Annotated in this window: 36 protein-coding genes (2 of these 36 only partly in view); 11 read left to right on the top strand and 25 right to left on the bottom strand. The window is 46.4% G+C overall.

Annotated features, from left to right (window positions below):
- The 9 genes from P2W83_RS04965 to P2W83_RS05005 form a co-directional block, all read right to left on the bottom strand.
- Window positions 1-47, bottom strand: partial view of a thioredoxin family protein gene (locus tag P2W83_RS04965; RefSeq protein ID WP_276132591.1) — the beginning only. 460 nt of this gene lie to the left of the window's left edge; 47 of the gene's 507 nt are visible here — the first part of the coding sequence; the start codon lies at window positions 45-47; the stop codon falls past the left edge of the window.
- A 77-nt stretch (window positions 48-124) separates the two neighbouring features.
- The gene (locus tag P2W83_RS04970; protein WP_276132592.1) at window positions 125-2,101 is read right to left on the bottom strand and encodes a KUP/HAK/KT family potassium transporter; all 1,977 of its coding nucleotides are present in this window, start codon (window positions 2,099-2,101) and stop codon (window positions 125-127) included.
- Between the two features lie 5 nt (window positions 2,102-2,106).
- A complete protein-coding gene (locus P2W83_RS04975) occupies window positions 2,107-2,793 on the bottom strand; it encodes a response regulator (protein ID WP_276132593.1) in 687 nt (228 codons plus the stop codon).
- On the bottom strand, window positions 2,786-3,868 hold the full coding sequence (locus P2W83_RS04980) for a sensor histidine kinase (protein ID WP_276132594.1): 1,083 nt from the start codon (window positions 3,866-3,868) through the stop codon (window positions 2,786-2,788). Before P2W83_RS04980 ends, P2W83_RS04975 begins: the two co-directional genes overlap by 8 nt.
- An 86-nt stretch (window positions 3,869-3,954) precedes the next feature.
- The gene (locus tag P2W83_RS04985; RefSeq protein WP_276132595.1) at window positions 3,955-5,331 is read right to left on the bottom strand and encodes a hypothetical protein; all 1,377 of its coding nucleotides are present in this window, start codon (window positions 5,329-5,331) and stop codon (window positions 3,955-3,957) included.
- 265 nt (window positions 5,332-5,596) lie between these two features.
- The gene (locus P2W83_RS04990) at window positions 5,597-6,172 is read right to left on the bottom strand and encodes a TlpA family protein disulfide reductase (protein ID WP_276132596.1); all 576 of its coding nucleotides are present in this window, start codon (window positions 6,170-6,172) and stop codon (window positions 5,597-5,599) included.
- A 12-nt stretch (window positions 6,173-6,184) separates the two neighbouring features.
- Window positions 6,185-7,087 (bottom strand): hypothetical protein, encoded by a 903-nt coding sequence (locus P2W83_RS04995; protein ID WP_276132597.1) that lies wholly within the window; start codon window positions 7,085-7,087, stop codon window positions 6,185-6,187.
- Window positions 7,087-7,560, bottom strand: a complete 474-nt coding sequence (locus P2W83_RS05000; RefSeq protein WP_276132598.1) for a hypothetical protein — start codon at window positions 7,558-7,560, stop codon at window positions 7,087-7,089. Before P2W83_RS05000 ends, P2W83_RS04995 begins: the two co-directional genes overlap by 1 nt.
- Window positions 7,560-8,174: a DNA-3-methyladenine glycosylase family protein gene (locus P2W83_RS05005; protein ID WP_276132599.1), complete on the bottom strand. Its 615-nt coding sequence runs from the start codon at window positions 8,172-8,174 to the stop codon at window positions 7,560-7,562. Before P2W83_RS05005 ends, P2W83_RS05000 begins: the two co-directional genes overlap by 1 nt.
- Before the next feature lie 380 nt (window positions 8,175-8,554).
- Here P2W83_RS05005 and gcvT point away from each other — a divergent pair, with 380 nt between their 5' ends.
- Window positions 8,555-9,640, top strand: coding sequence for a glycine cleavage system aminomethyltransferase GcvT (gcvT, locus tag P2W83_RS05010; RefSeq protein WP_276132600.1), 1,086 nt, complete (start codon window positions 8,555-8,557; stop codon window positions 9,638-9,640).
- Here the strand turns inward: gcvT and P2W83_RS05015 are convergent.
- On the bottom strand, window positions 9,637-11,013 hold the full coding sequence (locus tag P2W83_RS05015; RefSeq protein WP_276132601.1) for a hypothetical protein: 1,377 nt from the start codon (window positions 11,011-11,013) through the stop codon (window positions 9,637-9,639). The genes gcvT and P2W83_RS05015 overlap by 4 nt on opposite strands.
- A gap of 148 nt (window positions 11,014-11,161) precedes the next feature.
- Here P2W83_RS05015 and pyrH point away from each other — a divergent pair, with 148 nt between their 5' ends.
- Window positions 11,162-11,872, top strand: coding sequence for a UMP kinase (gene pyrH / locus P2W83_RS05020; RefSeq protein ID WP_276132602.1), 711 nt, complete (start codon window positions 11,162-11,164; stop codon window positions 11,870-11,872).
- Here the strand turns inward: pyrH and P2W83_RS05025 are convergent, their stop codons facing one another.
- Window positions 11,873-12,970: a vWA domain-containing protein gene (locus P2W83_RS05025; protein WP_276132603.1), complete on the bottom strand. Its 1,098-nt coding sequence runs from the start codon at window positions 12,968-12,970 to the stop codon at window positions 11,873-11,875.
- 154 nt (window positions 12,971-13,124) lie between these two features.
- Between P2W83_RS05025 and idi the strand changes: the two genes are divergently transcribed.
- Window positions 13,125-13,655, top strand: a complete 531-nt coding sequence (gene idi, locus P2W83_RS05030; protein WP_276132604.1) for an isopentenyl-diphosphate Delta-isomerase — start codon at window positions 13,125-13,127, stop codon at window positions 13,653-13,655.
- Here the strand turns inward: idi and P2W83_RS05035 are convergent.
- The gene (locus P2W83_RS05035) at window positions 13,652-15,088 is read right to left on the bottom strand and encodes a choice-of-anchor Q domain-containing protein (protein WP_276132605.1); all 1,437 of its coding nucleotides are present in this window, start codon (window positions 15,086-15,088) and stop codon (window positions 13,652-13,654) included. The genes idi and P2W83_RS05035 overlap by 4 nt on opposite strands.
- A 122-nt stretch (window positions 15,089-15,210) precedes the next feature.
- Here P2W83_RS05035 and P2W83_RS05040 point away from each other — a divergent pair, with 122 nt between their 5' ends.
- Window positions 15,211-16,002, top strand: coding sequence for an SAM hydrolase/SAM-dependent halogenase family protein (locus P2W83_RS05040; RefSeq protein WP_276132606.1), 792 nt, complete (start codon window positions 15,211-15,213; stop codon window positions 16,000-16,002).
- Complete coding sequence (locus tag P2W83_RS05045) at window positions 15,999-16,295, top strand: putative quinol monooxygenase (RefSeq protein WP_276132607.1); 297 nt, start codon at window positions 15,999-16,001, stop codon at window positions 16,293-16,295. Before P2W83_RS05040 ends, P2W83_RS05045 begins: the two co-directional genes overlap by 4 nt.
- Window positions 16,296-16,332: 37 nt before the next feature.
- Here P2W83_RS05045 and P2W83_RS05050 read toward each other — a convergent pair whose 3' ends face one another.
- The 7 genes from P2W83_RS05050 to rsmA all read right to left on the bottom strand — a co-directional run bounded on the left by P2W83_RS05050 (window position 16,333) and on the right by rsmA (window position 28,046).
- Entirely contained in the window at window positions 16,333-16,725 is a 393-nt protein-coding gene (locus P2W83_RS05050; RefSeq protein ID WP_276132608.1) for an HIT family protein, read from the bottom strand.
- A complete protein-coding gene (gene greA / locus P2W83_RS05055) occupies window positions 16,725-17,198 on the bottom strand; it encodes a transcription elongation factor GreA (RefSeq protein ID WP_276132609.1) in 474 nt (157 codons plus the stop codon). The genes P2W83_RS05050 and greA overlap by 1 nt, the downstream gene beginning before the upstream one ends.
- A 95-nt stretch (window positions 17,199-17,293) precedes the next feature.
- The gene (locus P2W83_RS05060) at window positions 17,294-18,373 is read right to left on the bottom strand and encodes a PorV/PorQ family protein (RefSeq protein ID WP_276132610.1); all 1,080 of its coding nucleotides are present in this window, start codon (window positions 18,371-18,373) and stop codon (window positions 17,294-17,296) included.
- A 63-nt stretch (window positions 18,374-18,436) separates the two neighbouring features.
- Window positions 18,437-22,384, bottom strand: coding sequence for a hypothetical protein (locus P2W83_RS05065; protein ID WP_276132611.1), 3,948 nt, complete (start codon window positions 22,382-22,384; stop codon window positions 18,437-18,439).
- Between the two features lie 29 nt (window positions 22,385-22,413).
- Window positions 22,414-26,211 carry a TonB-dependent receptor gene (locus tag P2W83_RS05070; protein WP_276132612.1) on the bottom strand — a complete coding sequence of 1,266 codons (3,798 nt, stop codon included), beginning with the start codon at window positions 26,209-26,211 and terminating at the stop codon, window positions 22,414-22,416.
- A 132-nt stretch (window positions 26,212-26,343) separates the two neighbouring features.
- A complete protein-coding gene (locus tag P2W83_RS05075) occupies window positions 26,344-27,285 on the bottom strand; it encodes an NAD(P)-dependent oxidoreductase (protein WP_276132613.1) in 942 nt (313 codons plus the stop codon).
- A complete protein-coding gene (gene rsmA / locus P2W83_RS05080) occupies window positions 27,282-28,046 on the bottom strand; it encodes a 16S rRNA (adenine(1518)-N(6)/adenine(1519)-N(6))-dimethyltransferase RsmA (protein WP_276132614.1) in 765 nt (254 codons plus the stop codon). The genes P2W83_RS05075 and rsmA overlap by 4 nt, the downstream gene beginning before the upstream one ends.
- A 109-nt stretch (window positions 28,047-28,155) precedes the next feature.
- On the opposite strand from rsmA, the gene P2W83_RS05085 reads away from it, so the two are divergent.
- The 5 genes from P2W83_RS05085 (at window position 28,156) to P2W83_RS05105 (ending at window position 34,690) form a co-directional block, all read left to right on the top strand.
- Window positions 28,156-29,592 (top strand): leucyl aminopeptidase family protein, encoded by a 1,437-nt coding sequence (locus P2W83_RS05085; RefSeq protein WP_276132615.1) that lies wholly within the window; start codon window positions 28,156-28,158, stop codon window positions 29,590-29,592.
- Between the two features lie 17 nt (window positions 29,593-29,609).
- A complete protein-coding gene (pdxA, locus tag P2W83_RS05090) occupies window positions 29,610-30,701 on the top strand; it encodes a 4-hydroxythreonine-4-phosphate dehydrogenase PdxA (protein WP_276132616.1) in 1,092 nt (363 codons plus the stop codon).
- A 131-nt stretch (window positions 30,702-30,832) separates the two neighbouring features.
- Window positions 30,833-32,362, top strand: coding sequence for an FAD-dependent oxidoreductase (locus tag P2W83_RS05095; RefSeq protein WP_276132617.1), 1,530 nt, complete (start codon window positions 30,833-30,835; stop codon window positions 32,360-32,362).
- Between the two features lie 69 nt (window positions 32,363-32,431).
- A complete protein-coding gene (locus P2W83_RS05100; RefSeq protein ID WP_276132618.1) occupies window positions 32,432-33,676 on the top strand; it encodes a M16 family metallopeptidase in 1,245 nt (414 codons plus the stop codon).
- Window positions 33,677-33,709: 33 nt separating this feature from the next.
- A complete protein-coding gene (locus P2W83_RS05105) occupies window positions 33,710-34,690 on the top strand; it encodes an NAD(P)H-dependent flavin oxidoreductase (protein WP_276132619.1) in 981 nt (326 codons plus the stop codon).
- 21 nt (window positions 34,691-34,711) lie between these two features.
- Here P2W83_RS05105 and P2W83_RS05110 read toward each other — a convergent pair whose 3' ends face one another.
- A complete protein-coding gene (locus P2W83_RS05110; protein WP_276132620.1) occupies window positions 34,712-35,929 on the bottom strand; it encodes a DUF2130 domain-containing protein in 1,218 nt (405 codons plus the stop codon).
- Window positions 35,930-35,971: 42 nt separating this feature from the next.
- Here P2W83_RS05110 and P2W83_RS05115 point away from each other — a divergent pair, with 42 nt between their 5' ends.
- Window positions 35,972-37,900 (top strand): OmpA family protein, encoded by a 1,929-nt coding sequence (locus P2W83_RS05115; protein WP_276132621.1) that lies wholly within the window; start codon window positions 35,972-35,974, stop codon window positions 37,898-37,900.
- A 282-nt stretch (window positions 37,901-38,182) separates the two neighbouring features.
- On the opposite strand, the gene P2W83_RS05120 is transcribed toward P2W83_RS05115, so the two are convergent.
- From P2W83_RS05120 to P2W83_RS05140, 5 genes are all read right to left on the bottom strand, one after another.
- Window positions 38,183-43,138: a LamG-like jellyroll fold domain-containing protein gene (locus tag P2W83_RS05120; RefSeq protein ID WP_276132622.1), complete on the bottom strand. Its 4,956-nt coding sequence runs from the start codon at window positions 43,136-43,138 to the stop codon at window positions 38,183-38,185.
- Window positions 43,135-43,635: a hypothetical protein gene (locus P2W83_RS05125; RefSeq protein ID WP_276132623.1), complete on the bottom strand. Its 501-nt coding sequence runs from the start codon at window positions 43,633-43,635 to the stop codon at window positions 43,135-43,137. The genes P2W83_RS05120 and P2W83_RS05125 overlap by 4 nt, the downstream gene beginning before the upstream one ends.
- 401 nt (window positions 43,636-44,036) lie before the next feature.
- The gene (locus tag P2W83_RS05130; RefSeq protein ID WP_276132624.1) at window positions 44,037-52,262 is read right to left on the bottom strand and encodes a choice-of-anchor L domain-containing protein; all 8,226 of its coding nucleotides are present in this window, start codon (window positions 52,260-52,262) and stop codon (window positions 44,037-44,039) included.
- Between the two features lie 48 nt (window positions 52,263-52,310).
- Window positions 52,311-52,691 (bottom strand): T9SS type A sorting domain-containing protein, encoded by a 381-nt coding sequence (locus tag P2W83_RS05135; protein WP_276132625.1) that lies wholly within the window; start codon window positions 52,689-52,691, stop codon window positions 52,311-52,313.
- Window positions 52,692-53,188: 497 nt separating this feature from the next.
- Window positions 53,189-57,671 carry the 3' portion of a LamG-like jellyroll fold domain-containing protein gene (locus P2W83_RS05140; protein ID WP_276132626.1) on the bottom strand. It continues 2,267 nt past the right edge of the window, so only the last 4,483 of its 6,750 coding nucleotides appear in the window; the start codon falls outside the window, past its right edge — the gene reads right to left on this strand; the stop codon is at window positions 53,189-53,191.

Genomic DNA, 57,671 nt, shown 5'->3' on the forward strand with positions numbered 1-57,671 from the left:
AACGACATCGTCACCACCGCCAGCAATATCAACAACACGTATCTCATCACTCCCTATATTAAACCACAAAAATACCCGTTATAACACTTATATAATGTTAAGAAATGTATTGTCGGGGTCGTTACTAGATGCGCTTTATGCGCTTCAGTTTCATCCTGCCAACGGGAGCCACTACTAGCGGGAATTTTTCAACCACCACGTTACTGGTATCCAGACCAAAGGCCTTTTCCTCCGACAAGCTGAACTCCCTGATCATGAAATGTATCTTCATCATGATCTGCTCCCAGAATGGCAGGTCATTGTCCTGGCTCAGAAACTTCTCCATAACTACGAAAGAGAAATCACCGATCACGTTACTGCGCTCCAGGCTTTGGTACCTGCTGGTAATGTTCACTTCCTTTGATTCCACAAGGTCTTCTACCACTCGCCTGAACAGCAGATCGATACGTGGCTGCACCCGGAACCCAAGCCTGAATTCCACACGTATCACATCATCCGGCTCGAGGTGTTCGACCGTATATTCACAGGTATACGGATCGTCGACCGTGTCTACGTGTACAAACCAATAGATGTCTGCACGTTTAGGCTTTTTATATAGCAGTGAGTAGATGATCTTATGTTCTATTTCTTTAGGATTGTCGGCACTGGTGAGGTATACCAGATGAGTAGCATACTTGGGTATCGTCTGATCATTGCTGAGCAGTTTCAACTTAGGCACGTAGTGCTGCAGTTTCACAAACTCCACATAGCGATTCTTGATCTTCCTTGCTTTGAACCAGTTATACATCACAAAGGCTAAAGCGCCACCCACAAGTACCGTCACATAACCACCGTGTGGTAGCTTGTCAAGATTGGCGATCAGGAAGCTGGCTTCGATAGTAAGGTATACTATGAGGTATAGGTAGATCAAAGCAGGGTGAACACGCCGCAACACAAGGAAGTTCGCAAACAGCATCGAAGTTGCGATCATACACATAGTGATAGCAAGACCGTAGGCGCCTTCCATGTTGGATACTTTTTCGAAGTGCAGCACCATGCCTACACAACCCACGAGCAGCATCAGGTTAACGGCCGGTATGTACAGCTGACCACGTGCTTCTGTAGGATAGTTGATCTTGAACTTCGGCCACAGGTTGAGGCGCATAGCTTCGCTTATCAGCGTGAACGAACCTGATATCAAAGCCTGGCTGGCAATGATGGTAGCAGCGGTAGCAATTGCGATACCAAAAGACAGGAACCAATCCGGCATTACGCTGAAGAACGGATTGAAGCCATGTTCTATCATCTCGAGGGTGATCGCTTTGCCTTTATACTCGTGCATTAACCATGCACCCTGGCCCAGGTAATTGAGTATCAGGCAAGCCTTCACAAATATCCACGAGTAACGTATGTTCCATTTGCCGCAGTGACCGAGGTCTGAATAAAGCGCCTCAGCACCCGTAGTACACAGGAACACCCCACCCAGGATATAAAATCCATGCGGATAGTTGATCAGCAATTTGATACCATAATACGGATTGAATGCTTTAAATACAGCCAGGTCGTCAGATATGTGAACCAATCCCAAAATTGCCAACATGGAGAACCACAGTAGCATCACCGGTCCGAAAAATTTACCAATGAATGCCGAACCGAATTGCTGCAATAGGAACAGCGCCGTGAGTATAACGATGACTATATAAATGATCGTTGTCTGGCTGATACCGGCCATGGCAGGCACCTGCTTTAAACCTTCTATTGCTGAGGTTACCGAGATAGCCGGCGTGATCATACCGTCGGCCAGCAGCGCAGCCCCACCTATTATGGCAGGCACAACAAGCCACCTGCGCCTGCGCCGCACCAGCGCAAAAAGCGAGAATATACCACCCTCACCCTTGTTATCGGCCTGGAGGGTCAGTATCACATACTTTATTGTCGTTTGCAGTGTCAGCGTCCAGATAATGAGCGAGACAACGCCGGTAACGAGATCTTCCGTTATCGTCTTTTCTTTAATGATGGCATTGAGTACGTAAAGCGGGGAGGTACCAATATCGCCATAAATAATTCCGAGGGCAATAAGTAAACCGGCAAATGTTACCTTGTTGTGGTTAGCTGTTGACATAAAAACTATTCTTTTCCTACAAACCGATACCCGACTCCCGACTCTGTTATAATAAACGACGGGCGGTTAGGGTCATCTTCTATTTTCTTTCGTAATTGTGCAATAAATACGCGCAGGTACTGCGACTGACTGATATACCCGGCTCCCCATATTTCGCGGAGCAGGTATTGGTGCGTTAACACCTTCCCCTCATGTCGGGCAAACAGGGTGAGCAGTGAATATTCTGTTGAGGTGAGTTTTACCTGCTCCCCGTTCTTCTTCACTATCCTGTCGGACAGGTCTATTTGCAAGGTGCCGAATTGCAGCACGGGTTCATTTTCCTGCATCACATTGCTGCGAAGCGCAGAGCGCATCCGGGCCAGCAACTCGCCGGTCCTGAAAGGCTTGGTCAGGTAATCGTTCGCGCCATTGTCCAGCGCCCTGATAATATCCCGTTCACTATTCTGTACCGATAAAATGATAACAGGGTTGGTGTACCACTCGCGCAATTGTTGTAATACGGCATGCCCATCCTCATCTGGCAAGCCAAGATCTAGCAATATCATATCGGGTGGATGGGACGCGGCCAGAGCCATGCCTTCTTTCGCCGTTACAGCTTGCTGTACCGCATACTGGTTGCTTTGCAGGGTGATCTCCAGAAGTTTCTGCATCTGCACCTCATCATCTATTACCAGTATGCTACCCTTATTCATGTCTCAATGCTTTAAGCTGTGAGGTAGCTGCCGGGATGCGCACTGTAAACCTCGCACCACCGGTGGGAACATTATCAAGGTCTATACTACCTTTCATCGCCTCTGTAAAACCTTTTACTATCGACAACCCCAATCCTGTACCCCCGGCCTTTGAATGTTTAAGGCGGTAGAACTTATCAAACACCATATCCTTCTCTTCTGTCGGGAATCCCTTTCCATTATCTTCTATAGTGAGCTGCAGCATGTGACCGAAGTCATTGGCTACAATATCTATCCGGCTACCGGGCGGTGTGTATTGCACCGCGTTATTCAACAGGTTGTAAACCACCTGCTCCAGCATGCCTTTGTCTAGTTTAAACAGCGGCAGACCTGGATTGATGTTGATCACGATCTTCTGCGATATCTTATTCTCTTCTACACGCTGCACCACATCGTACACGGTTTCGCTAATGTCCGTCCAGTCGTATTTCGGTTGCAAAAAGCCTGACTCCAGCCTCGATATATTTAACAGATTATCTACTTGCTGGTTCAATCGGAAAGATGCTTTAGCTATTTCAGCTACCAGGTCGTGCCGGTTGAGCTCGGTGAGACGAGCATTACTGGTCAGCAGGTTATCGGTAGCGCCAATGATTGTGGCAATAGGCGTACGTAATTCGTGCGACAACGAATTAAGGAAAGTATTGTAAAGCCTTACAATGTTCTCGCGCTCTATTTTCTTTCTCGCATCTTTCTGTACTTTCCTGATCTTGTATGTGAGTACGGCATTTACCATGGCAATGATGAAGTACATCATTAATAAAATGCCGTCGCCGGGCGTATCTACATGCAGCGTGAACTTGGGAGGAATAAAAAAGAAATCCCAGATCAGGGCGCTCAATATGGCTGCAATAAGAACAGGTAATATATCGAACGATACCGCCACTACCGAGACACACAATAACAGGATAAAAGCAACCACTTTATATCCCAGGTAGGCCTGCAGGCCATAACATATGGCCGATGCGGTCAATACCAGGACAATGCTGTATATGTACTGCTTGGTTAAACTGATCTTATGAGAGAATAGCTCCGACATTGTCTTTGCGCGAAGCAAAGGTAGTCAGGTAGCCATAAGTAAGAAGTAAAAACCTTGCGCAGGCGTATAAAGATTTTATAAAGAAGCTATTCCCCAACAGTTCCCACTATGGCATAGTGCGACATAGTGTCCCTCAGCTTAAAATAGCGGCCCGGCAGTTCGGGGTAAGGTGCCGGTTCAAAGCTGGTCAGAAAATCCATCCGGTTAAAGGCAGGGGTGATGTAGGCTTCCGCATCACCTGCTATTACTATTGAAGCCGTAGTATCGTACTTGATGGTCGACAGCATCCAGAACTCATAGGGTGTTCCCCAGTTCATCATCAGCGTATCCATCGGCACGCGCGAATCATCGTACACCCATTTGCCCTCACGGTGCCGGTCTAAAAACCGCTCCGCCCAGTGCAGGCGCGCTGTGTACTTTTCGTGGGTGGTATATATGCGTACTATACCAGTTAGCGCTATTATGGCCAACAGCCCATAGACCAACTTCGGACGCATGGGCGGCAGCACATCGTACACCAGAGCAGCAGCGATAAAAAATCCCATAGGCAGATACAGGTTCTCCATGTAAAACGGACGAACGTTTTGCCTGAAGGCGGTATGCACCAAAACTATATAACCCACCATGGCTGCCACAAACAGCAATAGCTTAGCATATTGTTTTGCCAGGAGATAGTGCACACCAATACCCACTGACAGCAGGGGTATCCAATAGTATTTCGTCAGCCAGCTTTTAAAGAACAGCCGGGTTGTTTCAAAACCAAACACTTCGGTAAACTGTCCCAGGGAGCCACCGGCATGGTCCAGTGCCGAACTGTCGTAATTAGTAGGGAACAGGAACACTTTCGCCAGGAAAGCTGCCAACACTCCGCCTGCGATCACTGCAATATCGGCTTTGCTGATGCCCTCGTCCGACAACCATAAGAACACCACCAGGTAGATGGTTGGGATAAACATCAGCGGATGGAAAAAGGCGATGGTAACAAGACAGGCCAACAACAACGCATAATGTAAAGCATTACGACCGCGAAACCGTTCGCTACTCATCCACGCCAGCACCACCGCCATAAATGGTAATCCCTGTGGCAGTTCAGATTGTATCCAGTAAAAACTATCGGCCACAAAAAGTATGGCACTGCACAACAACACCAGTGCCATTTTGTAGTTCTTAAGAACAGACCCACATAGCAGATAACAAACAAAATGATACAGTACCGCCCATACAGAATAGGCCATCATCAGCGCTTTCAAGCCGATGCCCAACTTGCCGCCAGCCCACGGTACCACCTGCGTAATGGCCGATCCGAACCTGTGCCCCTGTATAGCCATGTCGCCTGTCCACAATACCTTGAAGAAAATAAAAGCGACATCTATAAAGGCTGTTCGCTCCAGGTAAAACACCGCAGCCAATACCAGCAAAGGCAGGTACATCAGCATTCCTAAGCGATACAAGTTGCGAAACATGCGAGCAAAATAGAGCTTTACAACTAAACATTCATCAACTCCCCTCCTTAGTTAAGGAGGGGACACCGGCAGAGGGCGCAAGCCCGTTGTCCGTTGGGGTGGTTGACATGCTGAGAGTCGATAAAAAAGCTGAAACATCTTGATAAGCTGTGTAACATAATTCACCGTCCCACCACCCCAGTTTGCAAAGAGCGTACCGTCTCTTTGCAAACATCCCCTCCTTAACTAAGGAGGGGAGTTGAATATGTGTTACTTGCCCGCAATCCTACATTGCCGCCAGCCGCTCAATAAAATGTACCACAGACGTATCCGACCAATCAGCCCCATTCACATGCTTCATGGCGATATTACCATCCTTGCCGTAAATAAACGTGGCGGGGTATTGGTTGAATTTCATAGACGCAGGAATGTCTTCGTCCGTAATGGTATAGAAAGGCAATGTGTAACTATTCTTTTTAGCAAAAGCATTGATCTTCTCGGGCGTATCTTGTCGCGAGGCAATCACGAACACCACTGAACTATCATTTTTAAATCGGTTGTATAGTTTCTGCACGGTAGGCATCTCTGCCACACAGGGTATACACCATGTACCCCAGAAGTTCACAAACACCACTTTCCCCTTCAGTTGTGACACGTGCTTTTCCTCGCCCTGCAGTGTAGTGTATTTGAAATCAAATTCCTCCTTCAGTCTGGTGGGAACTACCGGCGCTTTTAGTCGTTTTTTGACCAGCGCCTCGCCAAGCTTGATGAAACCGTACGTGCCGGCCACTGCCAATACAGCCGATGTGAGTATTCCCACCCAGAAGCCTTTCCAGAATTTAGTTTTAGGTTTTGTTACCATTAATGTTGACGATCATTTTATATACCTATACCTTCCGAGTAGCTTATTCATTTCAATCCATCCATTGGAGACCACTCTTCCATAAACGCGATCGGTATATTCTATTCGCTCAGTAGTATCTCCCTCCACTATTTCAAGCACAACCTTGCCTGCTTGTTTAGAAAGGTATAACTGCGATCGCTCAAGCCTGGCAACGTAGTCCTGCAGCTCAGGCCTTATTGGGAAAAGAACGGATGGACTCAACACTTGAATTTTTTCCTGGCCATTGTGCACGACCCGTCTGGTTCCTGTTAGCCTGGGGTCACCAGCTTCATAGGCAAGGAAATTTCCGCAGTCCAGCGGCTCAAAGACAAAAACAAATGGCTTTAGGTGTTGGTCAAGAGCCGTGTCGCCCGCAACTGCACGTTGCACAAACGTCTCAGGCATCCATACCTTGCTGGCACTGCGCTGAAACAGTTCGGCGATCGCCTCGAACCCATACGAAAATTTGTCTCCGTTCATACTATCAATAAAATCAATGCGCTCCGTGCGATTGGGTTCAACTATTTCCAGCAGTAGTTTATTATCGTTTCGCGACAGGTAGATATCTGCCTTAGCAAATCTTTCAATATCGGCGTGCGGCACCCACGTTGTATCGAGGCCATACTCGCTAATCGGCACCGACCATTTTTCTCTGCCTTCGTGTATGACTCGTTTCAACGGCTTTTTCGCCGCGTCTTCGCCCTTTGCACCATAAACCCACAGGCCGCTGTCGGGCGGATCCAAAATAAATTCAATAGGCTTCAGATATTCTACCAACATAGAATCGCCTGCAAGCGCATGCCGTACAAATGCCTCCGGCAGCCATACTTTTTCCTGTGCTTTTGATACAAGCACCACGAAAAACATTACCGATAGTAACAACAGCCTTCTCATCAATTATCGTTTTGACGCAGCTGTTTTATAGCCTTTTTCCCATCGATAAATATTTGACCATTTGCCCTGTCAACAAAGTCAATAGTTTCGGTCTTATCATCTTTTATGATCTCAAGCCGCAGCTTCTGGCCATGTCTTGACAGGTAGATCATCGAGCCATAAAACCCGTCAATGTATTCTCTTGGATTGACGTTGCGATAAAAATGATTGGCCAGGTACAGCACTTGCCACTTTTCTCTCCCCTCATGCGATACAAGTCTAAGGTCAACCCGGCTGGCCTGTGGCGCACCATAGGTCCACACCAGCCCGCTGTCAGGTGGATCGAAAATAAACTCAAAAGGTCGCAGGTATTGTTCTGCTGCATCGCCAGCAAGGGCATGCTGCACAAACAGCTCCGGCAGCCATACTTTTCCCTGCGACCATCCAGTGGTGGCATACAATAGCGCTAGTAGTATGAAACAGTACTTTTTCATCAGTTATCCTTCCACCGCCACAAATGCATACAGGCATAGGTGCGGTACGGTTTCCATTTTTCAGAGATCTTCAACATTTTTTCGCGCATGGCCTTTTTATCGGCCATATCCAGTTTGTACAGTTTGGCCATACCTTGTTGTATGCCGAGGTCGTCTACAGCAAACACGTCCTCGCGCCCCAGGGCAAACATCAGCTGCATCTCCACGGTCCAGCGACCAACGCCCTTGATAGGCAACAAGAACTCCATCACCTCTTCATCGCTCATGGCATACAGCTTTTTATCCTCCATACCGTGCACAATGGCATGTCGGGCTACATTTTGCACATAAGCTACTTTGGCGTTCGATAATCCAATGGCTCTCAGTTTTTCAGGCGCCATACCAACAATTTGCTGCGGCGTAGGTTCTTTGCCACCGTATAGTTCAAGAAAACGATGGTAGATCACTTTGGCCACCTTCACTGACAATTGCTGGCTCATGATAGAAGCACAGAGGTGCAGGCAAAGGTTCTTTTTCTTTTTGAGTGCCAGTGGCTCAGCTGTCTTCAGCAGCTGAGCAAACTTTTTGTCTTTTGCCAGGTGTTCGACGTAAGGATGGGGCTTTTTGTCAGGCATATCCTAAAATTAGGCTATTTCATTCAATTAAAATTGTGTATATTTGTTATTGTAAATACCTTTCTCGTTCTGTCCTTGCGACCGAGGCATGGCGAAAACCGACCTGAAACCATGACACAATTTGCCAGAGGGCAATCAACACATGAAAACTATTATCCATACGAATTACAGTAGCAAAGTCGAGCCCAACTGGCTAATTATCAATGCTGTTACTGGAAAAAGTCAGCTTTCAGACCAACAAAATCGAACATTTCTCCTGCGACATTCACTAAAGCATTGTTGCAGAAGTCACTCCATCAAATTATCACGTCAACACAACCTTTCTGCATTACCTTATTGTCGCCCGGGAACATTATATTTGTCCGCAATTTCAAAAACACATGAAGAATACACCTTTTACACAGAAACATATCGCACTGGGCGCCAAGATGGCAGAATTTGCCGGTTACAACATGCCGATATCTTATGCCGGCATCAATGAGGAGCACCACACAGTGCGTATGAATGCAGGTGTATTCGACGTGAGCCACATGGGCGAGTTCATCCTGAAAGGCCCTGATGCCCTGGACCTGATCCAGCGCGTTACCAGCAACGACGCCAGCAAACTGACTGATGGTAAGGCACAATACTCTTGCCTGCCTAACGCTACCGGCGGTATCGTAGACGATCTGCTGGTATACTGCATTGAAGAGGGTAAGACCTATATGCTGGTAGTAAACGCCAGTAACATCGAGAAAGACTGGAACTGGATCAGCAGCTTCAACACTAAAAATGTGGAGATGCACAACATATCGGACAAGACCGGCCTGCTGGCTGTACAAGGTCCTAAAGCCGTGCAGTACATGCAGCAGCTCACCGATATGGACATCACCAACCTCAAATACTACACTTTCGTAAAAGGCACTTTCGCCGGTGTACCTAACGTTATCGTGAGCGCTACCGGTTATACCGGTGCAGGTGGCGTTGAGATCTATTTCGAAGACAAAGACGGCGCTGGTGAAAAGATCTGGGACGAAGTGTTCCGCGTAGGTGGCCCTGCAGGCCTGAAACCTATCGGCCTAGGCGCCCGCGATACCCTCCGCCTCGAAATGGGTTATGCCCTGTACGGCAACGATATCGACGATACTACCTCTCCGCTGGAAGCCGGCCTGGGCTGGATCACTAAGTTCACCAAAGACTTTACTGCACGCAACATACTCGAAGCCCAAAAAGCTGAAGGCATCAAGCGCAAGCTGGTTGGTATCGAAATGATCGACAAAGGAATTCCTCGCCACGGCTACAAGATCCAGAATGCAGAAGGCACAGAAATAGGTTATGTAACATCGGGCACACAAGCGCCAAGCCTGGGCAAAGCCATCGGTACAGCTTACATCCGTAAAGACTTTGCATCAGAAGGCAGCGATGTGTTCATCATGATACGCGACAAAGCCGTAAAAGCGCAGGTAGTAAAAATACCTTTCGCCTAAGGCATGACCGTATAGGTCGCAAAACTGTCAGCAAATTTAAAGTAGCGCTTATCCAGTGAGTCGTAGGAATACGTACCCCACTGGGTAACAAAATCATAGGTGAGACTGGACCCCCAGCTCACCTCTTTTAATTTATCTGTAAAGATGATGGAAGCGGTACGGTTGCGCTCTTCTGTCGAGATCAGCCAGAACTCATAAGGCGTGGCCCACGACATGAGCAGCGTATCCATGGGTGCATGCTTTTCGCTGGCCATGATCTTCTTGCCCTCATTGGTCGCTACATAGTGGCGCAACCAGTTCACCCTTGTTGTGTACGACTTATGCGCAGCATAGATGCGTACCAGCCCGGTCACCGCGATCAACCCAAAGAGCGCGTAAGCCAATGCTACCCTGCGCTGCAGCAAAGCCGGCAAAACATCAAAAGCCAGGGGCAACGCAAGGAAGAAGGCAAGTGGAGTATACAAGTTCTCGGTATAGAAATCGGGGATATTGGAATTCGGGTAAGAGACGTTTATGAGCAGCAGGTAGCCCAACATAGCCACCACAAACAAAGCCAGCTTCCCCCATTGTTTCGATTGGGTGTAAAGGGCGATGACAATAGCGCTGCCCAGAGGTATCCAATAATACCGGGTAAGGCAGTTGAGAATGAAGTTCTTGTTGGAGTGCAGGTTGATATAGTCGGGAAACAGGGTTTGAAAATGGCGTAGGTTCCCCATAGCGCCGGCATCATACGGTTCTTTGAGGAACAGGTTTTTGAACAACAGCACTGCTGCGTACACACCGCCAACCCAAAGCACGGTGCGAATAGAAACAGGTTCTTTGCTGTCCAGCCAGAAGAAGACCAGCATAAACCCTACGGGGAAGATCATAAGTGGGTGCGCAAAGGCGATAACCGGTATAAGCAGAACGATGAAGACAGCTGTTAACCAACGGTTCCTCGCGATCTCATAACGCCTTACCAGCGCCAGTAGAGGGAACAGAAGCACGGTCGCCTGGATCATCTCTGAAATAGTGAAGTAGAAGGTATGGGTAGCAAAGAGAACATGGAAGAGTAGCAGGCCAATAGCTGCTTTGTAGTCTTTGAGCAGGCCACACACCAGGTAACACAACAAGTGGAAGATGACGATGTTCACCGAATAGGCCAGCATTACCTGCTTCAACGGCAGTGAAGCTTTCACAGCCAGGTAGGGGAAAAGTTCAATAGCTGCAGCTATGAACCGGTAATGAAAGATGGCAAACCCTTCTGTGGTGATGATCTCGAACAGGTAATAAGCGTGGTCGAGAAACAGCAGGCGCTCTTTATAGAAACTGACAGAAAGCCAGAGCAGTATAATATATACTGCTATCCCTGTTATGAATATTTTCCTGAGCATTCGGAGTGTCTGGCTTTGAGCGGGGTAAATATAGTTGATATGCGGGCGCTATCGTAATATCCTGTTTTATATACGCAGCCAGCGACTTGTTAGTATGACCGTAACCAAGTTTTTTTCTTTTCTTTGCAACCAAAATAGCCTTCCCGACATGCTGCCTAAGTACAACCGCGTATTGCTTAAATTATCTGGCGAATCCCTGATGGGTGACCGCACTTTTGGTATTGATCCCAAAATGCTGGAACAGTACGCCCTCGATATCAAAGCGATCACAGATATCGGTGTACAAGTGGCGATCGTTATTGGCGGCGGTAACATCTACCGCGGCATGAACGAGTCAGAGACCGGTATTGAGCGCGCTCAGGGAGACTATATGGGTATGCTGGCCACTGTTATTAATGGTATGGCGCTGCAAGCTTCGCTCGAGAAAGTAGGCGTCAAGACTCGTTTGCAGAGCGCGATCAAAATGGAGCAGGTGGCTGAACCTTACATCCGTCGCCGCGCTATCAGGCATCTGGAAAAGGGCCGGGTAGTGATCTTCGGTGCCGGTACTGGTAACCCATACTTTACGACTGATACTGCAGGGTCTCTGCGCGCCATCGAGATCAATGCAGATGTAATCCTGAAAGGCACCCGCGTAGACGGCATCTACACTGCTGATCCTGAAAAGGATAAAACAGCAACCAAGTTCACAGAACTCAGCTTCTCTGAAGTAATCGGTAAAGGAGTGAAAGTGATGGACATGACTGCATTTACACTTTGCCAGGAGAACAATCTACCGATCATAGTATTCGATATGAATACAACGGGTAATCTGTTGAGCGTGGTAAGCGGCAATAAAGTTGGTACGCTGGTAAGTTAGTTATCTAAGGCGTTTCTTTTTGTTGCGCTCGTAGTCTTCAAAGATATACTGCCCAAGCCCATCGAGAGATGAGTAGAAGGCTTTGCCGCCATTTACTTCAGTGAAGGTTCTTACAAAACGCTGCAGGTACATATCACTTGCTATCATAAACGTGATGACAGGTATCTTCAGCCGTTTAAGCTGGCCTGCAAGGTTCAGCGTACGGTTCAAGATCTTACTGTCAATACCAAAGCTGTTCTTGTAGTACTTATTACCAATCTTCAGACAAGTAGGTTTGCCATCAGTGATCATGAAGATCTGTTTGTTGGGATTCTTACGTCGCCTAAGGATATCCATTGCCAACTCCAAGCCCGCTACGGTATTAGTGTGGTAGGGTCCAACTTGTAGGTATGGCAGGTCTTTCATCTCTATCTGCCAGGCATCATTGCCAAACACTACGATGTCCAGTGTGTCCTTCGGATATCTGGTGGTGATCAGCTCACTTAATGCCATTGCCACTTTCTTCGCTGGTGTTATCCTGTCTTCACCATACAGAATCATTGAGTGGGAGATATCAATCATCAAAACAGTAGAAGTCTGGGTTTTGAAGTCCATTTCAAAGATCTCCAGATCGTCTTGCTGCATATTGAACTGTTCGATGCCGTGATTGACAAACGAGTTCCTGAGGCTACCTGTAAAGTCTATTGCTTCCAAAGCATCCCCAAATTCATATGGACGGGTTTCAGGATTTATCTCATCGCCTTTACCACTCTTAAATGTATGATGGCTTCCTGTTTTAGTTTTCTTTAGCTTGCCAAATATCTCTTCCAGGGATTGCTTCCGAATCGTCTGTTCTGTTTTCGCAGTGATCTTAAAGCTTCCGTCAAGCTCGTCTTCGCTCAAATACCCCTGGGTTTTCAGATCTTCGATGAAATCGCCAATACCATACTCGTCGGATGACAGATCATATTCCCTGTCGAGTTGGGTCAACCAACTCAATGCCTCTGCCGCATCGCCATTGGTGTATTGCAACAACTCCATAAAAGTGCCAAACAGCCGTTCAAACGGCGTCTTATTATTTTGCTCATCGCTGTACTCTGAAAAAACAAATCCTTTCATACTGTACCTCTCCTAATCTAAAGTTACGATGGTTTTCAATGCTGTGCTCAAAGCTGATCAGATGGTGTGATCAGTTTTAGATATCGATATATAGTTTCTGATAAAATCGCGGTCATCACATATCTGTCCGAAAGAATTGGTCTATTTTTGGCTTATGCAACGGGATCAGGTAATAACCGTAAACGAACAAGACGAACAGGTTGGACTTCTGGACAAACTTGAGGCACATAAAAGCGGTGTATTACACCGGGCATTTTCCATATTTATCATCAATAAAAACAATGAGTTATTGTTGCAACAGCGCGCCGCAAATAAATATCACTCGCAAAACTTATGGAGCAATACATGCTGTTCGCATCCTATGCCGAGGGAGGAAACAGTTGCTGCAGCTCACAGGAGACTGATGGAAGAAATGGGCTTTGACTGTGATCTCCAGTTCATGTTTACATTAAGATATTGCTCAGAAGTTGGCAATGACCTTACAGAAAACGAAATGGATCATGTATATGTTGGAAGGCATGATGGTCCGGTGAACATTAATCCCGAAGAAGTACAGAACTACCGGTCCATCTCTATCGAAAATCTTTTGCTGGAAACGAAAGAACAGCCGCAAAGATTTACTGCATGGCTTCATCTTGCACTTCCAAAATTCATTGACGAGTTGCAAAAGACAAAACTAAGCTAGTCAGCCTCATAGCATCCAATATCAGGCACTCCTTTACGAGGCTTTCCATCAAGGTCATCCGATATTGCAATTGATGTGCCCGCATTGATAAGAGGAGAACCGACTTGCAAATGAAAATCCCAATTGTTTTGATCAACAAATTTCGGGTCTTGATTGATCAGGCAATTCTTTTGTATTACATAGTCGGGTATAGCTTCTTTTTTTCGTAACACACAGTTCTCCAACGTTAAGTTGTATTTATACTTATCTACTTTATCGAAAAAAGCTTCATCTTCAAGTGAACCCCAGATAACGCAGTTACGAAGCACAGCATTCAGATCATCGGCCACGTATTGATTATTGCCGACATCGAAATAGTTAAGTATAGCAAGAGCAGGTTCCTTCAGGTGATTGATCTTATCACTGTTAAAGACCACAAAATCGCAGTTGTTGATCTCATAATCGCCACCCTGTACTATAGCCAGCGCCTGCGCGCCACAGGCATTAATCAGGCAATTTTCGGCTTTGAGTGATCCCTTAAAACTCAGGATACCATAACCGATAGAATTTTCAATTCTGGAATGAGTTATGGTCAATTGAAAACTATCGCCAACAAGTAGATCAGGCTCCAGCTGTATGGCGGAAGGTAATCCCGCTCCCGTATTGCTACCACAGTTCTTTAGCACAGCGTAATGTATCTCATTCTTCACGCTATATTTTGTAAAGTATATTCCACCCCATTCGCCGGGATATCCTTCATATCCAAAATAATCCCTGTCCAGGCGATCGCCCTGAAAAACGACACTGTCGGTTTTTGTGCCGAGTACTTTCAAACTTGCCCCTTTAAATACATACAATCTCGAATCGCCGTGCATATACACCCGGCATCCGGCAGGTATAGTTAGCACCTGATCAGTATCAACAGCGGCGCTGTGAATGATCACATATGGTTTCGTGTCATTCCATGTCTGTGTTTGTAATTCTTCCCCTACAATGTAATTCGCATCTTGTCCATAGGCTATTACCGGTATAGAAAAGTCCTTTCCATTCAAAGTTGCAATAAGCCTGTCTTCAATTACGAAGGGATTATTCTGATTCCTCGGATCAATCTTAACTGTAGCGAATACGTGAAAACTATCATTAGGCGCTACTTCAATGTTCGTTGACGAATTACCTGGTTTGCCATCAATATTCAGGTGAAAAAACGAGGTATCACCTTTTTCAAGGCGAACCGAACTGATGTTTATCTTTTGATTTTGTGTATTAACGATACGTACATCGACGGTAAAACTACCCATTGCCGTAAATACGGTATCAAAGGTCAGAGTGTCTACTGAAAACTTGAGGCTTCCCCCGCTATTAAGCATTTTTTCCTTCTTGCAAGCAGGCAAAAAAGAGATAGCGCTCAACAACAAAACAATCAGAATAGCAGGACGTATTCGAAACAAATTCATTGTCTGTAAAGTTAACGGAACGTATATAATAACGTGCGGGGGCAATAAATATTTTCATTGAGTTGATAATTATGCTTGTTCATGCTTTGCATTACGCAAGTCTGCCTCTATTTTTGTTTTTTATGGCAATTGTGAGTCTTCTTTCAGATTTCGGCCTCCAGGATGCATCAGTTGCGTCCATTAAAGCTATTCTGGCTCGCATACCTGAGATTCGAATTATCGATATTTCCCATCTCCTTGAACCCTTCTATCTTCAACAAGCGGCCTATTTGTTAGGATCTAGCTACAGCTATTTCCCTGAAAGGACATGCCACCTGGTGTTTTTCGATACATTTTACGAAACGACACCCACATTAGTATTACTAGAAAAAGACAATCACTTTTTCCTGGCGCCAGACAATGGAATACTGCCACTCACATTTGGCCGGGAGCTGGGAACTGTGTGGAAATGTTTCGAGCTAGATACCACAAAGAACTTTAAAGACTGGGTGACAACTGCGGGAGAAATGGTGCAGGCTCTTGAAACTAAAACACCAATAGAATTAGGACTGCCGGAATATGAATTAAACAATGCACCACAACCGATATTACCCAAAATAGATGGCAATACTGTCGAATGTCATGTGATACACATTGACAGGTTTGAAAATGTTGTTTTAAACCTTACCCGGGAGCAATTCACAAAAATCGGGAGAAACAGACCTTTCCGCATCCAATTCATGCGCGATGACGAGATCTCGCAAATAGACGACAGGTACAATGCAGTGCGAGAAGGGGAAAAACTGTGCCGGTTTAACGCTGCCGGCTTCCTTGAAATTGCGATAAACAGGGGCAATGCCGCAAGTCTCCTTGGTCTAAAGCTTAGCAGGGAGCAACATGTTATGTATAATACAATCAAAATCGTATTCGAATGATAGTACGGATAGTGCAAATGACCTTTCAACCCGAAAATATTCCTTCATTCCTCGGGCTTTTCGAAGAACGTAAAATGATGATTCGGAATTTCGAAGGTTGTAAACACCTGGAACTATGGCAGGATGCGCATGCAAACAATGTGTTCTTCACGTATAGCATCTGGGAAAGCGAACAACATCTAGATCACTATCGCTTTTCAGAACTATTCAAAGACACCTGGGCGAGGACCAAGGCATTATTTGGAGAAAAAGCAAAAGCCTGGAGTGTAAACCAGAAAATTATACTGGATTAAAAGGAAGAGGGTTGATAAAATCAACCCTCTTCCTTTTTTATAAATGCTGTAATATTTTTTGCCGAACGGTCTCGAATTGTTGCTCTGTTAACTTGAGCTTGGACTTTGTGAAATTTAGATCGTTGGATGAGCTTACAGGAACCAAGTGCATATGGGCATGTGGCACGTCAAGACCGATCACAGAGATGCCGCACCTATCACAATCAAAAGCGGTCTCTATAGCTTTTGCTATTGGTTTAGCGAAAATCAGCCATTCACTCAGCAACTCATCACTAACATCAAAAAATTTGTCGGTTTCTTGCTTAGGCACCACCAGCACATGTCCTTCTCTTATCGGGAAAATATCGAGAAAGGCGAAAAAATGCTCATTCTCAGCAATCTTATAGGAAGGAATTTCTCCTTTGATGATCTTAGTGAAAATACTCGCCATCAGATCGAAATATTTTCGATTTTGAATTTCAAAACTCCACCAGGAGCCGTTACCTCGGCTACATCACCAACCTTTTTCCCTAAGAGACCTTTACCTATCGGAGAGGTAACCGATATCTTTCCTGCTTTTAAGTCAGCCTCCTGCTCAGAAACGATCTGGTATTCGAAGATTTTCTTATTACCCAGATTAGTCACTTTAACCTTGCTTAGTATAGACACCTTGCTAGTATCTACGTCTTTAGCTTCAATTACCCGAGCAGTTACTATAGCCGACTCTAACTGAGCGATCTTTGCCTCGTGGTATCCCTGAGCTTCTTTAGCAGCATCATATTCCGCGTTCTCTTTTAAGTCCCCCTTTTCCCGGGCTTCTGCTATTTGCCTTGCAATCTCCGCTCTGCCAACTGTTTTCAGTTGGTTGAGCTCCTCTTTCAATTGATCTAATGTTTCTTTCGTTACGTAGTTAACTCCCGACATATTAGTTCGCTTTTGATTTTACTATACGAAAAAAATACAACGCTCCTGAAGACACAGAAGCGTTGTACTATCAAAAATAATAAATTTCCTTACTATTAGCGCATAAACCTCAAAGAAAAGGTATGCACACCGTTTGCAGGTGTATGCGTAGGTCTGAATGAGTAGTCCAAGCCAACTTTAGGGCCTTTTTCACCCAGCCTGTGCTGTACCGTTGCACCAGCAGCATATCCGCTGTAGAACGTACCAGTAGACCTGCTGGTAATATCCCTTTCATAACGATAGCCACCACGCAGCATAAATATCTCGCGGAAAGCATATTCTACGCCACCACCGATATAATCGTTGTTGAAAGAGTTTGACGTAAAGTTAACCATTGCCGTAAGCCTGTGCTTAGGCTGATCGTCTTCGTTCTGCAAATGGTTCTCATCAAGATAGAAATCGTATGCCGCACCAAAGTTAAGGTACGTAGGCATCGCGAACTTCTCAGACGGAGTTTCACGGTTCAGTGTATAGATCTCGCTTTCAGGAGCCTGGCTCTCGATGGCGAAACCACTACCCGTGAATTTCATGTTCGTACCCAAGTTACGCAGCGTGATACCGAAATGGAAATTATCCCGCTTGCCGGTAACATACTGGATACCTGCTTCAAATGCTGCACCGCTAGCCCTCACGTTCGATATTTGCTCAGAAACGAAAGTTCCGGCTATACCTGCGTGTATTTTCTCAGAGAATGATTTAGCAAAACCCAGTGAGATATTAAAGAACTGAGGAGTGTATGTACCGATCTGGCCTTCAGGATTATCATAATCTGTGATCATGATATCACCGAAGCTAACAGACATCACGTTAACGCCAATAACACCAAAATCACCAAGCTTCTGACCAAGTCCCAGATTATTTATACCTACGCCGCTTCCGCTCAGGTAACGGCTGTACGCCAGACCTACCTCAGTTTTTTCAACAAAAGCCAGACCTGCGATATTTGTTTTAAAACCTTCTATACCTTTCACCTGGGCAGTATTCAACCCGAATACACCAGTACTCTGACCCCAGGGGTTGATAAGCAACTCAGTTGCTCCGGCCTGGCCAACACGATCCTTGTTTCCAGCAAACGCTTGTAATGAAGCTCCTACCACACACATCGCTATTGCAGATCCTGTAAGTAATTTTCTCATAATTATACGTATGATAAATGTTTTATTTAGTGGGCCGGCCATAGCCGGCCCATTTTTTCAATATTAGTAGCTTGTTACATCCACAGGACGCATTGCGCCAAACCATTTCAACACTGTTTCACCAATACCCTCTGCCTGAACATGGATCAGATACATACCACTAGCTATCGGCAGACCTTTTGAGTTCCTGAGATCCCAATCGATATATGCAGCATTGGCATTATCCTTTTCCAGCCTGCGTATCAAAGCACCTTCCAGAGAGTAAATATTCACCGTGGATTTTTTGGGCAGGTTTATTATACGTACACGTGTATCAAGCCTGTTCTTTTCATAACCAGCATATCCGTAGTATGGATTAGGAACTACATTTATCCTATCCAGCAGAGCTTGTTTGTCAAGATCAGGATTGTCGTTGATACTCTTAGGAGCCAGATCTTTAGTACTGAATGCATAGATCGGGTTACCTTGTTGAGTTGGATCAGGACGATCGCGCAGAGTTACACCTTCAGGTTTAAAGTTAGCGTACGGACGTTCAACGCGGATCTTTACCCTGGTCTCTGTAGGAATGAAACCTTCCGACAAAGGCAGGTAATTTTGTCCTGCCGCCAGCAGCGGGTTACCAACCCAAATAGCGCGACGATATGCGTTATTACGTGAAGCCGCATTGTGAGCTTGCTCTTTAAACTGCTTTCCTTCGTCATAACGTGAATTCAACACGTATATGTAGTGCTTGCCGCCAAAAATATAAGTGCTTACACCTGTAGCTTCTTCAGTTACTACACTCTCTGAAACTGGGTTCCAGATCATATCATTACCGTTATAGTTCTTCAACCATGAGTCTTCACCGAAAACGATGTTCAGACGTTCTCCTGTTTCCTGGTTAACAGCATAGCCCGGGAAGTATGACATACCGGTATCCGATGCATCAGCTGAATAAAGCGGCCTACCGCTAGCATCCAACTCACCCGTCCAGCTGCGATGACGCCTAACACTGAATTTCTCAGCTTTACCTTCTGCCAGAGACTTGTCTTCTTGCTGCTCAATTACAACACAACGAGTCCATTTGGTCTTATCGGAAGTGAAAACAACATCAACGCTTTGCAGGTTAAACAGGCCTTGAGAGAATGTACCTTGTTTAGTAACACCGAAACCGCAGTTAGTAGTAACCTCACCAGTTGTAAGATGCTCTCCGGTTGCACCCAATACATAGGGAGCCCAAGTACCACGGGTTAACGTGCTGTTGCTCATCATACTTTCGTAGAACTGGCCCACGGTATCAAACTTACGATCATTGTAGTCACACAGACTAAATGTATCCTTAGCACCACCACTACGAATCCAGTTTTTACGATCGCGGCCTTCAGCATCCTGAGTACCAGCTAACCAAGGTTTAGCTGGATCCATAAATGTGATGCTTGAAGTAATATAACCGTTGCCATTAATTTCATCGTCACCAGGCCTAACAACTTGCTGAACAGCAACTGATAAACCGTAATCTTCCAGTATTTGCTCGTTGTAATTATTAAGATCTTGCTCACCGTAGATCGTAGCGCCATTTGTTAGGTTGACTAATCTCCAGCGGCTGTCAAACCTTAATCCACGATCGCCAGCTTGTAAACCACCTTCAATAAACAGTTCCCAATCGTGAGCTTTGATCCTAACCGGGTCAATCACTTTAACATTAACGGGACTATTACCTTGCTTATAAACAGGATTAGCAACAACAAACGGAGTTTGCAGAGCAGCATTTTCAGACTCTTCAGTCATTTCCATCAAATTGCCACCGTTACCAGAACCTTCAATGCGGGTGATCTTAACACCATCGCCGTAATCCGCATTCAACACAGTACCCATATCGCCGTTAGCAGGGTTAGGCATAGCTACCACAACAGGTATTACGCTACCACCTGCACCTTTAGAACTTTCTATATATGGTGCTTCCTGAGATGAGTCAATGTCGTTAATATTAAATGGTGCAAATTCGTTGTGAGCATATGCTATAGCAACGAAATAATAGTTGCGATAATTTACCAGACGTTTGTCATTACCCTTCGCAAACTGATCTTGTGTTATAACGAAGCTATGACGAACACCGCTGTCTTTACCAGTGACCATAACGTGAGGTTCCCAAGTAGAATCGCTAAGATCTGTACGCTTTTTGTAATTAATGATACGTGATACTCCATTAGCCATATCCGTCTGGAATACCTCAGCAGCCAGCTCCGTATTCAGTTCACCATCTTCATCGAATATTTGTGCAGCTTGCACGCGCTCATCCCTTAGCTGGAATACCCTGTAACCCTCAAACTTGTACAGTGAGTCAGCTACCTTAACTGACTTTGAAGTCGTAGCGTTTGCACGGAATTTTTTAGCAGTGTCATAACCGAATTTCTCACCATAGTTGTTGCTGATCGGATCGTTAACCAAATAGAATACGATCTTTTTATCCATTTCACGAGCAACCATGCGTGGAGCTTCCGGCCCTTCTACCCTTTGGAAATTGTTGTTATACAGTGATTGAGCCAGGTCATCTGCAGCCCTGATCTTCCTGAACGAAACGTTAGGACAACCGCCCACATCCGATACCCATATAGCACCGATTGTGATGTCGTTTACAACACCGGGTTCCAGTGTGAAAGGACCTGAAGAGTGCACAAATCGACGATCACCAGGAGCGTTGCTACAGTTACACTCAGACCATGCAGTTTTATCGCTAGGATCACCAGGAAATACAAAATTGGTAAGGTTGGAGGTACCATACCCTTTTGACGGAACGTTCGGACCAACAAAGTCGTTGCTGAAATGCTGACCATTGGTGATCGAACCAGTCATGTAGTAATAAATATGCGTACCATTTCTAGGGTTACCGATGACGCTATTATCGTTGTTATAGTAAGTAAACGCTTCCATTTTCAACTCAACAAAACTGTCAAGTCCATTTTTATCTTTACCTACAAATTTCTTAGGACCTTTAAAGAAGTCTACGCCCACCATTGGCACTTGCTCGCCGTAATGGTTAGCGGCACCTGTACCATCGGTGCTGGCAGCATTATACAGTATACCAAGGCCCCTGCTTACGTCGCAACCAATGAAGTCATCCAGGTGATAACCAAGATCGGCATCGGTCCAGGTAGCTATATAAGTGCTATCCAGTGTAAGATTACCACGGTTGATAAGCTTATAGTTATAGAAGGTGGCATCGTTGATGAAGTCTTTGGTAGAGTATGCGAAAGCATTAGCTTGCACCTCAAGGCCAATTCCTTCAGTATTTGATTCACCTTTAACGTTACCCTTATCATTGAATACCCACCAGATGTACTGGTCACCCTGGATATTTGGGTAATCACCCAGGTCAGGACGGTATTTTTTGTCACCATCAACATCCACGAAAGGCGCGTAACTTTTGTCGTCGCCAATGTTCAGCGGGTTAAGGTTTTTACCAACAGCATTGATGTTACCTGTTGCAGGCCATTGTTTGATAGCCTCGTAAGCAGGTTCATTCAGCGCATCAGCTTGATTTTTTAACTCCCTGAAACGGTTAATATCTTCTTTATTAATTTTCCAGAAACGATCCCACTCATTACATGTAGCAGCGTCGATGTTAGCAGCATCGTCCAAAGGGCCAGGCCAATAGTCGTTACCACTTTGACGATAAGTCTGGGCAGCTACTTTCAGCTGGCCCTGAGCATCATAACCACCAATCCAAACAGAACCGGCAAACAAAGAGTTTTTCCTTGAGCCTTTAGGAACTTCATAACGAGCTTCAGATGTACCATTATCCCACCACATGTCGCCACCGGTCATCAGCCTTGCGCGCACGTTATTGATATCAAGGTCAATAGCGGCGGTCGCGGGCCTACAACTGGCGGTAGTTTTCAATTGGCCAAGCTTTTGGCCATTGCCACTGTTACTACCTGCGCCTATATTAGGCTTTGCAAGCGATACCGTTGCAATGCCGGAAAATGCGGCAAGCGACAGGGCGAAAACTAGTTTACTTTTATTCTTAAACATAACTATTGAAGTTATAAAACAAACGATTTTTAGAAATTGAATTGAAGACCAACGTTAACGCGGCGTGGCAGGTTAATGTTGTTGATGCTGTTCTGGGTACCACTCAAACCTGTGCTTATGCTATACAGATCGATGTACGATTGCGGATCAATCTGGTTCTTAGTCAGTGCGATACCACTTGGATCAGCCAGGAAGCCATCGTCATCAGTGCGGCCTGTATAACCATTAACACTCAACACATCACGGGTATTCAGAACGTTCATGATCATAACATATGCATTTACGATCAGCGGCTCTTTCTTCGCTATCCCTTCAGCAGTCTTTTTACCAAAATCAAGTTTGAAATCTTTGTCTACACGCAGATCCAGCATGTAGTGCCATGGCAGGCGAGAGCCGTTGATAGAACCCAGGATGGTACGATCAAGCGCAGTTGTGCGTGCATACTTTGTATACGGCTCACCACTCCTTGTGCTGAAGATCAGGTTTGCGCCAGCATTCTGCAGAATGTGCCTGTTACCAACTACTGGACCCATATTATCGAAGAAACGGTAGTCGATGTTTGCAATGATCTGGTGACGTGAATCATAGTCAAGAGCTGTAGCAAAACGCAGGTTAGGCAGCTGTGCAGAGATAAGGTTCTGCAGCAGACCATTCTGACCTACAAAGCTGCTACCACCGGCACCGTTACCGCTTGAAGTACCTGAACCACTACCTTCGGCAAACTGCAGGGTATACGACAGGTTCATGCGCAGGTTACCTACACGACGCAGATCATATACTGCACGCAGACCTTTCGTAGTTGAGAAGTCGCGGTTACCATATGTATAATATGTCTGAGGGAATGCAAACAGGTAAGGGCGCAGTTGGATCATGTCTTTACGCTCTTTGTAAAATGCGCTCAGTGAGATAGAAGACTGTTTTGTAACTGATTGTTGGAAACCAACCTCATAGTCAAACAGCTTCTCTGGTTTCAGGTCAGAGTTTGGCATGATCAGGTTACCGCTATTCTGCATGAAATAGTATTGGTCAGGACGAGCATAAGCTGCAAACCTTGGCCTTTGTACAACAACGTCGTAGTGTGCATAGAACAATGCAACATCAGATATAGGGAACGAGAATTTAACACGTGGCATTACATTCACCTGAGGCTTGTAATCGGTGAATGAACTGTTGGGATCAAATGTAGAGTCAGTGATCCTTGTGGTTTTGTTAACCAGGAAAGGCTGAGGATCGCGACCACCAGTATATGTCTTCAAAGTATTCGGATCATCGATCTGGCGACCAAATGGATCGTACCAGTTATCGCCATTCCTATAACCTACAACTGTAGGGTTAGTGCTTTCGTTGCTGTTTACATATACTACGTAATCATCACCAATGTTTGATGGGTGACCACCTGCTGCGTCATTCCTTGCGATATCACGTACATCACCCAATTTACGTACCTCATACAGAGAATATGGGTCTTTCAGCACCTTAGTGTTGTTATCGAAACGATCTACACGAACACCAACGTTGAACAACATGTCCTTGTACTGGAACCTGTCAAGGATATAACCAGCCAGGTAGTTAGGCCTGTAAGGAGCCACATCACGTGTCAGGTTACCATTAGCATCTTTCTTTGTAAAGAAGTCATTAAAGTTTACCTGACCTTTTTGTTTTTTACCGGTATAGTCGTAACCATAGTAAGATACAAAGTTGTTACCCTGGTTGAACAGTTCGTCAGCAGAGAACAGATCAAGAGACAGACTGCTTGGGTCAACTGCATCTATGTTGACAAAATCGGTTCCTTTAGGATCCAGACCCAGCCTGGTCCTCAAATTGCGATCAAATACAGATTGCGCAGTATCAACTGAGATGTAATTATAGAATATAGTATCGAATGGAGAGAAGCTCACCAGACCATTCCTATAGTCGTCTTTAGTATAACGTTTGCCGCCAACGATCAGCACTGGATTTTCTTTATCCAGGCGGATATGTGTGTTTGTCAGCTGACGCATGTATTGCCAGAGACCACCACTTTGGCTGGCACCGCCGGTTGAGTAAGAACGTTCAATACGTTGTTGATAATACAAACCGAATTCGATAGCGTGCCTTGTTTTGCCAGGCTGAAGATCGAACGATGCATCTACCTGAACACTAAACTGGTCCTGCTGAGAAAATGAATAACCCTGTAATGAGGCACCCACATTCTGCCATAGGTTGTAAGTACCTGCTGGCAGCGTACCATTTGGCAGGCCACGTTCAGCATATATTTCCTGAATATCCCTAGGCGTTTGACTCAGGTTATAATAAGTAGATGTATAGTTAGCCAGTATTGGGTTAAGTTCAGAACGTTCGAAAGTAGTACGCGTTGCGCTCCTCGAACCGTCAAATATAACACCGGTCAGACCAGTGGTATCGTCCACTTGACCTGGTCTGTAAACAGATGTATATTCAGTATTGAATTTACCAACATAGCCATACTTGAACAGATCACGCTTATGATCTTCGTGCTCACGGCTGTTATTGGTTGTCTGGTAATCTGCTTGTAGTGTATAGTAAGCGTTTGAGATTAAAGGTTTTTTCTCCGCTGTATCGATAGAGGCATTTGCTTTACCAAAGCGCTGAGTTAAACGCAGATAACCACGTGCTGTAGTGTTTTTATCAATAGGAATTGCATCTGCTGCAAATAAAGACCATGAATAGTAGCCCATTTCATCAGCATACGCTTTTGCACGGCTGTAGCTATAGTTACCACCTGCAGTCAGGTTCAGGTTGTCAGCAAGCTGGAAATCGAGTTTGCCATTCAGTACACCCCTCAGACGATTTGCATTGTCGCGGGCTTTCTGAAGTTCCAGATCTTCTTTGCGAACAAATTCCGTAGAATAAGCTAATGCTGAAGAACCAGTCTGGCTAGGTACCACCCTCAGCGGAGTTGCCTGCAGTTCTGCCAGCTTCGCATCGTTAACTTTATACGTACCGCCATAAACAGGGCGCGGATCTTTATCATATACTACATCAGCACCAATAAAGAAACCGGCAACGTTTTTCTTACCACCTTCAATTTTTTTGCTGTACAGTGGGCCAGACAGGGTAAAGTTACCCAGGTTGTGTCCATAACCGTCAACACCGCGTTCCAAAAGCACGCCACCACGTAATTTGTTTGATATACCTTTTGTTGTGATATTGATCACACCACCGATCGCATCGCCATATTTTGCAGACAGACCTGAAGTGATCACGTCCATCTGGTCGATGCTACCTTGAGGAAGGTTGATACCCGAACGACCGCGCACCTGCACACCATCGATAATTACGAGTGTACCGTCTGTACGCGCACCGCCGATGCTCAGACCATCTGTGCGTTGATAAACGCCACCTACAGTTGAAGCGATACCTTCTGTGCTACGGGTAGCCATTTTTTCAATTTCTTCTGATGATTTTGATTGACGACCATCGCCAAACGGATCGATCAGAGGAATTTTGTACTGAACTACAACAACCTCATTCAGCTTGTTGGCATCCAGTTCCATAGCCACGTTCACCAGCGTGTTTTTGTCCGCACCTACGATAACATTCGAAGTAAGGCTGGTTTTGTAAGACTGATAAGTAACCTTTACCGTGTAACGACCAGGAGCAAGTGGCTTAACAAGGTACTGGCCCTCTTCATCTGTAGAACCACCACCTTTAACTAGATCCCCCTCCAAGACTTGCACAATAGCACCGATCATGGGAGCTTTTGTCTCATCCACGACGGTTCCCGTGATAGCGCCACTTTGTGCAAATGCTGTACCAGCAACACTTACAAACAATAGCGCGAACAAATAACGTAGTTTACGTGTCATATCCTGCATTAAATAATTATTAACCAAATGAACGGTAAAGATAAAAACTTCTGTTAAAAGTAGCACCGCGCAACATATTTTTTGTCAGATTATTGTTTGTTTTCCTTATATTATCTGACCAGCCTATATAACTTACGGGGCGATGACAATTTTATCCAGCAGCACTTTGCTCATCTTGAAAAGTGCTTCGAAGCTATAGCCGGCTATGTGCGGCGTCACTATCACCTGCGGCATTTTTATTATCTGTTCAAAAATTTGCGCTACTTCTGGTGACATATTACGGGGTGGTTCCTGCTCAAAAACGTCCAGGCAGACGCCGGTTATTTTTTGGCTAAGAAGCCCGTCCAGCAAAGATTTTGAGTCAACTACCGATCCCCGGGATGTATTGAGAAGCACAAAAGGGTGTAGCATTTTTCCGGCAAACTCCGCATTGAAATAATGCCGGGTATCTGCCTGCAATGGCACGTGAAAACTTATAATATCAGCTTGTTTGTAGATCGGTTCGAGCGTGTCACAATTTGTAACATATGAAGGAAAATTGTTTGCATCATACTTGTCATATGCAAAAATATTCATGTCAAAATTCTGTAGCTTTCGGGCAAAAGCACGACCCGTATGACCAAAACCAATAATGCCAATTGTCTTCCCCTCAAGTTCTACCCCCCGATTTTCCTCACGAAGCCATTGCCCATTTTGCACCTCCTCATTACTTGTAACGATATGCCTTTTTAGGCTTATCAGCATTCCAAGTGCATGTTCCGCAACGGCATTGCAATTACCTTCGGGGCTGCTGTAACAGGCCACACCTTTTTTAACGGCATAGGCAAGGTCTATCACCTCCATACCTGACCCCATTCTTCCAATCCATTTCAACAAAGGCGCAGCATCCAACAGTTGCTTATCAAGCTGCAGGCGTGTCGAAGTAATAACCCCAACACAGTCAACTATCAATGGGAAAGCTTTTTCCTGGTTTATCTTTTCTTCAATAATGCATCTATATCCGGCATTCTCCAGACCTTTTACTAAAACTTCATGGACTGGGGCGGCTATAAGGACTTTGCCTTGGTTGGTCATGAGTAGTACAGCTTATAGAGGGCCACAAAATCGCCGACAGACAACTGCTCGGCCCGTTTGTACATAATGGGATCTTTAAGCGCATCGGGCGGCAATATACTTTTTAGCGCGTTCCTAAGAGTTTTCCGCCTTTGGTTAAAGGCGGTCTTAACCAAGGTGATAAACTTCCGCTGGTCTGTTATTTCATATGGGTTGGCGATATTCTTAAGCCTTATTACCCCACTCTTCACCTTAGGTGGAGGGGTAAAACAGTTTTCGTGGACGTCAAAAAGGTATTCCACTTCAAAAAATGCCTGCATTAACACACTCAGAATACCATACAACTTTGATCCAGGTCCTGAAGCTACACGTTGGGCAACCTCCTTCTGGAACATACCTATCACTTCTTCAACCTGCGGTTCCCATTCAAGCACCTTAAATAAAATGGGCGAAGAAATGTTGTAGGGAAAATTGCCGATGATGCTGAATTTACCCTCGAACGGCACATCTGCTTTAAGAATATCCTTTTCGATGATCCGGCCCTGCAGGTATGGGTAAGTTTTCTGGAGATACACCACTTTTTCGTTATCGATCTCGATTGCCTTGTAGTCAACCCCTTTCAGTTCGATAAGGTATTTGGTTATCGCCCCACCCCCGGGACCTATCTCCAATAACTGCATTCCCTCCTTTACAGCCAGGGATGAAACTATCTTTTTACACATGTTCTCGTCATGCAGAAAATGCTGCCCGAGACTCTTCTTAAGCGTATATGGTTGTCCCAAAAGAATTTCGATTAAAGTTCAGCCGGTTATAAAAACCTGGCAGTACAAAGTTATGCTAACTCACCAACCTATTGTTGGTGCGTATAAATTTGCAACGTAATTTGATAGCATGGAATTTAAAATCTTGGCCAAAGCAGGCAAAAAAAACCATTTGTTCATCGTGGATGACGCCGCGACGTTGAAACAGATAAGCGATCTGGATACAAATGAATTAAAGTTCAGCACCACTGCGTTCAACAACGATCAGTCATATATCTCGATCAACCAGTATAGCAGGCATATCTTTATTTATTTCATCAGGAACAAGAAAACGGATTGGCAAACCGCAGAGATGCTAAGGAAAGGCGGTGCGGAACTCCAGGCCTTAATGAACCGTCAGAAGCTGGCCGAAATAGTGATCACCAATCTGTCGAAAAATGCAAAAGCGGCCTATTTAATGGCTCAGGGTATGGCGCTTTCCAACTACCAGTTTTTAAAATACCGCAACGAGGCAAAAAAACTGGCAAACACGCTGACAACAGTAAATTTTACCAATCAGTCGATAACAGTAAAAGAAACCCAGGAACTCAATATCATCACTGATGCTATCTACCGCGCCCGTACATTAGTAAACGAGCCACTAAACTATCTCACCGCAGTGCAACTGTCCAAGGAGATAACTGCGCTGGGCAAGGAAGCCGGCTTTAAAGTAACCGTTTTGCAGAAAGCTCAAATGGAGCGCGAAAAGATGGGGGGTATTCTGGCGGTAAACCGTGGCAGTATCGACCCTCCAACGTTCACCGTAATGGAGTACACACCTAAAAAAGCTATCAACAAAAAACCGATCGTCCTGGTTGGTAAGGGTGTTGTATACGACACCGGCGGCCTTTCATTGAAGCCAACACCGGCCTCAATGGACCGTATGAAAAGCGATATGAGCGGTGCTGCGCTGGTAAGCGGCGCTATGTACGCCATTGCGAAAATGCAGATGCCGCTGCACGTTATTGCCTTAGTACCAGCTACCGACAACCGTCCTGGCGAGAACGCTTACGTGCCCGGTGATATTATCAAAATGTACAGTGGAACTACCGTGGAAGTATTGAATACCGACGCAGAAGGCCGTTTGCTTTTGGGCGATGCGTTGCATTGGGCCAAGCGCTACGACCCTGAATTGGTAGTGGATTTTGCCACACTAACAGGTGCTGCATCTGTAGCAGTGGGCGAGCATGGTATTGTCTGCATGGGTACTGCGCCTGACAATGTAAAACAGGCGTTTCGCGACAGTGGCTTCCGCCAGTATGAACGCCTTGTAGAATACCCGTTATGGGATGAATATGGCGACCTGATAAAATCAGATGCTGCTGACCTTAAAAATGTAGGCGGCCCTTCGGGTGGCGCTATTACAGCCGGCAAATTCCTGGAGCATTTCACCAATTACCCGTGGATGCACTTCGACATCGCCGGAGTGTCGTTTTCTATGACCAAAAAAGGCTATATCCCTACAGGCGGAACAGCTTACGGCATGCGTATGCTGCTTGATTTTCTGGTTAACTATGGAAAAGCTTAACTACTTTTGGTTTACTCATGCAACAACACACTGAAAAGCCGGTAATTGGGATAACTACCGGCGATCTGAACGGGATAGGACCAGAACTGATCATCAAAGCACTGTCGGACAATCGTATTATGGACCTGTGCACTCCGGTGGTATTTGCATCTAATAAGGTGATCAACTTCTATCGTAAAATGGCAGGCACCGAAATGCCGTTCAATTTTACCAGCACCAAGGATCTGACTAAACTCAACCCAAAGCAGGTAAACATATTCAATTGCTGGGAAGAGGAAGTACCGCTGCAACCCGGCTCATTGACGGAAGCAGGTGGTAAATACGCCATTCGCTCGTTACAAGTGGCAACTCAATGTCTTAAAGACGGCCAATTGGATGCGATCGTTACAGCGCCCATCCATAAAAGCAACACGCAGATGCCAGACTTCCCATACACAGGGCATACCCCTTTTCTTAAGGATAAGTTCGGCGCCCGCGATGTCTTAATGCTGCTTTACAGCGGAGATCTGCGCGTGGGCCTCGTAACTGAACACGTACCCGTCGCAAAGGTGGCACAGATGATCACCAAGGAGCTGTTGCAGTCTAAATTCAACTTGCTGAAAGATAGCTTGATCAAAGACTTTGGCATAGACAAACCCAGGATTGCAATTTTAGGCCTTAACCCACATGCCGGCGACAACGGTCAGATAGGCACAGAAGAGCAAACTGTTATCAAGCCATTTATTGAGCAACTGCAACAACAGGGTCATCTCGCTTTCGGACCATATGGTGCGGATGCATTTTTCGCACGCAGCAGCTACACGCAGTTTGATGCCGTACTGGCCATGTATCACGACCAGGGCTTGATACCGTTCAAGACTATCGCTCATGGCGAGGGTGTAAACTATACGGCAGGCCTGCCTGTTATCCGTACTTCCCCCGATCATGGTACCGCATTCGATATCGCAGGAAAAGGCATCGCTGAGCCATCCTCTTTCCGCGAAGCAATATTCCAATGCATCGATCTGCTTCGCAAGCGCAAAGAACATGCGTTTTACACAGCTAATCCTATGAGACGAGGCCGAATGGAAAAAGAAAAAGAAGGAGATTCTGTAAAGATCGAAGATTAAAAAGCTTCTATATAAATAAAAACACCTGCCTGCATGGCGGGTGTTTTTATTTTAAGATTGATGCACGGCAGCGTACATAATGGCAAACTTTTTATTGTTCAATATAAAGCTCCCAATAAACAAAAGCCATTATGAAAAGAGACGGCGCGCTGAAAAGCATCTGGCAGGAAAATATTCCTGACTATCAATCTGTTAATAACTGGAATAAGGATGAGGTATTTGACGTATTGATCGTGGGTGGTGGTATTACCGGCCTTACTGCGGGTGTGCTGTTGCAATCGGAAGGAAAAAAATGCATTCTGGCCGAGGCATATAATATTGGATTTGGGACAACCGGCGGTACTACTGCGCACTTAAACACCATCCTCGACACTTCTTATGATTCGATTGAAAAAGACTTTGGCGCTGAAGACGCCAAAATGGTGGCCAGCGCCAGCCGGGAGGCCATCGACCTGGTTGAGGGACTAGTTACCCGTTATGGTATTGATTGCGATTTCAGCTATTTACCTGCTTACATCTACGCAGATACAGCCGAACAATCGGACCGCCTCGATGAGATCAGGGAAGCAAGTACCCGAGCAGGTGTAGTAGCGAGCTGTTCAGAACACATACCGGTACCTATGGCCTTTAAAAATGCCTGCAGGTTCGATATGCAAGCGCAGATACACGCTACGAAATATCTGCATGGTTTAGCTAAAGCCTATGAAACTGAAGGAGGAGTACTGATACAACATTGTATTGTTGGCAATGTGGAAAACGGGCAACACTTTACCGTCGACTCTTCGCTGGGAGAGATCAAGGCGCATAAAATAATATACGCCACACACATCCCACCGGGTATCAACCTGTTGCACTTCAGGTGTGCACCTTACAGGAGTTATGCTTGTGCATTTACTTTAAAGAGCGGCGACTATCCCGCGGGTTTGATATATGACATGAGTGACCCTTACAACTACTTCCGCACACAAACTATCAATGGCAGGCAATACATTGTAGCGGGTGGGTTTGATCATAAAACCGGGCATGAAGCAAACACAGAACAAGTATTTCGCGAACTGGAGGCTTACCTGCGTGGACACTTCGATATAGATAGCATTGACTATAAATGGTCATCGCAATACTTCAACTCAGCTGATGGGTTACCTTACATAGGCGAATTACCAGGAGCAGAGAATATTTACGTAGGCACCGGCTATTGTGGCAATGGGATAACATTTGGTTCGCTGGCAGGCAAAATGATCTGCGAAATGATCACTGGTCATGAAAGCAAGTATGCCGAACTGTTTGATCCTAGCCGTATAAAGATAGTTGCCGGCTTTGCAGATTTTGTAAAGGAAAATGCTGATGTCATCAGCAAGTTCATCGGTATGCGCTTTGACTATGAAAAGGTGAGCGCCCTCGCCGAGCTTGCCCCCGGCGAAGCAACGCTTGCAGATTGGGAAGACCACAAAGTAGCCCTCTACAAAGACGAAAACGGCCGCATACATGCCCTTGATCCTGTATGCCCACATGCAAAATGCATAGTGGATTGGAACAGTGCCGAAAAAAGCTGGGACTGCCCCTGTCATGGCTCACGGTTCGCTTACAATGGCGCACTGCTCACAGGCCCAGCTCGCAAAGGGCTGACACAAGTAAAATGGGAAGATATAGAAGGTGATTAACTAAGGCTAAACATTTCAATTTCCCAACTCATACAAACCAATACTGCAAACTGCTAACTTTGTCCTCCTATGCTTCAGTTTGAAAGATTTACACTGGATAATGGCCTGCGTGTTCTGGTGCACCAGGACGCAACTACTCCTATGGCAGCTGTCAACGTACTATACGATGTAGGCGCCCGCGATGAAGACGCCAGCCGTACTGGCTTCGCACACCTGTTTGAACACCTGATGTTCGGAGGCTCAGAGCATATTCCTGTATATGATGAGCCGCTGCAAATGGCTGGTGGCGAGAACAATGCATATACAACCAACGATATAACCAACTACTATATCCAGTTGCCATTGCAAAATATGGAAACAGCTTTCTGGCTGGAAAGCGACCGTATGAAAGCACTGGCATTCAGCGAGAAAAGCCTGGATGTACAGCGCAAAGTGGTAAGTGAAGAATTCAAGGAGCATTATCTCAACAAGCCTTACGGCGACGCTTGGCAGCACCTGCGTGAGCTGGCTTATGTTGTTCACCCTTACCAATGGATGACCATAGGAAGGGAATTGAAGCATATCGAAGAAGCACAGTTGGAGGACGTTAAGGCCTTCTTTTATAAACACTACCGCCCGGTGAATGCGATACTTTGCGTAGCGGGAAATGTGACTACCGAAGACGTTCGAGTGCTTGCTGAAAAATGGTTTGGCGACATTCCATCGGGAGAAAAATATGTCCGCAAAATAACACCGGAGCCACACCAGGAAGCGGCACGTACCAAAACAGTATTTGCAAACGTGCCACTGGATGCGTTATACAAGGCATGGCATATTGATGGACGCTTATCGCTACCCTATTATGCCGCTGACCTTATTACTGAAATAATGGGCAATGGCTTTGCATCGCGCCTCTATCAGCGCCTGGTAAAAGAACAACAGCTGTTCAGCAATATCAGTTGCTACCACACTGGCAGCCTCGACCCGGGATTGCTGGTAGTAGAAGGAAAGATCGTTGAAGGCAAAACACTTGAAGAAGCTGATGCAGCTATAGAAGCAGAGTTTCAAAAGCTGATCGCCGAGGGCGTTACAGAAGACGAACTGCAGAAAGCCAAAAATAAGATCGAGGCAATGATCACCTTTGAGGATATGGCCCTGCTCTCACGTGCAAACAACCTGGCATTTTATGAATTGCTGGGGGATGCGCAGATGGTAAATGAAGAGTGGAACAGGTATCAGTCTGTTACCTCAGCGTTCTTGCAGGATACAGCTAAGAACATCTTCAGGCCCGACAACTGTAGCACGCTATATTATAGGAGAAAGCCGGAGGAATAACTCAAAGATTTACACGATACACAACTACACAACATGCTTTTCGACGGAAAGTTTGCAGCCGGAGGTGAGTCCTTCGACAACCGCATAACACAACTATTTGGCATCAAATACCCGATCATACAAGCCGGTATGATCTGGGCATCGGGCTGGCGCCTTGCATCTGCCGTGAGCAACGCCGGTGGCCTTGGTATAATAGGTGCCGGCAGTATGTATCCTGAAGTTCTAAAAGAGCATGTGCAGAAGTGTAAACAAGCAACCGATAAACCATTCGCAGTAAATCTTCCCCTGCTCTACCCCGATATCGATAAGCATATCGCTATCATACTGGAAGAAAAAGTACCCATCGTGTTCACCTCTGCAGGCAATCCTAAAACGTGGACCAGCACGTTAAAAGAACACGGCATAACGGTGGTGCATGTAGTGTCGAGCGCCAAGTTTGCTAAGAAGAGCGAAGAAGCCGGTGTTGATGCGGTAGTAACCGAAGGTTATGAAGCAGGTGGCCATAACGGTCGTGAAGAAACAACTACCATGTGCTTGATACCGGCTGTACGCGAAGCGATTAAGATCCCGCTGATAGCAGCAGGTGGCATTGCTACAGGTCGCTCTATGCTGGCAGCAATGGCTTTAGGCGCAGAAGCCGTGCAACTGGGTAGCCGATTTGTATGCACCCCCGAGGCTTCTAGTCATGATGCCTTTAAGCAGTCAGTTATCGAAGCCGCAGAAGGAGACACCATCGTTACTTTGAAACGACTTACGCCCGTACGTCTCATAAAAAATCATTTCTACGACCAGGTAAAAGAAGCCGAAGAGAAATGTGCCTCTATGCAGGAGTTGATGGATCTCCTGGGTCGTGCTCGCGCAAAGAAAGGCATGTTTGAGGGTGACCTTTCAGAAGGTGAACTAGAGATTGGACAAGTTAGCAGTATCATCAATGAGATAAAGCCCGCGGCTGATGTCGTAGCAGAAGTATGGCAGGAATTCCAATCAGCTGTACGTCATCCGTTCACTTACTAATCAACGCTAGCTCTTACAGGATTAGTCCAGCAAGTAACTATTGTTGTCTTCTATCAGGTTAAGGTCTACAGCGTCCATGCCTGATATGCCTTCAATAGAACCTTTGATGTGGGCTGCATTCAGCAACACTTTCTCCAGTTGCTTCTCACGGGCCTTCCAGAGTTTTTCCATCTGGTCGCGTTCTTTCTGTATGGAGATCTTCATATTCATGAACCCTTCGCGGATAGCTTTCCACTGCTCAGAAAACTCAGAGCTGATAAGATATTCATAGAGCATGGTCATCTTATCTCCCTTATTTTCCTGGCTTTTATTCGCGTTAAATACTTTAGTCACCAGGTCACGCAGAACAGTTGCCAGGGCTCTTACTTCGCTAAACGTACATATCCAAACCCCGTCCTTCTCTCCAAATTCATCCATGTCCTTAGGCATGGCCTGCGTTACGATCACAGCTACGTCAGCCCCAAGGCTACGCATATCGGCCTTCAGCTTTTCTATCCATTCAGCGCTAAAGTCTTTAGTACGTTTGCTTTCATAAATGATCTTACCGCACTCTTGCCCAAAGTTGTTGCGCACAGTTTGTATGCAGTCTGCACCACGTACGCCCTTGCCTACTTCGCTCACCACATCGAACGGAAATGCCGTGCGGAGTAATTCCTCCAGGGCCAGCTCCTGAACCTCACCTTGCAACTGCATAGAGCCCTGTTCGGCCTTGCGGCGCATTTCTTCCGCCAGTTTACGTTGGTCTTCCAGCTGCTTTTCCAGCTCACGCATCTTCATCTGGTAGTCTACTTCCTTCAGCGACATGCGCTCGGTCTCCTCCCTACGTATCTGCTCGGCCAGCGAGTTGCGCTGCTCCAGAAGACGCTTTTGCATCTCCAGCTCTCTATTTACATCCTTATTCTGCAACTCCTGTATCTGCTGCAGGAATTCCAGCTCCTTCCGCTGGGAATCTTTAAGGCGGGCTTCTTTTTCCAGCTTTTCGTTCTCCAAAAAGCGCATGCGCGTCTCAAAATCGCCCGATACCCGCTTGCGGACAAGTTCCTCCACCTGACCTGCTATTTCTGCCTCCCGTCTCTTGAAGTCGTCTTCCTTTTCCGTCTCCTTCCTCTTAAACTCATCATCCTTTTTCTTCATCCATTCGGCCATTTTGGCCCTCAACTCCCTCTGTACCTCATCCCGGATCGCATCATTCGGCTCAAATTCATTCCCACAGCTGGGACAGGTAATAGATGTGCTCATACGTTTTTCTTATAATATCGGAAAATACAAAGTTCGGATTTAATGCAGAAAACCGCTGAGGTTATTATTTTTACAGTAATGCGGTTGACGGCGCTACTTACCATCTGTTTTATTTCACCATACATACCTGCGCATGCGCAGCTGTCCGACCGTGCCCAATACATGTATGACCTTGCGCTTATCAGCAGGGCAAAGAAGCAGAACAAGGAGGCCATCGCTTACATAAACACCGCTATCAAAGAACGTCCCTCTTTTGTTGAAGCGTATAGTGCACTCGGTGAATGGTACTACCAGGCCCGCGATTACCGCAATGCCATCACCACATTTGCTGCAGGTTCAAAAGCTTGCCGCGACTGTAACAAGACCTTTGCCAAACCACTGGTGCGTTGCTTCCTGGCCAGCTATAGGCCTACAGAAGCCTTGCAGATCATTCACGCAACTGCTCCGGCAAAAGACCCAGGCGATTGGGTTCAACTCAAAGAGCAGGCCTTGTTCATGCAAAAAGCAATGAACGAAAAATGGCGCGACACTGTTCACAACCTCGGCGTCGATATCAACTCTCCCTACCCGGAGATGCATCCTTACGTTAGTGCCGACACACAGACGCTTTACTATACACGCAAGGTCAACGGCATCGATCAGGACTTTTACCGCTCACTACGCGATACATGCGGTGGCTGGTATACTGGCCGCAACCTTGGCGCACCACTTAATACTGCCGCACAAGAATGCGCTCAAATGGTATCGGCTGATGGACACTACCTGTTCTTCACCCGTTGCGAGAACAAAAGCGAGAACGGATGGGACCAGGGAGGCTGCGACTTGTTCATGGCCTATACCGCCGATAGTGTCTGGTCTGTACCCGAAAGCTTTGGTGCAACCATCAACACACCAGCTTATGAAGGTATGCCCTGCCTGTCGGCCGATAACCGCGAGCTCTACTTCGTAAGCGACCGCGAAGGTGGCTACGGCGGGCTCGACATATGGGTCTCACGTTTCGAGGATGGCCTTTGGCAACTGCCACGCAACCTCGGTCCCACCGTCAATACACCAGGCAACGAAACTGCACCGTTCCTTCATATCGATAACCACACACTGTACTTTAGTAGTGATGGCCATACTGGGTTGGGTGGATCAGACTTATTCTTCGCACGTAGGGTGAAGGATACTGTTTGGACCCAAGCTCATAACATGGGCTACCCTATTAACTCTACTGCCAACGAAAGCAGCATCAGCGTCACTATTGGCGGTCAGCGGGCCTATTTCTCTTCAGACCGCGATAGCGTGCTGGGCAACTACGATATCTACGACATCAAATTGCCGGCGCAATTACAACCTGTACCTGTTGCCATCGTTAAGGGGTTTACTTACGACAGCGTGGGCAAAGACAAGCTTAACTATGCCAGCATCTATGTTGCCGATGCTAGCGGTGAAGACCTGTTTCATTTTGTTACCAACCGCGGCGACGGCAGTTACATGATCACTTTACCGCTGGGGGCTAACTATGCATACCGTGCCGACCGCGTTGGATATCTTGACATTAGTGATACCATTCGTCTTGCAGAAATTGATTCCATGCAAGTGGTTGACCACAATATCCCATTACTACCTCAGGGCTACCAGGCGCCGATCACCGATAGCACCATACTCACTATCCACTTCCCTAAGAACAGTGCTGCACTTACCGACTCTGACAAAGCTGCCCTTCAAGAAGCTATATCACCATGGCTCAGCAAACAGGGCTTATATATTATGGTGCATGGCTACACCGATAATACCGGCACTCCAATGATCAACGAACAGCTCTCTTATATGCGAGCCGGTTTAGTTGCACGGGCGCTCAACGAGGTTGGCATTGACAACTCCACAGTACATCCGCAAGGCTGGGGCGAAGCAGATCCTATAGCATCGAATGACACGGAAGAAGAACGCGGGCTGAACCGCAGGGTAGAGGTGATCGTAAGGTGGTAATTACAAGCAAAACGAATAGCCACTAATTACATACTTCGCTATCAACAGGCATTCCCGCCGAGAAAAATGTTGCAAAATGATACCGGGCGCGTTGAAAGTTTTCTCTTTTCTACTGTTTTCATGATGTCGCTTTTTTGAGATAGGCAGGTGAAGCGGCCTAATATTCTTTCGCCACTACATCTATTACAATAGCAAAAATACAAATTATATATTACATATGAAAATAAAAAGCGCCCGCAATAATGCGGACGCTTTTGTTTGCAATAGGCCCCCTATGATACTTTATTGTACCGAGATCCTTGTTCTGAAGTTTTGACTGCCGTTGGTCAGGTGCAGCATGTACATGCCACGTGCAACCGGACCGAGGTCGAACTGCAGTTTGTTGCCTTCAAGAGCAGTTTGTTTCTGGATAACCTTACCTGCCATATCCGTGATCACAACTTCTGACTTCTCAAGACCTGCTGGCAGTTCTACTGTGAACGCGCCAGTGTTCGGGTTCGGATAAACTTTCACATCTGTAGTTACCATAGCTTTTACACCGTGGTTATCACCTTCTTCACCGTCACCAGTTCCGCTGTTCTTGTTGCTCGGACAGTCGCCCAATACACAGCCGTGTGCCAGATGGGCTGCGATAGCCGATGTTGGCAGACACTGTTGTTGTGTGTTAGCAGGGTTGCCCGGAGGATAATGGCAGATCTTCACTTTGTTGCCACAACGTACATCTATCACCTGAACTGGCATACTTTGCGTAATGCTGCAACCGGTAGCGTCAGTAATAGTTACTGTGTAGACAGTACTTACCAGCGGACTCATTGAAGCGTTTGCCGAAGCAGGCGTAGCACAACCCGTGATCGGGGTCCAGCTGTAGTTGCGAGGACCTACACCATCCTGAACGGTTGAGCTCAGAGTCACTGACTGAGGACCATAACCCAGGTAGATTGTGTGGATCTGGTGGTTGGCATTGATCGTGTTCACAGGGCTCACTGCAACTGCTGCATTGTTCAGCGCGTGAACCGTGATCACCTGGTCGCAGGTGGTAAAGTTACCTGACACGTCAGTTGCTTTCCATGTGCGGGTGATCGTGTAGTTGTAGTAACCGCTGTTAGCAGGGTTGCTGTTTTGAGTACTTACGTCGCTGCTTGTTATAGCAACTGGCGCGCAGTTGTCAGAACCTGTTGCAGAACCATTGTCTGCTACACTTGTCTTACAGCTTACCGTTGCGTTAGCAGGGCAAGTGATAGATGGTGCAGTGATATCCTGAACAGTGATCACCTGGTTAGCTGATGTAGCGTTACCGGTCACGTCAGTCGCTGTCCATGTACGGGTAATTACATAATTGTAATGACCTGCATTGTTCGCGTTAGCATTCTGAGTGCTGGCGTCGCTGTAGGTAATAGCAACTGGTGAGCAGTTGTCTGTACCAGTAGCAGTACCGTTTGCTGTTGTTGAATTATCATCCTGGCAATTCAGCGTAACGTTTGCAGGAACAGTTATGCCTGGTTTAGTTACATCCTGAACGGTGATGGTTTGATCAGCAGATGTGCTGTTACCAGTTACGTCGGTCGCCGTCCATGTACGAGTAATTACATAGTTGTAGTAACCTGCATTATTTACGTTAGCATTCTGAGTGCTGGCATCGCTATAAGTAATTGCAACTGGTGAACAGTTGTCTGTACCTGTAGCAGTACCATTAGCGGTAGTCGAGTTGTCGTCCTGGCAATTCAGCGTTACGCTTGCAGGAACTGTAATACCAGGTTTAGTTATATCCTGAACGGTGATCACCTGGTTAGCTGATGTAGCGTTACCAGTTACGTCAGTTGCTGTCCATGTACGGGTAATTACATAATTGTAATGGGCTGCACTGTTCACGTTAGCATTTTGTGTGCTGGCATCACTGTAAGTAATTGCAACTGGTGAGCAGTTGTCTGTACCTGTTGCAGTACCGTTTGCCGAAGTTGAATTATCATCCTGGCAGTTCAGTGTTACGTTAGCCGGAACAGTGATGCCTGGCTTAGTTACGTCTTGTACCGTGATCACTTGATCAGCTGAAATGCTGTTACCAGTTACATCAGTTGCTGTCCATGTACGAGTGATCACATAATTATAATGACCAGCATTGTTCACGTTAGCATCCTGGGTGCTGGCATCGCTGTAGGTAATTGCAACTGGCGAGCAGTTGTCTGTACCTGTTGCTGTACCATTAGCAGTTGTTGAATTATCATCCTGGCAATTCAGAGTAACGTTTGCAGGAACTGTGATACCAGGTTTCGTTACATCCTGAACGGTAATAGCCTGGTTGGCTGATACACTGTTATTTGATGCGTCGGTCGCTGTCCACGTACGAGTGATCACATAATTATAGTGACCTGCGTTGTTAACGTTAGCATCCTGAGTGCTGGCATCTACGTAGCTAACAGTAGCACCGCAGTTGTCTGTAGCAGAAGCCATGCCGGTTGCTGATGTAGCAGTAGAACCATCGCAGCTAACTGTAATGCCGGAAGGAATTGTCAGTACTGGTTTTGTGGTATCCAATACAGTTACAGTAGCCGTTGTGGTTGAAGTATTGTTCGCTCCGTCAGTACCTACCAGTGTTACAGTATTAGCACCAAGGTTGCTGCAGTTGTAAGTCAGCGAAGAAACTTTAGGCATTGTGTAAGTAGCCTGTATGTACAGGCGTTTACCTGTGCCAAAGCAAGGATCGCCAAACAGGGTATTACTAGCCGGGATAGTTACTGAGTTTTGCCCGATCGCTAAGCTTGAAACTACAGACATACTGCTGGAAGAATGACAGCCACTTGTTGTGAAGTTGCCGCATGAACCGTTTGGCGTACCATAGCTTGCAAAATTGACAGCCGAAATAGTAGCGCCTGCCGGTGCTGTAAGCACTGCATCGCTTCCATGCTCAATACCGATAGCACAAATAGTACCGGTTGTTGAACCAGCACCTACCAGGCTCAGGTTCAGGGTTCCGCAATTGTCTGAAGAACCATTGTTAACCTGTGACGGTGTAATAGTGGCAGTACCACTAGCACCCAGGTAAGCAGTGATGTTCTGAGCCGCTACTGACGGATTCACATTGTCAGTTACCGTAACAGTAAATGAACATTGTGCTGTACCGCACGAGTTGGTGGCTTTTACAAGCACATTGGTAACGCCCTTGTTGAAAGAGAGGCCGCTGCCGTTACCTGAACTGCTAGCTGTTGTAGCACCAGTCAAGGTGTACGTGATAGCTGGTGCAGGAATACCTGTTGCGCTTGTAGCATAGTTCACAACTGCATTACATGAAGCTGGGGTTGTATTTGCATTCATGTTCGACGGGCATGCCGAAAATGCCGGCATTGTGTTTACGGTTACACTTAGTGGCGATGAAGTGGCTGTACAACCTGTTTTAGTAACGTCAACGGAGTAGCTGCCGCTTACAGTTGCTGTGTAGCTTGAGTTGTTAGCATTTGCTATGTTATTACCAGTCAATTTCCATTGGTAGGTATTACCCGAACCTGTGTTCGCATTCAGCACAACTGAGCCGCAGCCTGTTGCACCACCAACCGGTGTGATCGTAGCAACAGGAGGAACGAAAGCTGCACAAGTGCCCGAAGCATTTCCGGCAACCCAGTCAGAGGTACCACCAGTCAATGCGAAGTTCTGCAGCGTACCGTTCTTACCGCTTGCGCTCAGATCTGTAAGAGTAGTTACTGCGGTATTATTACCACCAATAAGGCCCTGATTGAACCTATAATATTCAACAAGGCCATTTTGTGGCAGGCTGAGTTCGCAGCCAACATTGTTTGTTATCTCGCCTTCACACAGTGCCCTGTTCCAGATGCGTACTTCGTCTATCTGGCCTTTCATAAACCTTTGGGTAGCGAACCTGCTGTCTTTACCAAGTGCTATAACCGAGTTAGGTTCATTTACTAAATGATTTGTAACACCAACGGGTGATGAAGACACCAGCACACCGTCTTTGTAAAACTTCATACCGGCAGGACTAGCTACGCCAGTATACTTATGCCAACCTGGAGTTACCGGCACTTCTATGTCCCTAGATACGCCGTTGTCATTAATATAGAACTGCACAACATGGTAACCGGGAACATAGTGCATCAGCCATTGCATAGAAGTGTTCACGTTCTCCGCCGACTGCGAAATACCTGATCCCATACCGCTTGACGGGTCAATGATCGCTGTCCATTCTACGGTCAGCTCATTGCCAAAGCTATTGTAAGGATTCGCGATCCTAACATAGTCATCAACACCATCGAAGTCCAATGCGCCCGCAGGTGGAAGAGAAGCTGTAGTGAAAGACACCTCGTTTCCGTAAGAAGTGCCCGCAGAGTTGGTAGCATACGACCTTACATAATAAGTTGTACCCATACTGAGTCCACTAAGGTTCGAAGTAAAGGCGCCTGTACCGGTACCATCTGTAGTAAAATTATTAGCAGTAGTAGGAACAGGCGAAGTACCATATGCCACACCACGCGCACTTACAGCAGCGCCACCATCACTGGTTACGTTGCCACCTGTTACGGCAGCTGTACTAGTAACGCCGGTAGCAGCATCGGTAGTTACCACAGGCTGGCCCGGAGCTGACGTACCGCCAGCTGCGTCATCCACAAATAATATTGGGTTAACAGCCTGATCTGAGTAATTGAAACAGCCGAGACCCAGGGTGTATGTACCTGCTGCACCGGCAGTAAAGCTGGCAGAATGCCAGCCAGTACTTCCATAGCTCCCGGTAACGATGGTTCCCGGTGAGCTAAAAGAATTAACCGTAACGGCAAGTAATTGCAGTTGCTGGTAGCCGGGGCCAACCAGGCTGGCAAATACGCCATCGTTATACGGAGAATAATCCTGGGAAACATAGTTCCAGTATACATTCACGGTTTGACCAGCACCCAGGAAAACCGATTGCTTAATACTTCCGTAGTTAGTTGAACCATTGATAACGCTGGCATTCATGTTGGTCAGCGCACCGGCAGTCAATCCCAAAAAGGTTTCCGTAGAACTCCTGGATGTTCCTGATGCAGGTTCGATACGGGCCATACGGGTATTGGCCGGAGTTACCAGCCAGCTTTGTTGATTAAACCCAGAGACCACCGAAGTGCTTGAGGTCGCGGTCCAGCCCGAAAGCGTACCGTCCTCAAAACCCGGGTTACTAAACTGGGCTGATGACTCAGCCGGCAGTCCTGCTACAAAAAGAAGAGCAAGAGCGTATACGAATTTCAAAATGTTCTTTCTCATAACAGGTCTCCTTTAAAGTCTGCGTTAACAATTTGATATTGGTCTCCGTTTTGAACAAGATCCATATCCACCATCACTACTTTGTAGCCCTGTTCGGTATGGTTGTAGAAGTAGGTCAGAGAAACAGCAACCTGTTTGCCTTCATTCTTTACTGCGCCTACCACAAAATAGTTGGAAAGCGACCCCGAAGCTATTTGATCGGTCGACCTGAGACTCAGGGAACGGCCACGGGCGGTAGCCTCCCGCGCAAGCTGAACGCCTGCCGGCAATCCCATAACGTTTACAGCACCTTTGCCGTTGGCCGCATAATACTTTTCAAAGCCCGGCTGGTTGATGCAAGCCAGCACGATCTGTTCGGTTGCGGCAGACGACGTTGCGCTAATGCCGCGGGCACCAGACGTTGGGGCACGGTCGGGGCCCCGGTCTGCCCGTGTCGCCTGTGCGTAGACAGACAACGTGGCCAGGGATAACCCGACCATCAGGAGTAATCGTTTCATTTGGTTTGTGTTTAATTGTACTGGTAAAAGATTTTCGCTAACAGGTAAAAAAAAGAGAGAAATGGACGCCGAAACGTTCAATTCTCTCTTAATAGAACTTATGTGGTGAGCAACACACAACTAATCGTTATGCATCGCCGGGGTAATTCAGGCTGCAAATATTGCTTTTGAAATATTCCTTGTCAAGTGCTTGCGTTAAAAGCAACGTTACAATCATCGTTACAACTTATAATGCAATCAAAATCTGTAAATTATATCATGGCAGCCTTTTGATCCAGAGCCAACTTTGAAACGCAAAAAGCCTTTGTTTTAACCAGTTTTTAATAACAATATTTAATAAAAAAAGAAGCGCCCGCAAAAAATGCGGGCGCTTTTCTTCATATACCTCTGTCTGTAAATTCCTATTGAACCGAGATCCTTGTTCTGAAGTTTTGACTGCCGTTGGTCAGGTGCAGCATGTACATGCCACGTGCAACCGGACCGAGGTCGAACTGCAGTTTGTTGCCTTCAAGAGCAGTTTGTTTCTGGATAACCTTACCAGCCATATCCGTGATCACAACTTCTGACTTCTCAAGACCAGCTGGCAGTTCTACTGTGAACGCGCCAGTGTTCGGATTCGGGTATACTTTCACTTCGGTCACCGCTAGGGCTTCTACACCGTGGTTATCACCTTCTTCACCGTCACCAGTTCCGCTGCTCTTGTTGCTCGGACAGTCGCCCAATACACAGCCGTGTGCCAGGTGGGCAGCGATAGCTGATGTTGGCAGACACTGTTGTTGTGTGTTAGCAGGGTTGCCCGGAGGATAATGGCAGATCTTCACTTTGTTGCCACAACGTACATCTATTACCTGCACCGGCATGCTCTGCGTGATGCTGCAACCCGTACCGTCGGTAATAGTTACCGTATAGGTTGTGCTTACCAGCGGGCTAACCGATGTCGTAGCAGAAGCAGGGGTAACACTTCCAGTGATAGGTGTCCAGCTGTAGCTGCGTGGACCAACACCATCCTGAACCGTTGAGCTCAGCGATACCGATTGTGGACCATAACCCAGGTAGATCGTATGGATCTGGTGGTTGGCATTGATCGTGTTCACAGGACTTACTGCTACTGCTGCATTGTTCAGCGCGTGAACAGTGATCACCTGGTCGCAGGTAGTGAAGTTACCTGACACGTCAGTTGCCTTCCAGGTACGGGTGATCGTGTAGTTGTAGTAACCGCTGTTAGCAGGGTTGCCATTCTGAGTGCTTACGTCGCTGCTTGTTATGGCAACTGGCGAGCAATTATCAGAACCAGTTGCAGAACCATTGTCTGCTACACTTGTCTTACAGCTTACTGTTTTGTTAGCAGGACATGTAATGCTTGGTTTAGTAACGTCCTGAACAGTGATCACCTGGTTGGCTGAAGTGCTATTACCGGTCACGTCAGTTGCTGTCCATGTACGGGTAATTACATAGTTGTAGTGACCTGCATTGTTCACGTTAGCATTTTGTGTGCTGGCATCGCTGTAAGTAATAGCAACTGGTGAGCAGTTGTCAGTACCGGTAGCAGTACCATTAGCGGTAGTTGAATTATCATCCTGGCAATTCAGGGTAACGTTCGCCGGAACAGTGATACCTGGTTTAGTTACATCCTGAACGGTGATGGTCTGATCAGCCGAAGTGCTGTTACCGGTCACGTCAGTTGCTGTCCATGTGCGGGTAATTACATAGTTGTAGTGACCTGCATTGTTCATGTTAGCATTCTGCGTGCTGGCATCGCTGTAAGTAATAGCAACTGGCGAGCAGTTGTCTGTACCTGTTGCAGTACCATTAGCGGTTGTTGAATTATCATCCTGGCAATTCAGGGTAACGTTTGCAGGAACTGTGATACCAGGTTTAGTTACATCCTGAACGGTGATGGTTTGGTCAGCCGAAGTGCTGTTACCAGTTACATCAGTTGCTGTCCATGTGCGAGTGATCACGTAGTTGTAATGACCAGCGTTGTTCCCGTTAGCATTCTGCGTGCTGGCATCGCTGTAAGTAATGGCAACCGGTGAACAGTTGTCAGTACCTGTTGCTGTACCATTAGCCGAAGTTGAATTATCATCCTGGCAGTTCAGGGTAACGTTTGCAGGAACTGTGATGCCTGGCTTAGTTACGTCTTGAACAGTGATGGTCTGATCAGCCGAAGTGCTGTTACCGGTCACGTCAGTTGCTGTCCATGTGCGGGTAATTACATAGTTGTAGTGACCAGCGTTGTTCATATTAGCATTCTGCGTGCTGGCATCGCTGTAAGTAATGGCAACTGGCGAGCAGTTGTCAGAACCAGTCGCAGTACCATTAGCACCTGTTGAATTATCATCCTGGCAATTCAGGGTAACGTTTGCAGGAACTGTGATACCAGGTTTAGTTATATCCTGAACGGTGATGGTTTGGTCAGCAGAAGTGCTGTTGCCAGTAACATCAGTTGCTGTCCATGTACGAGTGATCACGTAGTTGTAATGACCAGCGTTGTTCACATTAGCATCCTGTGTGCTGGCATCGTTGTAAGTAATGGCAACCGGTGAGCAGTTGTCTGTACCGGTAGCAGTACCATTAGCTGTTGTTGAATTATCATCCTGGCAATTCAGCGTAACATTTACCGGAACTGTGATACCAGGTTTAGTTACATCCTGTACCGTAATTGTCTGAATGCTTGTGTTAGCATTATTGTTTACATCAATTGCTTTCCAAGTACGGGTAATGGTGTAGTTATAGTGTGCAGCATTATTTATGTTAGCATCTTGTGTGCTTACATCGCTGTGTGAAATTTCCAAAACACCGCAATTATCATTAGCCGTTGCAGTTCCGGTTGCAGCTGGTGCAGATGAAGCATGGCAATTGATAGTAGTGCTTGCAGGAGCATTCACAACCGGCAGCTGTGCATCTTTCACTGTAACTGTAAAGCTGCAGTTAGAAGTGTTGCCACAACCATCTTTAGCCTGCACATTTACCGTCGTTATACCAATAGGGAACGAAGTACTCGGATTCTTAGAATAGGTAATAACCGGAACATTATCGCAGTTGTCTGTCGCAGTAGCAGCAAAGCTCACGATAGCACCGCATTGGTTGTTGTCATTGTTTACTACAATGTTTGCGGGACAGTTTAGTGTAGGTGCAGTTGCATCTATTACACTGACATTCTGTTCGGCAGCAGCCATGTTGCCAGCAGCATCCTTACTAGTCCAAACCCTGTTACGTTGATAAGCCGTAGGGCATGCAGACTTGTAGAACACTTTTACGTTGTCCATCTGACCAACGAACTTGTTAGCAGACACATTGAATAAGACATTGCGATAGTCATAGCCAATAAAGGTGCGGACGTTGCCATCTTTGTTCATGGTCACCACGCCCGGTGTAGATGTAGTGTTATCCAACACACCATCTATATACAGCTTAAGTGCTGTACCATTTCTTTCACCAGCAACATGGTGCCATTGGCCATCGTTCACAGATGCATTAGAATACATCTCGCCAAGACCACCGTCGCCCGATACCAGGAAGTAAGCCTTACCCGGCACGCTGGTTGCGCCATTGTGGTTCGTACCTATTTTCAGGATATATTGACCATCAACACTGGCATCTCTCTGTTGAATAATGGTCATTCCACCACTGCTGGTAGTTTTTACCCATGCACTTACAGAGAAGTCACCAGTACCACTAATACTACCAGCAGTACCTGCGTCTATAGTTGCTGTACCATTGAACAGGAAGCTGTTGGCACCAAAGAGACCCGGTGCATATTGGATACCCGATGCAGTACCATTAGCGCCACCAACCACATCACTGGTATTACCATCAGCCGGCCAGTAGTGTGTCTGATTAGCGGCCACGTTCGGGAACTGGAAGTAGTTAACTGCGGTTGCACCGTTGCAATTATCGCTTGCTGTCACTATTGCAGGTGTCGGAACTGATTCACATGATGCAGTTGTATTAGAAGGGACACCAGCGAATACCGGTGCGGTCACATCTTTGATAGTAACGGTGAAATTGCAGGTAGCAGAACCGCAGGAGTTTGTTGCGGTGATCGTAACATTGGTAACACCAACATTGAACTGAGTACCACTACCATTGCCAGAACCACTTGCAGTGGTAGCACCAGTCATAGAATATGTCAAAGCAGGAGCAGGTGTACCAGTAGTAGCTACCAGCGCATTGTAAGCTATACCTGTTTTACATTGACCCGGTGCGTTGTCTGCCGATATAGGCTGCGGACACTGAGTAAATGCTGGCATTGAGCAGTTGATCGTACCGCGTATTGCAAACGCGTACGTAGCCTCATCGCAGTCATTGCTGGCGATGTTCACCGTAGCATTGTGCTGGGTTACAGAAGAACCATTGAAGACAATGTTATAGTTAGCACTACCTGCAGCCGGAATGGTTATAGGGAAGCTGATACCATTGACTGAGAAGTTGCCCGCTTGTGCTCCGGTAAAGCTGATACCATTTACGGTTATCGGCGCTGTACCATTATTCTCGATAGCAAATGCTTTGGTAATCGTGTTCCCAAGACCTGTGCTACCCATATCAGTATTAGCGGCCGCAGATACAGTAGTAGTATTATTAAAGATATTCTGACCGTTACCCTTCACATGAATATCGCCCACCAGGTATGGCGTGCAATTGGTAGTAGCACCGCCTGGAGCTATCCAGTTTGATGTAGCACCATTCAGTGCGAAGGCATTAAGCGTACCAGTTGAGGCATTAGCCGTGGCATCAGTCAGTGTATTTACACTGCTGTTGTTTGCATTAGCAAAGCCCTGGTCAAAGTTGTAGTTAGCAAACAGGCCGTTACCTTGTCCATTCAGCTGGCAGCTGTACTGGGCAGTGATCTCAGCGCTACACAACGCCCTATTCCAAACACGAACTTCATCGATAGCTCCTTTGAAGAAACGGCGTGTGCCATAGCCAGCATCATCGTTATGTTTACCGATGTGCATGTGCACCGTGTTATTCAGCGCAACAGCTGCATGGTTGATGCTTGCAACCTCAGTACCGTTTACGAATACCTTAAAATTACCCAGGTTATATACCACAGCCACATGCGACCATTGGTCAGCGACGATACCGGGCGCATTTAATATCTCGTGGAAACCGTTCTTGTATTCAATTACTATACGAGAACCACCATTGTATACGTTCACACCAAAACCTAAGCCGTAATTACCGGGTAGGTCATTACTGAGTACATTGTTTGGATAGAACACATCGCCTTCCGGACGAAGTTCTGGTTTTACCATTGCTTCGAGCGTAACAGGGATTGAATTGATAGCAGGCATAACCGGTATACCTATCCAATCGTTGATACCATCAAAATGAAGCGCCTTACCCGGCTGATTAACTACGACAGTAGTCATACCTGTATCCTTACAGCCATTGGCATCTGTACCTGTAACTATATAGGCACCTGCTGCTGTAAGTTGCGCATTATTAATATTAAATGATTGGCCCGCAGCGATAAAGCCGTTAGGACCAGTCCATGTATAAGAAGTTGCGCCGCTGGCAGATACGGTGGCAGTGCCTCCCATATTTACCGGGCTATTGTTAGTAGCAGTTACCGCAGGCAATGCATTTACCGTCACCACGACAGGCGCAGATTTAGCCTTACCGCAAATGCCAGTGATATCTACTGTATAGCTACCGGCTTGCTTAACCACCAGGGTCTGACTGTTGGCACCATTAATACTATTTCCATTAAGCTTCCACTGGTAAGCACTTCCATCGCTTGCTGACAGGATAACTGAATCGCCCTGGCAGAATGTAGTAGTACTATTTGGAGTGATCTTGGCAGTTGAATAAGTAACACCATACTTATTGCTCAGGTATACGTTTATATCCTGGATCTCGCATTCTGTAAGCACACGATCATAAACAATAAACTCAGCGATGTCACCATCCATGAATCCATCATCACCATCGAAACCGAGGCGCAGCGATGTTTTTGCATTCAACGGTTCGGTCTGGTCTGTAAACGTGCCCAGCAGGCTACCATTGAACCAGAATGAAGAACCATTTGCAGGACCATTATTTACACCACCGCTCACTTGGCCATCATAGATAGCAGTGAACAGGTAGAGATTACCTGGAACACCTGAATTAGGAATTACTGTATAAGGAGGATTTTGGTTGGGACCGCGTGAAGCAATACCATTATTGTTGTTGCCGGTAAAGCTAAATGAAGCCAATGCGAACCTGTCCCAGTTGCCGTCATCATTACCCCAAATACCTTCATGTCCCTGGCCGCTGAGTCGGTAAACAGTAATAACACTTACGTCAGGTGTTACACCTGCGCGTATATCGATATTACCAAAGTTATAAACGTTGCTACCTGCAAAACGAACCACGGGTTTTCCGTTAATCACCGAAGCTGCATCTGATCTAATAACACCTGCGTTAGTGCCAGCCAGCTGTACACCATCATTACCATTTCCCGATTTATCGTTCCATGTATTGATAGCCGAATTATTAGCAGGGTTATTACCGCTGTTACCATCGGCATCTATATCCGAAGCATCGAGCCAGGTACGGATACCACTGATAACGTCTGCCGGACCTTGCAATACTTTAACCAGCGTAGTTGCCGTAGAAGAACAGCCACCAGTTGTACCGGTAACAGTATAAGTACCTGCATTAGAAAGTTGCGCGAAACCGATGGTGGCCGTAGGACCGTTGGCAGTGAAGCCACCTGGACCGTTCCATGAATAGGTGGTAGCACCTGCTGCAGATAATTCAATATTGCCCGTGATTGGTACCGGGCCATCATTACTGGCAGTCACCACTGGAACTTGCACCATATATGGGGCTGGAGAAGATACGAATCCACAGCTGTTCGCAACAGTGATGGACTGAAGTGAGCAAACGCCCGGCGGTAGCGTAACCACTATGTTTGTATGAGTTGAAGCAACAACGTTCATTGTGGTGCTGCCGATATTCACCACCGGTGTAGTACCGAAATTGGTACCCGATATAGTGACGTTTGTTCCGGGAATAGCATTGTTAGGGGTAATAGCGTTAATTACTGGTGGCACAGTGATCCCGAAACTGAAGGGTACCGACGCCATACAACCGTTATTTACTATTACCGCACCGCTGCAATTAGTTACCACAGGTGCAATAAAAGAAAGTGAAGTTGGCGAGCTTACATTCGCTGAAATGGTGCTGCCCAGGTAGTTCACACTAGTAGCACCGGGAATGAAATTGGTTCCTGAGATCGTTACCAGGTATCCGCCAGCTGTTGTTGGTGAATTAGCTATTACGTTAGTAACTACAGGTTGCTGCGATACCACGTAAGGAACTGAGCCTGATATGGCATTACAAGCATTTGTCACTACAATATTACCTGCACATGCCGCCGAGGGCGATGGCAGTACTGCTGTGATGCTGGTATTATTGTACGATATTATCGAAAGATTAGTACTGCCATATTTAACTGTTCCCGACTGTCCGAAGTTATTACCACTGATCACAATGGTGGATCCGGGAGCCGCGTTCATTGGGGTAATATTTGCAATAGATGGCGGCGTCGTTATGGTATAACTAAAAGCTGTTGACGAAGAACCACAACCTGAGGGACTGTTAACGATCACTGTGCCAGAGCACATGGCGTTGGTGATGGCTGGCAGAGTAAAGGTGATGGCTGTTGTCGTAACTGAGGTAACTGCTACCGGTATCCCATCAAGCGTTACGGTGCTGCCTGGTTTAAAATTGGTACCATTGATCGTTACCTGAACACCACCTGTCATAGGCCATGACGAAGGAGCAGGGCTTAAAGATGCAACCACGGGTGTTGAGCTAAGGCTTCCACCTTCAATAAACACACCTGAATCATACCGGTCATCAAAAATATCAGCTATTGCTATTTTTAAGTGGTAAGTAGAACAAGGAATAACTGCCGACGAAGCGACAAACAGCTTCGTAAAGCCATCAAACTTAATTGATGTACCGGCACTATTGTTTATATAATTTATGCCGAGTGGATTATTTCCGGTGTTGGTACATTGCGCTAAAGTTGACTGGCCGGCATTACCCACAACACCCGAAGTACTGTTGATTGTAACCGGAGTATTGGTCCCGGGTATCAACGCCATATTCTTAGATCCCGAGATACCTGGACCGGAAATGAAAAAGGCAAAGGCATCATTGTACTGGCTACAACCATACCCGGTGTATTCTTCAGACGCAAACTGGTAGCGGAAACGCACCGTGTCGCCCTGGGGAACAAAATCAAAATTTAAGACGCAAGCGTCTGCTGTTGTCGCGCCACCCATTAGCGAGGACAATTGCGCATCGCCGGCTCCGCCTGTCGCTACGTCGGCAAGCGATGATGCTGCGCCCGGCATGTTTGCAGCCTGGCCAGTTGTCATGATAATACCGCTCGAAATACCCAGCGGACTAGAGCCACTTACAGAGAAGGTTCCATTACCCACCCCAGGGCAGGTAAGCGTAACATTGGAGATCGTGACGCCCGATCCCACAAGCGCGTTGGCCAATTGCGTCGCCGCCTGGTTGGCCACCACAGATAGCTGCGCAAAGGCAGTTATCGGTAATAACGCAAGCAGCAGGGCCGTGCTTTTGATAAAAAGCCTTGAAGATGCTTTGATCGTTTTCATAAAAAGTTTGTGGTAATGATATAATGAATGTCTTAGTGGCTGAACCGGTTAAGGTTTACTAAAGGCTACCTTGTAAGTCTCCTGGTTCTCGCCATACATGAATTCAACATAGTAATTGCCGGGAGACAGGCTGGATATATCTATGTTTTTCCCCATCCTGCGGGTAACGGTCTGAGTTTCCAGATCGATCATCTCCTTGTTATCAGCATCAATGATGTGAGCGTTCAGCTCAAAAGCCGAAGTGACGCTTATCTCCAGTACCAGGTTATTGTCGGTAACCGGAATAGGTGACAGCGAATAGTGAACGGTGCATGTGGCACTCGGGCTAAAGTCTCCGGTTATCCGTCCGCGTTCGCCAGTTTGTGCGCTGGCCGAAAAAACCGTCAAAAGCAGCAAGAGTAATGAGGAGATCAGGATTGTGTGTTTCATAAACTGGTATTGAAAAGTTTAAATTTCGCATTGGGGTTGGGTGAACAAGGTCTAAGAGCAGAGCTTCTATGTCAACTTTTTAGTCTCGGCAAATATTTTACTTATTCACTTTTAATGAAATAAACGCTACAGCCTAACAAAATGTAAGTGCGGATAATTGATGGGTTTTAAAACAACACGGTGCCTGTATCGGCGTCAGACGCTCCTATCCAACTGCTGCATACATAAAAAACGGTTCTATTGGACGGCCGTTTATATGTTACAAATTAACCGGGCGACAAATATTGGAATTATGGTTATTAATGTCAAGTTACACTCATTAAAACAACGTTACATTTCCGTTACAGTCGAGTTACAGTTCCTCAATATATTTTAATTGAACTATTTACATATTAATAATAAAATACTTAAATAGAGGAAAAAATCTATAAAATATTAAGGCCCCGCAAAATTGCGGGGCCTTTTATTATTCATATACCCAAGTAGACGATATATAATTACTGAACCGAGATCCTTGTTCTGAAGTTTTGACTGCCGTTGGTCAGGTGCAGCATGTACATGCCACGAGCAACCGGACCGAGGTCGAACTGCAGTTTGTTGCCTTCAAGAGCAGTTTGTTTCTGGATAACCTTACCTGCCATATCCGTGATCACAACTTCTGACTTCTCAAGACCAGCTGGCAGTTCTACCGTGAACGCGCCAGTGTTCGGATTCGGGTATACTTTCACATCTGTAGTTACCATAGCTTCTACACCGTGGTTATCACCTTCTTCACCGTCACCAGTTCCGCTGTTCTTGTTGCTCGGACAGTCGCCCAATACACAGCCGTGTGCCAGGTGGGCAGCGATAGCTGATGTTGGCAGACACTGTTGTTGTGTGTTAGCAGGGTTGCCCGGAGGATAATGGCAGATCTTCACTTTGTTGCCACAACGTACATCTATTACCTGCACCGGCATGCTTTGCGTGATGCTGCAACCCGTACCGTCGGTAATAGTTACCGTATAGGTTGTGCTTACCAGCGGGCTAACCGATGTCGTAGCAGAAGCAGGGGTAACACTTCCAGTGATAGGTGTCCAGCTGTAGCTGCGTGGACCAACACCATCCTGAACCGTTGAGCTCAGCGATACCGATTGTGGACCATAACCCAGGTAGATCGTATGAATCTGGTGGTTGGCATTGATCGTGTTCACAGGGCTCACTGCAACTGCTGCATTGTTCAGCGCATGAACTGTGATCACCTGGTCGCAGGTAGTAAAGTTACCTGACACGTCAGTTGCTTTCCATGTGCGGGTGATCGTGTAGTTGTAGTAACCGCTGTTGGCTGGGTTGCTATTCTGAGTGCTTACGTCGCTGCTTGTTATGGCAACTGGAGAGCAATTATCAGAACCAGTTGCAGTACCATTGTCTGCTACACTTGTCTTACAGCTTACTGTTTTGTTAGCAGGACATGTAATGCTTGGTTTAGTAACGTCCTGTACAGTGATCACCTGGTTAGCTGATGTAGCGTTACCGGTCACGTCAGTCGCTGTCCATGTACGGGTAATTACATAATTGTAATGACCTGCGTTATTCACGTTAGCATTCTGAGTGCTGGCATCGCTGTAAGTAATAGCAACCGGTGAGCAGTTGTCTGTACCGGTAGCAGTACCATTAGCCGAAGTTGAATTATCATCCTGGCAATTCAGGGTGACGTTTGCAGGAACTGTGATACCAGGTTTAGTTACATCCTGTACCGTGATTGTCTGATCAGCCGAAGTGCTGTTACCAGTTACATCAGTTGCTGTCCATGTACGAGTGATCACGTAGTTGTAATGACCAGCGTTGTTCACATTAGTATTCTGCGTGCTGGCATCGCTGTAAGTAATAGCAACCGGTGAGCAGTTGTCTATACCTGTTGCAGTACCATTAGCTGTAGTTGAATTATCATCCTGGCAGTTCAGCGTAACGCTTGCAGGTACAGTGATACCAGGTTTAGTTACATCCTGTACTGTGATGGTTTGCGTGCAGCCATTGCTGTTGCCTGTTACATCAGTTGCCGTCCATGTACGAGTGATCACATAGTTATAGTGACCAGCATTGTTCACGTTTGCATCCTGGGTGCTCACATCGCTATGAGTAATAGTTACCGGACTGCAGTTATCATCCGCAGTCATTGCACCAAGTGACTCAGGTGTTGTATCATCCTGGCAGTTTACAGTTACAGTCGATGGACAGTTAGTAACTGTTGGCGCAGCAGCATCTTCTACAGAAATTACCTGTGTACAGCTGTTGCTGTTGCCAGTTACATCTTTCGCAACCCATGTACGAGTGATCGTATAGTTGTAATGAGCAACATCGTTCACATTAGCGCTTTGTGTGCTAACGTCACTGCGAGTGATCATTACAGGACCGCAATTATCATTAGCCGTTGCCGTACCCGTGGTAGATATTGAGCTGTCACCGTCGCAGGCGATAGTGATAGCCGAGGGGCAATTGATAGTTGGTTTAGTTACGTCTTGAACAGTTATTGTCTGAACGGCAGACACAGTATTATTGCTCGCGTCTTTAGCTGTCCATGTACGGCTAATAACATAGTTGTAGTGTGCCGCGCTGTTTATGTTCGCGCTTTGTGTACTTGCGTCAGTAAAGCTTACAGTTGCACCACAAATATCAGTTGCAGAAGCATTACCTGTTGCAGCCGGACCTGATGAACCATTGCAGTTAACAGTGATGTTTGCTGGTATATTCAGTACAGGTTTGATCGTATCCAATACGGTTACGATCGCGGTAGCAGATGAAGTATTACCGGTGGCATCTTTACCCACCAGCGTTACTGTGTTACTACCTACCATGCCGCAGTTAAAGCTCAGTAAAGGAACATTGGCAGGCGTCGTCATCTGATAAGTCGCTTGTATATACAGGCGTTTACCTGCACCGAAGCAAGGATCACCAAACAGGTCATTGCTAGCAGGAATGGTTACTGAATTCTGGCCAATTGCCAGGTTAGAAACTACAGACATACTGCTGGCCGAGTGGCAGCTGCTTGTTGTAAAGTTTCCACAAGATCCATTCGGCAGACCATAGCTGGCAAAGTTGATAGCAGAGATCACAGCGCCGGCAGGAGCCGTCAGAACCGCACTGTTGCCGTGCTCAACACCGGTAGCACAAATAGTGCCTGTTGTTGTAGTTGTACCTATCAGGCTCAGGCTCACTGTTCCGCAGTTGTCTGAAGAACCATTGTTCACATCGGCCGCTGCGATAGTTGCCACACCGCTCGCGTTCAAATAAGCAGTGATATTCTTAGTGACTACCACTGGATTCACATTATCATTTACAGTAACGGTGAATGAGCATTGTGCTGTACCGCAAGAATTGGCAGCAGTAACGGCAACGGTTGTCACACCTTTATTGAAGGTAAGACCAGAACCATTCCCTGCACCAGAACCGGCTGTAGCGCCACTCAGTGTATAGGTTACTGCGGGAGCAGGTGTACCGGTTACACTTGTTGTGTAGTTGACTACAGCATTACAAGTTGTCGATGTTGTTGCCACCTCGATATTAGATGGACAGGCAGCAAATACCGGCGCGGCATTTATTGTTACATTAACTGCTGCCGATTTATCTATGCAACCGTTGGCATTCACTTCCAGGGTGTAGCTACCACTGGTTGTAGCCGTATAGCTTGCACTGTTTGCATTTGGAATATCGTTTCCGTTGAGTTTCCATTGATAATTATAACCAGTACCTGTTTGCCCATTCAATACCACTGTAGCATCGCAAACAGTAGTAGGACCTGCAGGTGTAATAACCGCAACAGGCGGAGCAAAAGTAGCGCAGCTACCGCCGATGTTACCCGCAACCCAGTTCGATGTTGCACCGTTAAGCGCCATCGAATTCAGGGTACCATTATTATTATGACCACTAGCATCCAGCAGAGTGTTTACTGCGTTGTTGTTCGCATTCAGGAAACCCTGGTTGAATTGATAGTAAGATATAAGGCCTGCCTGGCCACCACCAAGCTGGCAGTTCATATTATTTTGTATCTCGCCCTGGCATAGTGCGCGATCCCAGATACGTACTTCATCCAGGCTACCATTCAGGAAACCATCAAACTGCGAGCGCTGGCGAACACCAAGTGTTGCAACATTCGTTTGAATAAATCCTGGATCAGCAAAGGTGAAATCTTCTGTTTTCACACCATTCACAAACAGCTGGCCTGTTGTAGCAGACGTACGCACGAAAGCTACGTGTGCCCACTGGTTAGGAGCAACCGGGCTGCTGGTAGGGTTAGCCACCAGGCCCACTGCAGCACCATTTCTTAATACCAGCTCATAACCGTTAGACCTCATGGTCAGCGAGAACATTGGGTTCAGCGACGATGTAAGACCTTCGGCATATATAGTAGCGTAATTAACACCATTCCATTTTACCCAGGCTTCTACAGTAAAGTTCTGCAGGTTAGCAATTGTCGGCTGGAGCACAACGCGATCGTTTGATCCATCAAAGTTCAAAGCTCCGGCAGGTATCGTACTAACTTCAACCGTCGTTACAACAGTATCCTTACAGCCTTGTGCGTTAGTGCCGATAAGTGTATAGATACCGGCATTAACTGACTGTGCGTTTGTAATGGTTGCCGAAGTGCCGCTGGCTGAGTAGTTATTAGGGCCACTCCAGCTATAGGAGGTAGCATTACCAGAAGCAGTCAGTGTCACTGCGCTGCCCTGGCCAACCGGACCATTGTTTGATGCGGCGATAGTCGGAACAGGATTGATCGTTACGCTAACTGCAGAAGAAAGTACCGGGCAGTTTGTTGTTGATACTTCAACTGTGTAGTTGCCGCTGATAGTTGCAGTATACGTTGCAGCATTAGCGTTAGCTATGTTATTACCATTAAGTTTCCACTGGTAAGTATAACCTGTGCCTGTGCTGGCGTTCAGTACTACTGAACCACCACAAACTGTAGTAGAACCTGCTGGTGTAATAGTAGCAACGGGTACAGTA

Origin of the sequence: Polluticoccus soli (genome assembly GCF_029269745.1) — a bacterium.
Lineage (GTDB): Bacteria > Bacteroidota > Bacteroidia > Chitinophagales > Chitinophagaceae > Polluticoccus > Polluticoccus soli.

Coding starts and splice junctions, on each gene's coding strand:
- idi (WP_276132604.1), top strand. CDS start 13,125: ATGCAACGGGATCAGGTAATAACCGTAAACGAACAAGACGAACAGGTT.
- P2W83_RS05065 (WP_276132611.1), bottom strand. CDS start 22,384: ATGTTTAAGAATAAAAGTAAACTAGTTTTCGCCCTGTCGCTTGCCGCA.
- P2W83_RS05115 (WP_276132621.1), top strand. CDS start 35,972: ATGCAGAAAACCGCTGAGGTTATTATTTTTACAGTAATGCGGTTGACG.
- P2W83_RS05050 (WP_276132608.1), bottom strand. CDS start 16,725: ATGGCGAGTATTTTCACTAAGATCATCAAAGGAGAAATTCCTTCCTAT.
- P2W83_RS05045 (WP_276132607.1), top strand. CDS start 15,999: ATGATAGTACGGATAGTGCAAATGACCTTTCAACCCGAAAATATTCCT.
- greA (WP_276132609.1), bottom strand. CDS start 17,198: ATGTCGGGAGTTAACTACGTAACGAAAGAAACATTAGATCAATTGAAA.
- P2W83_RS05075 (WP_276132613.1), bottom strand. CDS start 27,285: ATGACCAACCAAGGCAAAGTCCTTATAGCCGCCCCAGTCCATGAAGTT.
- P2W83_RS05070 (WP_276132612.1), bottom strand. CDS start 26,211: ATGACACGTAAACTACGTTATTTGTTCGCGCTATTGTTTGTAAGTGTT.
- P2W83_RS05105 (WP_276132619.1), top strand. CDS start 33,710: ATGCTTTTCGACGGAAAGTTTGCAGCCGGAGGTGAGTCCTTCGACAAC.
- P2W83_RS05015 (WP_276132601.1), bottom strand. CDS start 11,013: ATGCTCAGGAAAATATTCATAACAGGGATAGCAGTATATATTATACTG.
- P2W83_RS05035 (WP_276132605.1), bottom strand. CDS start 15,088: ATGAATTTGTTTCGAATACGTCCTGCTATTCTGATTGTTTTGTTGTTG.
- P2W83_RS05000 (WP_276132598.1), bottom strand. CDS start 7,560: ATGAAAAAGTACTGTTTCATACTACTAGCGCTATTGTATGCCACCACT.
- P2W83_RS05130 (WP_276132624.1), bottom strand. CDS start 52,262: ATGAAAACGATCAAAGCATCTTCAAGGCTTTTTATCAAAAGCACGGCC.
- P2W83_RS04990 (WP_276132596.1), bottom strand. CDS start 6,172: ATGGTAACAAAACCTAAAACTAAATTCTGGAAAGGCTTCTGGGTGGGA.
- P2W83_RS05135 (WP_276132625.1), bottom strand. CDS start 52,691: ATGAAACACACAATCCTGATCTCCTCATTACTCTTGCTGCTTTTGACG.
- P2W83_RS05025 (WP_276132603.1), bottom strand. CDS start 12,970: ATGAAAGGATTTGTTTTTTCAGAGTACAGCGATGAGCAAAATAATAAG.
- P2W83_RS05060 (WP_276132610.1), bottom strand. CDS start 18,373: ATGAGAAAATTACTTACAGGATCTGCAATAGCGATGTGTGTGGTAGGA.
- P2W83_RS05085 (WP_276132615.1), top strand. CDS start 28,156: ATGGAATTTAAAATCTTGGCCAAAGCAGGCAAAAAAAACCATTTGTTC.
- pdxA (WP_276132616.1), top strand. CDS start 29,610: ATGCAACAACACACTGAAAAGCCGGTAATTGGGATAACTACCGGCGAT.
- P2W83_RS05110 (WP_276132620.1), bottom strand. CDS start 35,929: ATGAGCACATCTATTACCTGTCCCAGCTGTGGGAATGAATTTGAGCCG.
- P2W83_RS05005 (WP_276132599.1), bottom strand. CDS start 8,174: ATGCCTGACAAAAAGCCCCATCCTTACGTCGAACACCTGGCAAAAGAC.
- P2W83_RS04975 (WP_276132593.1), bottom strand. CDS start 2,793: ATGAATAAGGGTAGCATACTGGTAATAGATGATGAGGTGCAGATGCAG.
- P2W83_RS05095 (WP_276132617.1), top strand. CDS start 30,833: ATGAAAAGAGACGGCGCGCTGAAAAGCATCTGGCAGGAAAATATTCCT.
- P2W83_RS04995 (WP_276132597.1), bottom strand. CDS start 7,087: ATGAGAAGGCTGTTGTTACTATCGGTAATGTTTTTCGTGGTGCTTGTA.
- P2W83_RS05040 (WP_276132606.1), top strand. CDS start 15,211: ATGGCAATTGTGAGTCTTCTTTCAGATTTCGGCCTCCAGGATGCATCA.
- P2W83_RS05120 (WP_276132622.1), bottom strand. CDS start 43,138: ATGAGAAAGAACATTTTGAAATTCGTATACGCTCTTGCTCTTCTTTTT.
- P2W83_RS04970 (WP_276132592.1), bottom strand. CDS start 2,101: ATGTCAACAGCTAACCACAACAAGGTAACATTTGCCGGTTTACTTATT.
- P2W83_RS04985 (WP_276132595.1), bottom strand. CDS start 5,331: ATGTTTCGCAACTTGTATCGCTTAGGAATGCTGATGTACCTGCCTTTG.
- P2W83_RS04980 (WP_276132594.1), bottom strand. CDS start 3,868: ATGTCGGAGCTATTCTCTCATAAGATCAGTTTAACCAAGCAGTACATA.
- P2W83_RS05125 (WP_276132623.1), bottom strand. CDS start 43,635: ATGAAACGATTACTCCTGATGGTCGGGTTATCCCTGGCCACGTTGTCT.
- pyrH (WP_276132602.1), top strand. CDS start 11,162: ATGCTGCCTAAGTACAACCGCGTATTGCTTAAATTATCTGGCGAATCC.
- gcvT (WP_276132600.1), top strand. CDS start 8,555: ATGAAGAATACACCTTTTACACAGAAACATATCGCACTGGGCGCCAAG.
- P2W83_RS05100 (WP_276132618.1), top strand. CDS start 32,432: ATGCTTCAGTTTGAAAGATTTACACTGGATAATGGCCTGCGTGTTCTG.